General features: G+C 43.2%; 50 protein-coding genes. 9 read left to right on the forward strand and 41 right to left on the reverse strand.

Annotated elements, in window-relative coordinates:
• Nucleotides 1-413 precede the first annotated feature (413 nt).
• The 8 genes from sufB to JEQ21_RS03650 form a co-directional block, all read right to left on the reverse strand.
• Nucleotides 414-1,829, reverse strand: coding sequence for a Fe-S cluster assembly protein SufB (gene sufB, locus JEQ21_RS03615; protein WP_199363996.1), 1,416 nt, complete (start codon nucleotides 1,827-1,829; stop codon nucleotides 414-416).
• Nucleotides 1,829-2,275: a Fe-S cluster assembly sulfur transfer protein SufU gene (gene sufU / locus JEQ21_RS03620; protein ID WP_199363997.1), complete on the reverse strand. Its 447-nt coding sequence runs from the start codon at nucleotides 2,273-2,275 to the stop codon at nucleotides 1,829-1,831. The genes sufB and sufU overlap by 1 nt, the downstream gene beginning before the upstream one ends.
• Entirely contained in the window at nucleotides 2,262-3,494 is a 1,233-nt protein-coding gene (locus tag JEQ21_RS03625; RefSeq protein WP_233340738.1) for a cysteine desulfurase, read from the reverse strand. The genes sufU and JEQ21_RS03625 overlap by 14 nt, the downstream gene beginning before the upstream one ends.
• A 15-nt stretch (nucleotides 3,495-3,509) precedes the next feature.
• Entirely contained in the window at nucleotides 3,510-4,772 is a 1,263-nt protein-coding gene (gene sufD, locus JEQ21_RS03630) for a Fe-S cluster assembly protein SufD (RefSeq protein WP_199363998.1), read from the reverse strand.
• A gap of 21 nt (nucleotides 4,773-4,793) precedes the next feature.
• Complete coding sequence (sufC, locus tag JEQ21_RS03635) at nucleotides 4,794-5,564, reverse strand: Fe-S cluster assembly ATPase SufC (protein ID WP_196967424.1); 771 nt, start codon at nucleotides 5,562-5,564, stop codon at nucleotides 4,794-4,796.
• Between the two features lie 87 nt (nucleotides 5,565-5,651).
• Complete coding sequence (locus JEQ21_RS03640) at nucleotides 5,652-6,803, reverse strand: glycosyltransferase family 4 protein (RefSeq protein ID WP_196967425.1); 1,152 nt, start codon at nucleotides 6,801-6,803, stop codon at nucleotides 5,652-5,654.
• Nucleotides 6,804-6,805: 2 nt separating this feature from the next.
• Nucleotides 6,806-7,576, reverse strand: a complete 771-nt coding sequence (locus JEQ21_RS03645; protein ID WP_199363999.1) for an adaptor protein MecA — start codon at nucleotides 7,574-7,576, stop codon at nucleotides 6,806-6,808.
• A gap of 81 nt (nucleotides 7,577-7,657) precedes the next feature.
• Complete coding sequence (locus JEQ21_RS03650; protein WP_199364000.1) at nucleotides 7,658-8,503, reverse strand: undecaprenyl-diphosphate phosphatase; 846 nt, start codon at nucleotides 8,501-8,503, stop codon at nucleotides 7,658-7,660.
• Between the two features lie 202 nt (nucleotides 8,504-8,705).
• Between JEQ21_RS03650 and JEQ21_RS03655 the strand changes: the two genes are divergently transcribed.
• Nucleotides 8,706-10,268, forward strand: coding sequence for an ABC transporter substrate-binding protein/permease (locus JEQ21_RS03655; RefSeq protein ID WP_199364001.1), 1,563 nt, complete (start codon nucleotides 8,706-8,708; stop codon nucleotides 10,266-10,268).
• Nucleotides 10,265-11,008 (forward strand): amino acid ABC transporter ATP-binding protein, encoded by a 744-nt coding sequence (locus tag JEQ21_RS03660; RefSeq protein WP_179925887.1) that lies wholly within the window; start codon nucleotides 10,265-10,267, stop codon nucleotides 11,006-11,008. Before JEQ21_RS03655 ends, JEQ21_RS03660 begins: the two co-directional genes overlap by 4 nt.
• Before the next feature lie 164 nt (nucleotides 11,009-11,172).
• Here the strand turns inward: JEQ21_RS03660 and JEQ21_RS03665 are convergent, their stop codons facing one another.
• From JEQ21_RS03665 to JEQ21_RS03740, 16 genes are all read right to left on the reverse strand, one after another.
• The gene (locus tag JEQ21_RS03665; protein ID WP_199364002.1) at nucleotides 11,173-11,955 is read right to left on the reverse strand and encodes a TraX family protein; all 783 of its coding nucleotides are present in this window, start codon (nucleotides 11,953-11,955) and stop codon (nucleotides 11,173-11,175) included.
• Nucleotides 11,956-12,161: 206 nt separating this feature from the next.
• Nucleotides 12,162-12,380: a capsule biosynthesis transcriptional regulator gene (locus JEQ21_RS03670; protein WP_196967246.1), complete on the reverse strand. Its 219-nt coding sequence runs from the start codon at nucleotides 12,378-12,380 to the stop codon at nucleotides 12,162-12,164.
• Nucleotides 12,381-13,031: 651 nt separating this feature from the next.
• Nucleotides 13,032-14,702, reverse strand: coding sequence for a DAK2 domain-containing protein (locus JEQ21_RS03675; protein WP_199364003.1), 1,671 nt, complete (start codon nucleotides 14,700-14,702; stop codon nucleotides 13,032-13,034).
• A gap of 2 nt (nucleotides 14,703-14,704) precedes the next feature.
• Nucleotides 14,705-15,070: an Asp23/Gls24 family envelope stress response protein gene (locus tag JEQ21_RS03680; protein ID WP_199364004.1), complete on the reverse strand. Its 366-nt coding sequence runs from the start codon at nucleotides 15,068-15,070 to the stop codon at nucleotides 14,705-14,707.
• Between the two features lie 139 nt (nucleotides 15,071-15,209).
• The gene (gene rpmB / locus JEQ21_RS03685; protein WP_002885786.1) at nucleotides 15,210-15,398 is read right to left on the reverse strand and encodes a 50S ribosomal protein L28; all 189 of its coding nucleotides are present in this window, start codon (nucleotides 15,396-15,398) and stop codon (nucleotides 15,210-15,212) included.
• Nucleotides 15,399-15,486: 88 nt separating this feature from the next.
• Complete coding sequence (locus JEQ21_RS03690; RefSeq protein ID WP_196091680.1) at nucleotides 15,487-15,921, reverse strand: threonine/serine exporter family protein; 435 nt, start codon at nucleotides 15,919-15,921, stop codon at nucleotides 15,487-15,489.
• 10 nt (nucleotides 15,922-15,931) lie between these two features.
• Nucleotides 15,932-16,681 (reverse strand): threonine/serine exporter family protein, encoded by a 750-nt coding sequence (locus tag JEQ21_RS03695; protein WP_199364005.1) that lies wholly within the window; start codon nucleotides 16,679-16,681, stop codon nucleotides 15,932-15,934.
• Nucleotides 16,682-16,818: 137 nt separating this feature from the next.
• Nucleotides 16,819-17,547 carry a gamma-glutamyl-gamma-aminobutyrate hydrolase family protein gene (locus JEQ21_RS03700; protein WP_199364006.1) on the reverse strand — a complete coding sequence of 243 codons (729 nt, stop codon included), beginning with the start codon at nucleotides 17,545-17,547 and terminating at the stop codon, nucleotides 16,819-16,821.
• Between the two features lie 267 nt (nucleotides 17,548-17,814).
• A complete protein-coding gene (locus tag JEQ21_RS03705; protein ID WP_199364007.1) occupies nucleotides 17,815-18,291 on the reverse strand; it encodes a hypothetical protein in 477 nt (158 codons plus the stop codon).
• Between the two features lie 97 nt (nucleotides 18,292-18,388).
• Nucleotides 18,389-19,507: an aminotransferase gene (locus JEQ21_RS03710; protein ID WP_199364008.1), complete on the reverse strand. Its 1,119-nt coding sequence runs from the start codon at nucleotides 19,505-19,507 to the stop codon at nucleotides 18,389-18,391.
• Nucleotides 19,508-19,581: 74 nt separating this feature from the next.
• Nucleotides 19,582-20,922 carry a dipeptidase gene (locus JEQ21_RS03715; RefSeq protein WP_199364009.1) on the reverse strand — a complete coding sequence of 447 codons (1,341 nt, stop codon included), beginning with the start codon at nucleotides 20,920-20,922 and terminating at the stop codon, nucleotides 19,582-19,584.
• 301 nt (nucleotides 20,923-21,223) lie between these two features.
• On the reverse strand, nucleotides 21,224-22,726 hold the full coding sequence (locus JEQ21_RS03720; protein ID WP_199364010.1) for a YfcC family protein: 1,503 nt from the start codon (nucleotides 22,724-22,726) through the stop codon (nucleotides 21,224-21,226).
• Between the two features lie 275 nt (nucleotides 22,727-23,001).
• The gene (arcC, locus tag JEQ21_RS03725) at nucleotides 23,002-23,949 is read right to left on the reverse strand and encodes a carbamate kinase (RefSeq protein WP_199364011.1); all 948 of its coding nucleotides are present in this window, start codon (nucleotides 23,947-23,949) and stop codon (nucleotides 23,002-23,004) included.
• A gap of 623 nt (nucleotides 23,950-24,572) precedes the next feature.
• Nucleotides 24,573-25,586, reverse strand: a complete 1,014-nt coding sequence (gene argF, locus JEQ21_RS03730) for an ornithine carbamoyltransferase (protein WP_199364012.1) — start codon at nucleotides 25,584-25,586, stop codon at nucleotides 24,573-24,575.
• A 19-nt stretch (nucleotides 25,587-25,605) separates the two neighbouring features.
• Nucleotides 25,606-26,844 carry an arginine deiminase gene (gene arcA, locus JEQ21_RS03735; protein ID WP_196091688.1) on the reverse strand — a complete coding sequence of 413 codons (1,239 nt, stop codon included), beginning with the start codon at nucleotides 26,842-26,844 and terminating at the stop codon, nucleotides 25,606-25,608.
• 225 nt (nucleotides 26,845-27,069) lie between these two features.
• The gene (locus JEQ21_RS03740) at nucleotides 27,070-27,753 is read right to left on the reverse strand and encodes a Crp/Fnr family transcriptional regulator (protein ID WP_196091689.1); all 684 of its coding nucleotides are present in this window, start codon (nucleotides 27,751-27,753) and stop codon (nucleotides 27,070-27,072) included.
• A 97-nt stretch (nucleotides 27,754-27,850) separates the two neighbouring features.
• Between JEQ21_RS03740 and JEQ21_RS03745 the strand changes: the two genes are divergently transcribed.
• Nucleotides 27,851-28,333: an arginine repressor gene (locus JEQ21_RS03745; RefSeq protein WP_199364013.1), complete on the forward strand. Its 483-nt coding sequence runs from the start codon at nucleotides 27,851-27,853 to the stop codon at nucleotides 28,331-28,333.
• An 86-nt stretch (nucleotides 28,334-28,419) separates the two neighbouring features.
• On the opposite strand, the gene JEQ21_RS03750 is transcribed toward JEQ21_RS03745, so the two are convergent.
• From JEQ21_RS03750 to JEQ21_RS03765, 4 genes are read right to left on the reverse strand one after another with little or no spacing between them, the layout of a single operon-like run.
• Nucleotides 28,420-29,220, reverse strand: coding sequence for an ABC transporter ATP-binding protein (locus JEQ21_RS03750; protein WP_199364014.1), 801 nt, complete (start codon nucleotides 29,218-29,220; stop codon nucleotides 28,420-28,422).
• Between the two features lie 12 nt (nucleotides 29,221-29,232).
• Entirely contained in the window at nucleotides 29,233-30,129 is an 897-nt protein-coding gene (locus JEQ21_RS03755) for an ABC transporter permease (protein ID WP_199364015.1), read from the reverse strand.
• A gap of 54 nt (nucleotides 30,130-30,183) precedes the next feature.
• Nucleotides 30,184-31,158, reverse strand: a complete 975-nt coding sequence (locus JEQ21_RS03760) for an ABC transporter substrate-binding protein (protein WP_199364016.1) — start codon at nucleotides 31,156-31,158, stop codon at nucleotides 30,184-30,186.
• Between the two features lie 12 nt (nucleotides 31,159-31,170).
• Nucleotides 31,171-32,130, reverse strand: a complete 960-nt coding sequence (locus JEQ21_RS03765; RefSeq protein WP_199364017.1) for an ABC transporter substrate-binding protein — start codon at nucleotides 32,128-32,130, stop codon at nucleotides 31,171-31,173.
• A 517-nt stretch (nucleotides 32,131-32,647) separates the two neighbouring features.
• On the opposite strand from JEQ21_RS03765, the gene JEQ21_RS03770 reads away from it, so the two are divergent.
• The 6 genes from JEQ21_RS03770 to JEQ21_RS03795 all read left to right on the forward strand — a co-directional run bounded on the left by JEQ21_RS03770 (nucleotide 32,648) and on the right by JEQ21_RS03795 (nucleotide 37,815).
• Nucleotides 32,648-33,700, forward strand: a complete 1,053-nt coding sequence (locus JEQ21_RS03770) for an ATP-binding protein (RefSeq protein ID WP_199364018.1) — start codon at nucleotides 32,648-32,650, stop codon at nucleotides 33,698-33,700.
• Between the two features lie 89 nt (nucleotides 33,701-33,789).
• The gene (locus tag JEQ21_RS03775; protein ID WP_199364019.1) at nucleotides 33,790-34,431 is read left to right on the forward strand and encodes a PepSY domain-containing protein; all 642 of its coding nucleotides are present in this window, start codon (nucleotides 33,790-33,792) and stop codon (nucleotides 34,429-34,431) included.
• Between the two features lie 111 nt (nucleotides 34,432-34,542).
• Entirely contained in the window at nucleotides 34,543-35,211 is a 669-nt protein-coding gene (locus tag JEQ21_RS03780; RefSeq protein WP_199364020.1) for a response regulator transcription factor, read from the forward strand.
• Nucleotides 35,198-36,556, forward strand: a complete 1,359-nt coding sequence (locus JEQ21_RS03785) for a sensor histidine kinase (RefSeq protein ID WP_199364021.1) — start codon at nucleotides 35,198-35,200, stop codon at nucleotides 36,554-36,556. Before JEQ21_RS03780 ends, JEQ21_RS03785 begins: the two co-directional genes overlap by 14 nt.
• A 655-nt stretch (nucleotides 36,557-37,211) precedes the next feature.
• Complete coding sequence (locus tag JEQ21_RS03790; protein ID WP_196091068.1) at nucleotides 37,212-37,403, forward strand: type II toxin-antitoxin system HicA family toxin; 192 nt, start codon at nucleotides 37,212-37,214, stop codon at nucleotides 37,401-37,403.
• Between the two features lie 34 nt (nucleotides 37,404-37,437).
• The gene (locus tag JEQ21_RS03795; protein WP_199364022.1) at nucleotides 37,438-37,815 is read left to right on the forward strand and encodes a type II toxin-antitoxin system HicB family antitoxin; all 378 of its coding nucleotides are present in this window, start codon (nucleotides 37,438-37,440) and stop codon (nucleotides 37,813-37,815) included.
• 48 nt (nucleotides 37,816-37,863) lie between these two features.
• Here the strand turns inward: JEQ21_RS03795 and JEQ21_RS03800 are convergent, their stop codons facing one another.
• The 13 genes from JEQ21_RS03800 to JEQ21_RS10245 all read right to left on the reverse strand — a co-directional run.
• Nucleotides 37,864-38,007, reverse strand: coding sequence for a hypothetical protein (locus JEQ21_RS03800; RefSeq protein WP_196091066.1), 144 nt, complete (start codon nucleotides 38,005-38,007; stop codon nucleotides 37,864-37,866).
• Between the two features lie 187 nt (nucleotides 38,008-38,194).
• Nucleotides 38,195-39,571 (reverse strand): PTS sugar transporter subunit IIC, encoded by a 1,377-nt coding sequence (locus JEQ21_RS03805; RefSeq protein ID WP_199364023.1) that lies wholly within the window; start codon nucleotides 39,569-39,571, stop codon nucleotides 38,195-38,197.
• Nucleotides 39,572-39,583: 12 nt separating this feature from the next.
• Entirely contained in the window at nucleotides 39,584-40,021 is a 438-nt protein-coding gene (locus JEQ21_RS03810) for a DUF3284 domain-containing protein (protein ID WP_199364024.1), read from the reverse strand.
• 316 nt (nucleotides 40,022-40,337) lie between these two features.
• Nucleotides 40,338-40,661 (reverse strand): PTS lactose/cellobiose transporter subunit IIA, encoded by a 324-nt coding sequence (locus tag JEQ21_RS03815; RefSeq protein ID WP_199364025.1) that lies wholly within the window; start codon nucleotides 40,659-40,661, stop codon nucleotides 40,338-40,340.
• 1 nt (nucleotide 40,662) lies between these two features.
• A complete protein-coding gene (locus JEQ21_RS03820) occupies nucleotides 40,663-40,974 on the reverse strand; it encodes a PTS sugar transporter subunit IIB (protein ID WP_199364026.1) in 312 nt (103 codons plus the stop codon).
• 12 nt (nucleotides 40,975-40,986) lie between these two features.
• Nucleotides 40,987-42,978 carry a BglG family transcription antiterminator gene (locus tag JEQ21_RS03825; protein ID WP_199364027.1) on the reverse strand — a complete coding sequence of 664 codons (1,992 nt, stop codon included), beginning with the start codon at nucleotides 42,976-42,978 and terminating at the stop codon, nucleotides 40,987-40,989.
• 411 nt (nucleotides 42,979-43,389) lie between these two features.
• Nucleotides 43,390-44,499 carry a DUF871 domain-containing protein gene (locus JEQ21_RS03830; protein ID WP_199364028.1) on the reverse strand — a complete coding sequence of 370 codons (1,110 nt, stop codon included), beginning with the start codon at nucleotides 44,497-44,499 and terminating at the stop codon, nucleotides 43,390-43,392.
• A 1-nt stretch (nucleotide 44,500) separates the two neighbouring features.
• The gene (locus tag JEQ21_RS03835) at nucleotides 44,501-45,898 is read right to left on the reverse strand and encodes a glycoside hydrolase family 1 protein (RefSeq protein WP_199364029.1); all 1,398 of its coding nucleotides are present in this window, start codon (nucleotides 45,896-45,898) and stop codon (nucleotides 44,501-44,503) included.
• Nucleotides 45,891-47,252 carry a 6-phospho-beta-glucosidase gene (locus JEQ21_RS03840; RefSeq protein WP_199364030.1) on the reverse strand — a complete coding sequence of 454 codons (1,362 nt, stop codon included), beginning with the start codon at nucleotides 47,250-47,252 and terminating at the stop codon, nucleotides 45,891-45,893. The genes JEQ21_RS03835 and JEQ21_RS03840 overlap by 8 nt, the downstream gene beginning before the upstream one ends.
• Nucleotides 47,253-47,518: 266 nt before the next feature.
• Nucleotides 47,519-48,562, reverse strand: a complete 1,044-nt coding sequence (locus JEQ21_RS03845) for a glycerate kinase family protein (RefSeq protein ID WP_199364031.1) — start codon at nucleotides 48,560-48,562, stop codon at nucleotides 47,519-47,521.
• 174 nt (nucleotides 48,563-48,736) lie between these two features.
• Entirely contained in the window at nucleotides 48,737-49,111 is a 375-nt protein-coding gene (gene dhaM / locus JEQ21_RS03850) for a dihydroxyacetone kinase phosphoryl donor subunit DhaM (RefSeq protein WP_196967374.1), read from the reverse strand.
• Nucleotides 49,111-49,686 (reverse strand): dihydroxyacetone kinase subunit DhaL, encoded by a 576-nt coding sequence (gene dhaL, locus JEQ21_RS03855; protein WP_199364032.1) that lies wholly within the window; start codon nucleotides 49,684-49,686, stop codon nucleotides 49,111-49,113. Before dhaL ends, dhaM begins: the two co-directional genes overlap by 1 nt.
• A 268-nt stretch (nucleotides 49,687-49,954) precedes the next feature.
• On the reverse strand, nucleotides 49,955-50,085 hold a 131-nt coding region (locus JEQ21_RS10245; RefSeq protein ID WP_196967522.1), incomplete at its 5' end, for a transposase.

Raw genomic sequence — 50,085 nt, forward strand, 5'->3', positions numbered from 1 at the left:
TGTAATTTTATTTTCACGCTCAAGGCGTATTCGAGTTATCTCATGACTCTTATTCATCCAGTTTTAGTTACAGGCTCGGCAAAGCCCTAATAAACTTACGGATTTGTATTGCTCATCTTTATTATATACCTGAACTAATTTTCCGTCATGAGTTAGCAGGCGAAGCCTGCTTGGAGTTTTAGTTTACTTTTAGTACAAGGCAGCGAGTCGTAGACAGTACTGAAGTACGGCAAGACGAGCTAACACAGTAATAAAAGATAAATTAAAAGAGTATAAAATACAACAGGTCTCCCAGACCTATTGCACTATCATCATCAGCTATCCTCGTCATTCTTTGGAAATTCTGCGTGTATTCTGATTTTGAAATTAGTGTCGGATAAGTCAAAAAACCAGCAATTGCTGGTTTTTTTGACTTATCCGACACTACCTTCCATTTCATAACTAATCAAACGATTGAGTTCGACAGCGTATTCCATTGGAAGTTCTTTTGTAAATGGTTCTACAAATCCCATGACAATCATCTCTGTTGCCTCTTGTTCAGACAAACCACGACTCATGAGGTAATAGAGTTGCTCTTCTGAGATTTTAGAAACCTTGGCTTCGTGTTCCAAAGCCACTTGTGAGTTGTGGATTTCATTAAATGGGATGGTATCTGATTTAGACTGGTCATCCATGATAATGGTATCACACTCAATATGACTGACGGATTTCTTAGAATTACGGGCAAAGGTCACTTGACCTCGATAGTTTACTTCGCCGCCACTCTTCGCAATAGACTTCGAAACGATGGATGAGCTCGTGTGAGGGGCATTGTGGATCATCTTAGCACCAGTATCCTGCACTTGCCCTTGGTTGGCAAAGGCGATAGACAGCATGGTTCCACGCGCACCTTCGCCATCAAGGTAAACAGATGGGTACTTCATGGTCGTTTTAGCCCCGATATTCCCATCAATCCATTCAACGGTCGCATTTTTCATAGCTTTCGCTCGCTTGGTTACCAAGTTGTAGACATTGTCCGACCAGTTTTGAATCGTCGTGTAACGGACGTAGGCTCCTTCCAACGAGAAGATTTCTACGATGGCTGCGTGCAGACTATTGCTAGAATAGGTTGGAGCTGTACAGCCTTCAACATAGTGCACACTGGCCCCCTCATCCACAATAATCAAGGTTCGCTCAAACTGACCTGTGTTTTCATTGTTAATCCGGAAATAGGTTTGGAGCGGAATATCCACTTTAACCCCTTTAGGCACATAGATAAAGGTTCCACCTGACCATACTGCACTATTCAAGGCAGCTAATTTATTGTCTGTTGGTGGAACAAGTTTGGCAAAATATTGCTTGAAAAGGTCTGGATATTCTTTCAAGGCAGAGTCTGTATCGGTAAAGATAATCCCTAGCTTTTCAAACTCCTCCTTCATATTGTGGTAAACCACTTCTGATTCATACTGGGCAGAAGCTCCCGCAAGATAAGCGCGTTCAGCTTCCGGAATCCCGATTCGTTCAAAGGTTTCTTTAATTTTTTCTGGAACGTCATCCCAAGAGCGAGCTGGTTTATCTGACGGTTTTTGGTAGTAGATGATGTCATCAAAGTTAATCTGGGTCAAATCAGCACCCCAAGTCTCCAATTCCATCTTCTTAAACGTCTCATAGGATTTAAGACGAAAATCCAACATCCACTGAGGTTCATTCTTTGCCGCTGACAATTCACGAATAACATCCTCGCTCAACCCTTTACCAGTCGAGAGAATGGGATCAACATCGTCATGAAAACCAAATTTATATTCCCCCAAATCAATTGGCTTGGGTTCTACGCGTTCATTTTCAGCCATTATTTTCCTTTCGTTTCATTTACTTCCATTGCTTTTTTCAAAGCATTCCATGCAAGAGTGGCACATTTAATCCGCTGCGGGAACTGTGCAACCCCAGACAAAAAGGCTGCGTCACCGAGCTGGTCGGTCGAGGACAATTCTAGCCCTTGTACTAGATCAGAGAAATCCTGGGCAAGTGCCCTAACCTCTTCTTCTTTTTTTCCAATCACAAGGTCCGTCATCATGGAGGCGGAGGCTGTCGAAATGCTACAACCCGAATTGATAAAGGAAATATCTCGAATTCGACCTTCCTCATCCTTGAGCAAAAAGAGTTGAATCACATCGCCACAGGTCGGGTTGTTCAAATGAATCGGCTCCACTCCGGACAAAGTCCCCTGGTGATGGGGATGTCTGGAATGCTCTGCCACTAGCGTTCGATAGAGACTGTCCAATTTAGAAAATGCCATTAAAAAACTCCTTTGTTTTCTCCAAAGCCTGGACAAGGCGATCGCAATCTTCCTTGGTATTGTATGCATAGAGACTAGCCCGCAGCGTAGCACCAACTCCTAAATAGGACAGCAGAGGCTGGGCACAATGATGCCCCGCCCTTACAGCGACCCCTTCATAATCCAAGGCAGTCGCTACATCATGCGGATGCAACCCCTCAAGGTTGAAGGAAATCAAACCCGTTCTCCCTTCCAAAGAAGGAGGTCCATAGATTTCCACCCCCTCAACCGACTGCAGGCCTCGCCAAAGATAGGCTAGTAAATCCTTATCCTGAGCCGCAAGTCGGTCCATCCCTAAATCATTTAGATAATCAACAGCAGCTCCCAAACCAATCGCTTCCGCAATTGGAGGTGTTCCAGCCTCCAATTTCCAAGGTAGATCCGTCCAGGTTGACTCTTGTTCAAAAACAAAGTCAATCATCTCGCCGCCAAATTCTACCGGTTCCAACTCCTTCAAATGAGATTCTTTACCATAAAGAACCCCAATCCCGGTTGGCCCCATCATCTTATGACCGGAAAAGACTAGAAAATCGACCTCTAATTGCTGAACATCAACAGGAAGGTGCGGCACAGACTGAGCTCCATCTACCACTAGGTAAGCCCCCACATCGTGAACCCAGTCAGCAATCTCTGCAATCGGATTTTCTATCCCTAGCACATTGGAGACATGGGCCAAAGAAACTACCTGTGTGGCTGGATTCAATTTAGCCTTAACATCATCCAAATCCAGACGACCATCTTTGAGATAGACATAAACCAATTTGGCTCCTGTTCGTTGACAAACCTGTTGCCAAGGAACAATATTGGAATGGTGCTCCATGATCGAAATCAGAACCTCATCTCCAGGGGACAATTGGGGTTCTAACATCCGAGCTAGATGGTTGAGACCTGTCGTTGTTCCCCGAGTAAAGATAACTTCTCTTTCAGAAGCGGCTCCGATAAAGGACGCGACTTTTCGTCGCGCTTCTTCATAGGCTTGGGTCGCAGACTCCCCTAAACTATGAACACCACGGTGAACGTTCGCGTTAATTTCCTGATAATAGCGATCCATGGCCTCGATTACAGCACAGGGCTTTTGGCTCGTTGCTGCACTATCCAAGTAGACGAGGTCCTCATCATGGACCTGCTGGTCGAGAATGGGAAAGTCTTTTTGAATCTGCCGACCGTCGATTGGCTGCATGGCTACTCCTCTTGTTTATCTTTTACTTAACTTATCTTCAATCACTTGGATCATGTCGTCTCGAACTTCTTTAACAGGGATTTCTACAATAACGGCCCCCAAGAAGCCACGAACGACTAAGCGTTCCGCAGTTGCTCGGTCCAATCCTCGACTCATAAGGTAATAAAGGTCCTCTGGGTCTACCTGACCAATAGAAGCTGCGTGGCCGGCTGTTACTTCATTCTCATCAATTAACAGAATTGGGTTTGCATCTGACCGAGCCTGATCTGACAACATCAAAACGCGGCTTTCTTGTTGGGCATCTGCCCCTTTGGCACCACGAATAATGTGACCAATTCCATTAAAGGTCAAGGTTGCTTTTTCCAAGATAACGCCGTGTTGGAAGATATTTCCAACTGAGTTGGCACCATGGTTGGTTATCCGGCTGTCAATTCCTTGAACTTGTTTGCCAGATGAGAGAGCGACCACTTTCATATCCGCATGGCTTCCGCGTCCAATTAAGTCGGCATCAAAGGCAGCCACTACATTTCCCTCGTTCATCACACCGAGAGCCCAGTCAATGGTGGCATCATTGCCAATCCGGCCTCTACGGGTCAGGTAGGTGGTCAGGTTCTTACCAAGGCGGTCAATGGCAGAGAATTTAACGTGAGCCCCTGCCTGAGCAATCACTTCAACCGTAATATTGGCTGTAACTTTTTCTTGACCTTCACCCAAGGTTTCCAAGCGTTCCAAGTAAGAAAACTTACTATTGCGACCTGCAATCACTAAGATGTGCTTATTGAAGGGGACGCTTGAATCACTTTCCTGGTAAAAAATTCCTTCTAAGGGTTGAGCAATCTCTACATTATCTGGAACATACAAAACAGCTGCACTGTTAAAATAGGCTGTGTGATAAGCCGCAAGTCTGTCTGCATCGTAGGCTAGGGCAGACATAAAATGTTCTTCCACAACTTCTGGAATTTCTTCTAGGGCTGTTGCCAAGTCCGTAAAAATAACACCTTGCTCCATCAATTCAGGAGACAATTGTTCTAAGACTGTTTGAGTCCCTACTTGCACCAACTTGGGATTACTGCTGAGGTCCGCAAAGGCAGGAACATTCCCACTAGCCTCACTCAGCTCAAGCCGACCATCTCCCAAATTCCAACGATGAAACTTGACCCGCTCAATTCTGGGCAAGTCCAGTTCTTGGATTTTATCAAATGCTTTCAAGCGCAAGTCTTGTAACCATACTGGCTCTGCCTGGGCTTGCGAAAAAGCCAAAATGCTTTCTTTCGTCATCGTTTCCTCCTCAGCCTAGGCTTATACTTCTTCCTCGTATGCAAACCCGAGCTCTTCTGCAATTTTCGCATAACCTTCTTTTTCCAAGCGGGCTGCCAACTCAGGACCACCAGAGAGAACCACTTTTCCGTCCATCATGACATGCACGGCATCTGGTTGAATGTAGTTCAGCAAACGCTGGTAGTGAGTAATAATCATGGCACCAAAGCCTTCTCCTCGCATCGCATTAACCCCTTTAGAAACAACCTTAAGGGCATCAATATCCAAACCAGAGTCAATTTCGTCTAGAAGAGCAAAGGTTGGTTCCAACATTAAGAGTTGTAAAATTTCATTGCGTTTTTTCTCACCACCTGAGAATCCTTCGTTAAGGTAGCGCTCTGCCATTTCTTCTTTCATGTTAAGAAGGGCCATTTTCTCATCCAATTTCGTGATAAAATCACGAACAGAAATCTTGTCCTCTTCCTCCTTGCCTGAGTTCATGGCTGCACGAATAAACTCTGCATTGGTGATGCCTGGGATTTCACTAGGATACTGCATCGCTAAGAAGAGCCCCATTCGTGCCCGTTCGTCTACTTCCAATTCCAAAATGTTAACCCCATCCAACAGAACTTCCCCTTGGGTAACTTCATAGTTAGGGTTCCCCATAATCGCAGCGGACAAGGTTGATTTTCCGGTTCCGTTTGGTCCCATGATAGCCGCAACTTCACCCGTCTTGAGGGTTAAGTTAACTCCCTTTAAAATTTCCTTATCCTCAATGGATACATGGAGATCTTTAATTTCCAATACTGACATGATTTGATCCTTCCTTCTAGGTAATACGGTTTAAGTATAACAAAAAAAAGCCTCTGAGGCTTTTTTTGTGTTTAGAATTATTCTTATCTACTTTTCTTGCCGTCTCCGACGCACTTCCTCCCGATAAGCCGAATTTCCAATGAACCGCAGGGTATTCAATAAGGGCGCCCGATCAGGCCCTAAAATTCCTAATAATTCTACAAACAATTCGGTTCCAAGTGCCAAAGCCAATAGAAGCAAAATCCCCCCAATTCGGCTTGATACATTGAGCAAAAGGGAAATCATAGAAAAGATAAAGGTAATCCCATAAATCACCAGCACAGTCCCTCGATGAGTCAAACCAAGACTCAATAGACGATGGTGCAAGTGGTGGCGATCCGCTTCCGAAATCTTTCGCCCCGCCAGACGTCGGCGAATAATGGCCATCAAGGTATCTGTAATCGGTACCCCTAAAATGATCATAGGCGTAATAACTGCGACAGCTGTCGCATTCTTCAAACCTTGTAGGGATAAAACCGAGATCATAAATCCCAAGAACAGAGCCCCTGTATCCCCTAAAAAGATAATCGCCGGATGATAGTTATAGGGAAAAAATCCCCCAATTGCCATAACCAAGAGTAAAATCAACATGGTCAAAAAGAGATTATCTTGTGGTAGGAAAAAATAAGACACAATGGCCATGGTCCCTAGCGAAATAATGGACACGCCGCTTACCAAACCATCCAAACCATCCAGGAGATTGACCGCATTGGTTATAGCTGCAATCCAAATCAATGTTAGGACAAAAGATAAAATCGGACCAAAATGTAAAATGGGTCCCCCAAAAGGAATTTTAAAATTGTCCAAACGGAAATCCGTCAAGGCCCAAATCAGAACAGCAGCCGTCAGAATCCCCAACATCTTATGAGCAGGCTTCAAATCTAAAATATCATCCAACAATCCCGTCAGAACAACTACTCCACCCGCAAGTAAAACTGGCCAAACATACTCTAAATAAGTCTGCCCAAAAGCTGTCACCTTGACAATCCCTGGCATAATAAAGAGATTCACCAAGCCAAAGGACAGGAAAATTGCCAATCCACCAGCGGTCGGCATGGGCTTGGTATTTATCCGCCTTGCATTTGGATAATCCACCGCCCCAATCCGAAAGGATAAGAGCCGAACTAAGGGGGTCAACACGATGCTCCCTAAAAAGGTCGCAATCAAAGCTAATATAAAAGAAAGGGCAAAGGGTACCATGTCTAAATCCTTTGTAAGTCTTCAATCGCATTCCCGTAAAGTAAAACTGTCCCATGTTCCTGAAGAACAGGTCTCGTTACCTGAGACTCTTCCGCCATTTCCCGCATGCGAGCCATCAAATAAACCGGATACTTACCAGGCATCTGGCCCGTATTCACTAAAACAGTCAGATAATAGTGGCCCTTATATTTATACAACTCGGAACCATCGTAGTCATAATCAACCAAATCTACATAGGCACGAACCTTCGCAAAATCTGAAAATTGCAGAACATAATACAAAAAATGATTTGCTGGTTTTTTTTCTTCACTTTCTTGCGCCTGCTCCCCGTCCACTTCTTCCTCTCGATCAGCTTCAACCTGCTTCCGGAAGGTGTCCAATTCACTCAGCAGCTCATCCGACTGTGGATCCTGACTATAGTTCTTTAGCGCCTCTTCCATGGCCTTGATAAACTGCTCTGGATCCATGTCCGGGAAATCCTCCATTTGAGGCAAGTCCTCAAAGTCGAAATCCTCAAAATTGATGGGTTTGTCCACATCAGACTTGGTCACAAAGACATCCAAGCGATCTGGTTTTGGAGTCACCCGAAAACTCAGCATTCCCGAATCCAGAAAATTCTCCGGTAAATCCAATTCGTCTAGAATGGTGTAAAAGAAATCTTCCGTTTTTTCTTGCGGAACCAAAAAATCCGCCAACTCCATTCCTCTTTCTTCCAAATCGTTCATACTGATCGAAATCTTTAAAGTTCGATCATTTAATTGTTTCATTTTCATTTAAATACCTCATCCTCCAGTATACTGAATTTTCCTTAAGATTTCAAAAAAAGAGCGGAATCTCGCTCCACTCTTTTGCATTTAAGCCAAAAAGGCACGTACCCCTGCATAGATTAGCAAGAGAATACCTAGAACAATACGGTATTTCCCAAAAATAGTGAAATCATTCTGCTTCACGTAACCTGTCAAAAAGCGGATGGCATACAGACTGACTCCGAAGGCTGTCAACATGGCCACTGCCAACAAGAGACCCTCAGCCCCTGTTAAAGTATTGCCATTCAGGATAAACTTAAGCACTTTGACCCCACTGGCTCCAAACATCACCGGAATCCCTAGAAAGAAAGTGAATTCTGTCACCACAGACCGACTGGTGCCATTTAACAAACCACCCACAATGGTCGCACCGGAACGACTTGTCCCAGGAAAAAGTGCTAAGACTTGGAAAAATCCAATCTTCAAGGCTGTTGAATAAGGCAGATCTTCTAAGCGAGTAATACTTGGATGCTTCACAAAGTCTTGGCGCTCAATCACAATAAAGGCTACCCCATAGATGATCAACATCAGAGCAATGGAAACAGGATTGTAAAAGTGAGCCTCAAACCATGAATCCAAAGGAACCCCGATGACCATTGCTGGTAGAATAGCCACTAAAACTTTGGACCACAGTGACCAAGTTTGTCTCACTTCTTCTTTGGATTTACCCGGTTTGAAAGGGTTGAGCTTTCCAAAATAAATAACGACAACTGCTAAAATCGCTCCTAGCTGAATGACGACATTAAACATGTCCATAAAATCAGCTGAAACATTCTTAAACTGGAGCCATTCCTGCAAAAGCAACAGGTGACCCGTACTGGAAATTGGCAACCACTCTGTAATCCCTTCCACAATTCCAAAAATGATCGCTTTTAGTAATTCAATGACAATCATGTCCTTTTGTCCTCCATAACAGACTTGATTATACCACAAGCCTCTTTTAGAGACCAGAAAAATCCACAAATTCCGACTGATCTAGACAAGTTAGTCCCTAAAAAGACCACCCATACCATACTTTAAAACGTTTTCACTAAAAAATTATATTGATTTGTCTACTCTTTTCCTATATAATGAAATAATTTAGAAGGAGGTTCCTATGAAAAAGTTAGTAGTAAGCCTACTCACGGGACTCGCACTGCTTTTTACCTGGGTCAGTCCAGTCCAAGCAGATGAGTACTTAAGAGTCGGGATGGAAGCAGCCTATGCTCCATTTAACTGGACACAGGACGACGACAGTAACGGTGCCGTACAAATCGAAGGCACAAACCAATACGCCAACGGCTATGATGTTCAAATCGCCAAACAAATTGCAGAGAAACTTGGTAAGAAACCTTTGGTTGTTAAAACAACTTGGAATGGTTTGATTCCAGCCCTTACCTCTAAAAAAATCGACTTGATCGTCGCTGGGATGAGCCCTACTGAGGAACGCCGCAAAGAGATTGCCTTCTCAGATAGCTACTACCGGAGCCAACCAGTTATTGTTGTTCGAAAAGACTCCGACTATGCCGATGCCAAATCACTAGCTGATTTCAAAGGAGCAAAACTCACATCTCAACAGGGAGTTTACCTCTACGATTTAATCGACCAAATCGACGGTGCTTCAAAAGAAACAGCTATGGGGGACTTCGCACAAATGCGTCAAGCCTTGGAAGCTGGTGTTATTGACGGTTACATCTCTGAGCGCCCAGAAGCCCTCACAGCAGAAGATGCCAACTCAATCTTTAAGATGGTTAATCTAAACCCTGGATTTAAAACTAGTGATGAAGAGGTTACGACTGCTGTAGGGATGCGCAAGGACGATGTTCGCATTGACGAAGTCAATGCAGCTATCACTGAAATTTCAACTGACCAACAAGTGGCTTTGATGGATGAAATGATTAAACATCAACCACTTGAAAGCGACACTGAAGAAGAAACACCTAACTTCTTCCAACAAATGCTAACCATTGTTCAAAATAATGGTTCTCAATTCTTACGCGGAGCTGGAATTACCCTCTTGATTTCCATTATTGGTACTGTAGTTGGTACTGGTATTGGACTCTTGATCGGGGTCTACCGAACAGCCCCTCAAGCGAAGACAAAAGTTCCAGCTTTTTTCCAAAAACTCTTTGGTTGGTTCCTTAGTGCTTACATTGAAATCTTCCGTGGTACACCGATGATTGTACAATCCATGGTTATCTATTACGGAACAGCCCAAGCCTTTGGGATCGATATTGACCGAACACTTGCAGCCATCTTTATCGTTTCCATCAATACTGGTGCCTACATGAGTGAGATTGTCCGGGGTGGTATCTTCGCTGTTGATAAAGGACAATTTGAAGCTGCAACTGCCTTGGGAATGAGCCACGGCCAAACCATGCGTAAGGTCGTATTGCCACAGGTTGTCCGCAACATCCTTCCTGCGACAGGGAATGAGTTCGTTGTAAACATCAAAGATACCTCTGTGTTGAACGTAATCTCTGTAGTTGAGCTCTACTTTGCCGGAAATACCGTTGCAACTCAAACCTACCAGTATTTCCAAACCTTTACCGTAATCGCCATCATCTACTTCGTTCTTACCTTCACCGTAACCCGCATCTTGCGTTATGTAGAACGTCGTTTGGATACCGATACTTACACTACCGGAGCAAATCAAATGCAAACGGAGGTGATTAAATGACGCAAACAACCATTCTTGAAATCAAAAATCTCAAAAAATCCTATGGTCAAAACGAAGTGTTAAAAGACATTTCTTTAACCGTTCATAAAGGGGAGGTCATTTCCATCATCGGAAGTTCCGGTAGTGGTAAATCTACCTTCCTCCGTTCCATCAACCTCTTGGAAACTCCAAGTGCAGGTGAAATTTTCTACCATGGAAAAAATGTTCTAGCCGATGAGCACGATCTTACAACTTATCGTGAAAAACTCGGGATGGTTTTCCAAAACTTTAACCTTTTTGAAAATTTAAACGTTTTGGAAAATGCCATTGTAGCCCAAACAACTGTTCTCAAGCGTGAACGTTCTGAGGCAGAAAAAATCGCCAAAGAAAACCTCAACAAGGTTGGCATGGGAGAGCAATATTGGTTAGCAAAACCAAAACAGCTCTCTGGTGGACAAAAACAACGGGTCGCTATTGCTCGTGCTCTCTCCATGAATCCTGATGCCATCCTCTTTGATGAACCGACTTCAGCTCTAGACCCTGAAATGGTCGGTGAAGTTCTCAAAATCATGCAAGATTTGGCACAAGAAGGGTTGACCATGATTGTGGTGACCCACGAAATGGAATTTGCCCGTGACGTATCTAGTCGTGTCATCTTCATGGATAAAGGCGTTATCGCCGAAGAAGGACGTCCAGAGGACATCTTCACCAATCCGAAAGAAGAACGGACACGTGAATTCCTTCAACGCTATCTTGGCTAAGAAAAAAGCTTCCTAAATTTTTAGGAAGCTTTTTTGTGTTCAGTGGTGATATAGTCTTTTAGTTTATCTTTTATTACTGTGTTAGCTCGTCTTGCCGTACTTCAGTACTGTCTACGACTCGCCGCCTTGTACTAAAAGTAAACTAAAAGACTATAAAGTATTCATTATCGAACCAAAGATTCGATGACATAAATGAGAGTCAAGTGCAAGGGATAAGCAATATAGAACAAATTCTTCTCCCAGATTTTTCCTTGTCCCCCCCGTTGTCCATTATAAGCAGCAATGAGAGGAATTGCTAACCATTGCATAAATTGATTATCGTAGGCTAAATAAGACCCTAAATCTGGATAGAACTCCGACATCCCTTGATAACTTAAAAAAGCCTTCAACGCTAAGGCTAGCGACGTCCCTAAAAGAACAACATTTGCAGCTCTTTTGGAACCTGGGAAAAAGGCCAAAACCAAGCCGAGAGGCATCAAATACAATCCTCCTTCAGTCAACAAAGTAAAGAATAGTAAAGGCAATAGGTAAAGGATCTTTAACCAACGACCTGATTTCCCTTCTTTAATCTGTTCCACCAAGGTAAAGATTAAAAAGAAACAGGCTAGGGTCAGAAATATATTGTTCCCATTCATCAACATCCAAAGATCAAATTCTCGTGTGAGAGGATCGAGATAGTTACTTGTCAGCCAATTGTGGAGGACATTAATGACCAGCATCAGACCAGCTCCCGACAATAACCGTAAGAAGTAAGCCTTTCGATTAGAGGTATAGCGAAACCCCTCCATCAACAGAAAAAGAAATATTGGGGCGACAAAGCGACCAATCCACGATACCCAAAAAGGCAGTCCTAGGAGATCTCCAAAATGAGTATAGATATGGTCGATAAACATCCCAATCAAGGCAATGATTTTCAATTGAAAACCTGTTAGTTGAATTTTTGCCATTCCTTTTATAAACACTTTCTAAATTAACCTCAGGTACTTTCTTGAAAACAAAAGAAATCCAAACAAACTAATCTTGGAAGTCATGTTCTACGTTTTTTATTCTTATTTTACAAATACCACAACTTTATTCAAGGGAAACATAATAAAAAATCGGCTAGAAAAAAGGGTATCCTGTTTCTTTTCTAACCGATTTTAATCAGGAACGATTAAGCATCATCGAATTTTTCGTGATTTTTATCGTAATAATCAATCAAACCCAATGCAGTCTCAAATGAAATATTCTTCACTTGAGCACGACCTTGTGCTAGTGCAATAATAGACATCTCACGGGCATTGGTTTCCTTAGAAATACGGTAACCAGTGATTTTCTTGTCACGTACCCAGCCTACTACTGTCTCGACTTTTTCAAAGTTAGACTTAGCCATGATATCCTCCCTTATTTTATTATCTCCAGACATTCATTGTAAATCATTTTAGACAGCTTGTCAATTAAATTTCAGATAAATCGCTGATATCAGCCCTTTTTCTAGTCTTCTGTCAACTGAGAAGCAATCAATTTGACCAAAAAAACGAACATTCGACGGAGTCTTTTCGTTAACGACTTTCTCCTAAACATAAAAAGGACTGTTCACGATAAAGCTAGAAGGATGTGCAATTTCCCAAGTTTTTGCAAACCAATTTTATGATTTACCTGCCATTTTTTGGATGTTACTCTTTGCATTTCAATCTGACTTTATCAAACCTCTTTGATGAACTGATTGATTGCGTGTTTCCACGCCTTATCCTTAATATTCCACAGGTCTCCCAGACCTGTGGAACTATCACCATCGGATTCCCTTGTCATTTTTTGCAATTTCGCTAGTATTCAGATTTTGAAATTCGTTAATACTCATTACATTTCAAAATCTGAATGTGTTAATCCTCTTCGCCGAACCCTCAGTTCTGTCTTCATCGGATTTCCTTTTCAGATTTCGAACTGTTTCGAGTATAAGCATTACTATACCAACCCTAGCTTATTTATTCAAGGATTGAGCTCAAAAATCCTCGAAAAAACCATTTTCGAGGATAATGTCGCTTTATTCTGCTGAAAAGATATAAGGATAGACTGGCTGGTCTCCTGGGAAAATTTCAACTTCCAGGTCCTCAAAACGATCTTCCAACTTTTCTTGGAGACTTTCTGCAAATTCTTCTGAGCCTTCTTCTCCAACATAAATACTAAAGATCTCTTTATCATCCAAATCCATTTGGTTGAACATCAAGTCTAGTGCAGTCTCAAGGTCAGCATCGGAAGCTACAATTTTACCTTCTACCATGGCTAGGAAGTCATTTTCATGGATTTCCAAACCATCAATGGTTGTATCTCGAACTGCATGAGTTACAGAAGCTGACACAACTTCCGCCAAAGATTGAGTCATCCGTTCTTGGTTCTCTTCCAAGCTGCGGCTCGGATCAAAGGCTAAGAGACTGGTCAAACCTTGAGGAGCTGTGCGGCTCTCTACTACAGCTGCAGCCTCCTCTACAACTTCGACGGCAGATTGAGCTGCCATGAAGATGTTTTTATTATTTGGCAAGAGAATAACTTTATCTGCATGGACTTCTTCAATAGCTTTGACGAAGTCTTCCGTAGACGGATTCATAGTCTGGCCACCTTCGATAACATAGTCTGCACCAGATGCCCGGAAAATGTCTGCCATTCCTTGACCCGCAACAACGGCTACCACCGCAAATTCTTTACGAGGACCTTTACTGTCAGTGGCTTGGGTTGCTTCCTTTTCAACCTGAGCTTCGTGTTGGTTGCGCATGTTATCCACTTTAACTTTCACCAAAGAACCATATTTAAGCCCTTCTTGCATGACCAAACCAGGATCTTCTGTATGGACATGAACTTTGACAATTTCATCGTCGTTGACCACAAGGAGGGAGTCCCCCAGGTCATTAAGGTAATTGCGGAACTCGTCATAATCAAAGTCCTTCACATAGGTTGGCCCTTGTTTAAGGGCCACCATAATCTCCGTACAGTAACCAAAGGTAATATCCTCTGTTGCAACATGGCCTGCAACAGATTTGTGGTGTTCAGCATTGATCATTTCACCCATCATGGCTGGTGTTGCCTCAAAATCTTCAGAAGCAATGTATTCGCCATTGAGGGCAGACAAAAAGCCTTCGTAGATGAAAACAAGTCCTTGTCCACCGGAATCGACAACACCTACTTCTTTGAGAACTGGCAACATATCTGGAGTCTTAGCCAAGGCAGTCTTAGCACCTTCAAGTGCTGCTTCCATAACTTCCACAGCATCATTACTGGTCTCAGCCTTCTTAACTGCTCCAATGGCAGCTCCACGAGAGACGGTAAGAATGGTTCCCTCAACAGGCTTCATAACCGCTTTATAAGCAACCTCCACACCAGATTGGAAGGCATGGGCCAAAGCAGCTCCATCTAATTCTTCCAAATCCTTAACTCCCTGAGAAAAACCACGGAATAATTGTGACGTAATAACACCTGAGTTACCACGCGCACCCATCAAAAGTCCCTTAGCAAAAATATTCGCTGCTTCTGCCACTGTCTGCGCAGGCTTATCAGCAACTTCTTTGGCACCATTTTCGATGGTCATCCCCATATTCGTTCCTGTATCTCCATCTGGAACAGGGAAAACATTCAATGAGTTGACATATTCAGCTTGATTGGTTAATCGAGTGGCAGCTGCTTGAACCATCTCTTGAAATAAACTGGTTGTAATATTGGCCACGACTACTCTCCTACAATTTTAATATTCTGGATATATACATTGACTGCTTTGGCAGTAATGCCTAATTGGTTTTCTAAACTGAAGGTGACCCGTTCTTGGATGTTACGGGACACTTCACTAATCTTGGTTCCGTAACTTAAAACAGTATAAACATCTACCTCAATGTCTCCCACCTCGTTACTACGAACCACAACCCCTTTTGAATAATTTTCTCGACCTAGGAGGGCTTGGAAATTGTCCTTAATGGCATTCTTGCTGGCCATGCCAACTACGCCAAAAATCTCTGTTGCTGCACCACCTACGATGGTAGCAATGACATCATCGGTCAACTCAATCTGACCATCGCGTGTATTGATTTTTACAGTCATATCCTTTTACCTCAAATTGTTTATAGTTCATTTTACCACATTTTTGGATGGGTGTACAAACCGGGCTCAAATGTCAAGCCCTTTCAGGTCCCAGAAAATAAAAAAGGAGATTGGAAATCCAACCTCTTTTTAAGCTTGATTAAACGCGTTCAACTTTACCTGATTTAAGCGCACGAGCTGAAGCCCAAACTTTTTTAGGTTTACCGTCAACCAAAATTGTAACTTTTTGAAGATTTGGTTTAACTGCGCGCTTTGTTTTGTTCATCGCATGAGAGCGGTTATTACCAGATACAGTTTTACGACCTGTAAAATAACATACTTTTGCCATTTCGTCATTCCTCCTATTTAGTTTTAAGGGTGCTACACCACATACCGTAAAATATTACCACACTTTCGCACCTTTGGCAAGTCATGACTCATGATTTTCTCATTTTTCTTCTTAAGAAGACCACTCCTTCTGCCAAAACAAAACCAAGGGCAAGTGAAAAACAAATAAGTAAGGTCCGGACAAAAAAGGACTGCCCCTGTAAAACCTCTCCCTGGGCAAAATACCGCATAGATGTCGCGATAGTCCCTCCAGGTACCAACGAAATCATACAGGGAATAGACAGGATATTCACCGGTGTTCCAATCCGTTTCGCAAAATGGTTCGACAAGAGTCCAATCATCAAACTAGCTACTAAATTTGCCAACCAAATCCCCCCTGTCACTTCCAACACTAAAAGATAGGCTATCCAGGACAAACCGCCCGTAACGGCTGAACTCAGTAAGGTTTGACGGGGTGCATTGACCATCATCCCGTAGCCCAAACTACCACAGAAACTTAGGACAAAGCCCAAGAAAAAGATCATAACCCACCTCCTAGACCAGTGCCTTAAACAAGAGATTCGCCATCATAACACCACCACCAATGGACGCTGCAATCAAAAGCGCATTGACCGCCCGCACCAATCCCGAGATTGTATGCCCTCCCAAAAGTTCCCGAAGTGAGTTGGTTAAAGCTACACCCGGAACTAGCGGCATCAGTGAAGAAATCAGGAGAACCTCAAACGTCTGTCCCCAACCCAAATGGTAAAACCCATTGGTCAAAAAAGCAACCACAAAAGCGGATAAACCAACAGCTAAATAAGGCGGAACCATAAAACGACTAGCCTCCCGATTCAGAAAGTGAGCAAAAATCCCCAAGAAAAATGTGAGAAGAAAATCAGATAAAGGGGCTAGCTCCACTAAATTCGGAGCCATCGAAACAAATCCAGCACCAAGGTACTGCTGCCATAAAGGAAAATGAGGAACTCCTTGAGACAAACGCTCAACTTCCATTTGAAAACCCTCAAAGTCTACTTGACCTTGAACCAACTGTCGTGACAGATGGTTTAAATCATGGACCATCTGCAAGTCAACCTGGTAGCGAGGGACCTTCACAACATAAGAACGACCACTATCCTGATTGACTAACAAAATTGATGTCATGGTCACATGACAGATAATCGGAATCCCAAGTGCCCTTCCCACATAATCAATACTGGACTCCACACGACCTGTTTCAGCTCCACTGGTTAACATCAGATAGGCAAATTGGCCTGCAGCCGCTAACACATCTTTTTCACGCATGCCTTCCTCCAGCTTTTGAAAGAGAGGCTTAGCCATTCGACCGAGCCTCTTCTAACCCTCATTATAGAAATAGGGATTCCATAGTGTTCAGACTTTTTAGCACCAATTGAATTCAAAAAAAGAAAAAATATTTCCAATTACTGAGCCGCTTGGATTAAGCCTGCAAAGAGATTATTCATAATAGGAACGGATTGGTGCAGCATTTCTGGATGCCACTGAACTCCCACATAAAATGGATAGCCATCATTTTCAATCGCTTCCACTACTCCATCCGCAGATTTGGCGGTGACTCTAAAGCCTTCACCAAGATCACGCACAGCTTGGTGGTGATAAGTATTGACCATGACATACTTTTCCTGTCCCATCATTTCATAGAGCTTGCTGCCTTCATCTACATCCACTAGATGGGTTGTCTGATCTGGCATATTTCCCTGCATATGCCGAACCTCAATATTTTCCATATAGGTCAAATCTTGCCACAAACTACCGCCATGAAAGACATTCATAATTTGTAAGCCGCGGCAGATTCCAAGGACCGGCATTTTCCTCTCCAAAGCTTTTTCCAACAAATTGGATTCAAACCAATCCCGTAACTCCCAAGTCTGGCCAATTTTGGGCTTAGGTTCTTCCCCATAATATTGAGGAGTCACATCATGACCTCCTGATAGAATCAGAGCATCAATTTGATCAATATAAGCGTCAACAGCTTCTAAACTATCCACAACAGGGATGATGACAGGAATCCCACCATTTTGGAGAACAGATTGAACATAATCTTCATTTACATATGCGCGTCGGTATCCTTCTGAAGAACCATATTTGGTCAATAAAACACTACCGGCAATCCCAATGAGAGGTTTTTTCATTTTACTTACTCCTTTTTCAGAAAAACTTATCCTCTATCATACCATTTTATTTCCTGATTCGGAATGCTTCTGCTCTTCTTCCCGTTCTTTGCGGTATTGATTCAAGGCATCCCGCCAAAAAGAGGTCTCCTCTGGTCCAATCGGACGAATCACACGGCAAGGGTTTCCTCCTGCTATAGTCTTTTAGTTTGCTTTTAGTACAAGGCAGCGAGTCGCAGGCAGTACCAAAGTACGGCAAGACGAGCTAACACAGTAATAAAAGATAAACTAAAAGAGTATAACACCCCACTTGGGACATCCTTGGTCACCACAGACCCCGAAGCTAGAACCGTGTCGGAACCAATCGACACCCAATCCAAACCCGGTCTCCAATCGATACTGGTCGGGCTGTTTCCAAACCAGTGGACCGCACTTCCGCATCCAGGGGATGATTTGCGGTATAGATAGACACGTGTGGACCAAGCAGCACCTGGTCTCCAATTCGTACTTCTTGGGCGTCCAAGATGGCCAAACCTGTGTTGGCGTAGCAAGACTGACCAAAAAGATTCGATCCCCATGATCAAAGTAGATTGGAGGTGTCAGGACTAAATCTTCTGGAGCTTGCCCCAGACAAGCACGAACACCATCCAAAGACTCTTTATCCTCCCAAAAGCGGGAGTGGTTAAAAACCCATTGGGCCTCTTGCATCCGTTTCCAGGAAAGATCTTCCATGGCCATTGGATTGTAGACCTGACCTGCCATCATTCGTTTCCATTCTCATTTTTGAACCATAGATAATCTCTCCTCCTCTCACTCTACCAACCCTAGTGATTGAAAAACACGGTTAGTACAAAAAACGCTCTTAATCATACTGCCTCAAAAATTCAGAAAGAGCTTCCAGTCCCTTTTCCAAAATCTCAGTTCGGGTACAATAACCTAAACGGGCATAGCCAGGCATATCAAATCGATTTCCCGGTACTAATAAGACACCTGTCTCTTTCAATAGCCGGATACAAAATCGCTCAGTTTCCTCAGAAACATCCAACTTGATAAAAGAAGTAGAGACATGTCGAGGCGGAACCCAAGAAACCCGTGGCTCCTGAGCCACCCAATCCTTAACAAGTTTCAAATTGTGGTCCACAATCTGCCGATTTCGTTCCAAAATTTCCTTTTTGTGTTTGAGCACGTGTGTAGCGATAAAATCATCAAAAACACCTGCACAAATCATGGTGTAATCCCGGTACTTACGGAATAAATCGGATAATTCGTCATTGGCAATAATCCAGCCGACACGAACTCCTGGTACAGAGTAAGTTTTCGAGACACTATTGGTGGAGATGCCTTTCTCATACAGATCAAAGATAGGGGGGACGTCAATCCCATCTTCCAAAGGTTGATAGACCTCATCCGATAGAATGTAGGCTCCAACCTCACGCGCAATCTCCACCAGTTCTTCTAAATAGTTTCGATCCATGAACGCCCCCGTTGGATTATTGGCATTATTGATACAAATAAGCTTGGTATCTGGCCGAATTATATTTCTTAATTCCTCCAGAGATGGAAGCCACTGATCGGCTTCTTGAATTCGCCAAAGACTTACTTCAGCTCCAAAGGAACGTGGAATATCCACTAGCTGCTGGTAAGTTGGATACATGGAAATCACGTGGTCTCCTGGCTTCACTAAGGCATAGAGAGCCAAATAATTAGCTCCTGTGGCTCCATTGGTCTGGAGAATTTGATTCGGTTTCGCCTTTTGATAGAGCTTGGCCACCTGCTCCTTGAATCCCGGAGACCCTTCAATCCAACCATAATTCATCGTTTTCACCAATACCTGGTTTAGAAGTTCTTCCTTTCCCGACGATCCCAGCGTTAGGATCTCTTCTAAGGTCATCGAAGCAATAGACGAACCCGCAATATCATAGACCGCTTCATTTTCCCAAACGTTTAACCACTCCTCGACACCAAATGCCTGAATGTCCATCAGCTTTTCTCCTTTTTCTCCATTATAAAATAAAGAAGTAGATTACCGCAATCTACTTCTTGAAAAAATGAAAACTATTCCGCAGCGAGGCGGTAAATGGCTTCAGCATAAATATCCATTGTCTTGTAGAGATCTTCTAAAGGCATGCGTTCATTTTCCTGATGTTCCGTTTGCTCAGTGCCTGGGAAGCAGGCCCCAAAAGCTACACAATTTGGCATCGTCCGAGCAAAGGTCGCTCCTCCAGAAGAAATCGGTTGACTGGTCAAGTCACCTGTCTTAGCTTGATAAACAGACATAAGCGTTGATACTAGCTGACTGTCGAGTGGCACATACAAAGAAGGAAGGTAATCGTATTCTTCATAGATCAAACCACAGGCTTGCGCTTTGGCTTGTAGTGTAGACACAAGTGCCTCTTTATCCGCAGTTACAGGAATTCGAATATCTAAACGAATTTCTGATTTCTTGGCATTAATACTGAGACCCGCAATGTTGAAGCTCAACGTCCCTGACGGTTCATCAGAGATATTCCCAAATAGATTAAATCCAGTGGCATCTTCTCCAATTGCATGCACAATAAAATCTAGAGTCGGGTGGCTTTCAAAACGTTCTAGGGCCTTAGCTAGACGGACAATAGCATTAATCCCCTCTGCAGCATCTTTGGAATGCCGAGAAATTCCAAGGACGGTGACTTGATCCTCCTGAGTCTCATACTCAAATCCTGCTTGATTTAATTCTGAAATAACACCCGCTAACAAGTGTCCAGAGTAACTAGCCTTAGCAGGCACGACATTGTAGGCTGTTCCAGCTTCCACACTCAAAGAAGCATGACCTGGACCCAGCAACTTAGCCTGCAATAAGCCTTTCTCCGCGTAGGTCAAAGGGAAAGAAGAGTCGGGCGCAAACCCCATTGTCGCAACTTCTTCCAACTGGTTATAGCGGTTCATGCAACGCCACAAGGTCTCCTCATCCGTCCCAAAAATGAAACGAACCCGTTTCTTAAATTGAACACCTGTATCTAGCAGGGCTTTTACCGCAAATAAGGCCGCCATAGATGGACCTTTATCATCCTGAACTCCTCGCCCAATGAGATGATCCCCCTGTATCACAGCTTCAAAGGGAGGTGTTTGCCATTGACGCAGATCCCCAGCAGGTACCACATCTAAATGACAAAGAATAGCCAACAGTTCCTCTCCTTGTCCAATTTCAGCATAACCATAGTAACCTTCAGGATCCAAATAAGTCTTAAATCCCATTTGCTCCGTCATGCCCAACGTATATTCCAATACATCCTGGATTGCACGACCAAATGGAGTCCCTGCTTGATTTTCCTGTAAAACAGACGGGAAAGCAACTAGTTCTTGAATCGCTTGAATACACGCCTTTTGATGTGATGGTTGAATAAAACTCGTTTTCATTGACTCCTCCTTCAATATCCGAAAAAGAAATAAGCGCTAATACTCATTGGATTTCAACTTCTGACTTTATCAAGCCTCTTTGATGAACTTACTGATTGCGTGCCTTGCACGCTTAATTGATAATATTCAACAGGTCCTTTGACCTGTTGAACTACCGTCATCGGCTTTCTTCGCCATCTTTTTGATATTCCGCGAGTATTCTGATTTTGAAATTCGTTAAGTATACCATTATTCTAACATAGAAGGAAAAACTGAGCCGGATTTCGCCTGCTAATAGACAAAATCTGACCCAGAATTTCAACTAGAAGAAGGTCGCAATAGCCAAGATTGCCATTGAAACAACCATGATTCCCGCTACCAACTTACCGACATATTTATACCAAGTGCCAATTTCAATACGACCAAGGGCCAAGGCCCCCATAACAATACCTGAGGTTGGAGCCACCAAGTTCAAGACACCAGATGCAGCTTGGAAAGCTGTAATCACCAAGCTAGCTGGCACATTTACAAACTCAGCAAGTGGTGCCATAATTCCCATAGAAGCTCCTGCAAGACCAGAGGTTGATGGAATCAAGAAAGACATTGGTAGATAGAAAAGGTAAGTCAAGATGATGAATGCTTGTGAAGACAAACCTTTCAAGCCTGCTTCACCCATGTGAAGAATTGTAGCAGTAATCATACCGTCGTTCATGATTACTTGAATACCACGCGCAATCGCACAAATCAAGGCTACACTAAAGATATCTGCAGCACCAAACATAAAGGATTTCACCAAACGTTCTTCACTCATACCGTAGACTAAACCAACGATAATTCCTGCGATCCCAAAGAGCATCGCTCCTTCTGGGAAGTACCAAGTACCCAAAGCCGCAGTCGAAGAACCAATCACTTGACCAATAACTGGAATGCCAATTAACCATTCATTAAATTGAGTAAAGACTGTTACACCCAAATCTTCCCATGGAATAAAGCTGCAAATCATGAGAACAAAGGTTAGGACAAAGACCCACAATACCCGTTTCTGTGCTGGAGTCAATTCTGCATTCACTTCTTGGGTAGATGAAACATTAAAGTATTTCATATCCGCTTCCCTTTGTTTGTAAACTAGGGACTTGGTTGGATCGTTTCTCACTTTTTCTGCGTAATTAGCAACGAAGACGATCCCCATCAAGAGAGTAACTACAAAGAAAACTAAACGCCAAATCATACCATCCGCAACACTGACACCTGCAGCATCAGAAGCCACAACTGTCGCAAACGGGTTTACGGTAGAGGCCAAACACCCAATTTGAGAACCCAGTAAAATGATCGCAACACCAGTAATGCTGTCAAAACCAACTGCCATCATAACCGGAATCAAGAGTGGGTAGAAAGCCATGGTTTCCTCACCCATTCCATAGGTTGAACCACCTAGGGCAAACAAAGGCATGAGCACGTAAATCAACCATTTTTCTCGACCCTTAAAACGATTTACAATTGATGCAATCCCAACATCTAGCGCACCTGTTTCATTTACAACTCCAAGGAACGCCCCAACCATAATGATAAAGAAGGCTACACTAATCGCCGCATCTGTTGCCCCATGACCAAGCATGGCCCGTACCGGAGCCATAAAGACATCATAAATCCCTTGCGGATTTTGCGCTACCTTCTCATAGGTACCTGCCACCAAATTCCCTGCATCATCTACTTGATACTGACCAGCTGGAATAATCCATGTCATCACAGCCATAAGGGCAATAATGAGCATCAATATTGTGTATGATGAAGGCAATTTAAAGCCTCTTTTTTCATCTTCGCTCATTGCAAAAACCTCCTATACAATTTTTCTTTTCCAGGAAAAACATATCCGGAATGACCAAGCCAAATATCCACCTATCTTCAAGAGATGACATGCTCTTCCAGTAGCCGTTATCCTGAAAACATTGCTTATAGATAGATACTTGACCAGGAAATAGATGTGTGGAGAGCAAAATCCTTTGACGCCATCACTCCCCATTTTCATCTATTTGTCACTCTTTCTAATGAAACACTACAAGCAGAAGGCTTCAACCTATGAAAACCTCTCCTCCAAGGGCTTTAACCTTTGACAATAATCGTACCACTATCCGATTCAATGAGAGCTCCCAAATTTTCCAAGGATGTAATCACTGCCTTAGATTCTGGCTTGTTGTTCACAAAAGCAATAGCTGCCTCAACTTTTGGCAACATAGAACCAGGAGCGAACTGCTCTTCTTGGATATACTGTTCCAATTCAGCAACGGTTACTTGCTCCAATTTAGCTTGATCTGGTTTATTAAAGTTCACAAACACATAATCCACACCTGTTAAAACAATAAAGAGATCCGCATCCACTAGCTCTGCCAAGGTCTGTGATGCAAAGTCTTTATCAATAACCGCTTCAACACCCGTCAAAGTACCGTCTTCTTCTTGAATGACTGGAACACCGCCTCCACCAGCAGCAATGACAACACCACCAGCTTCTAATAAAGTGCGAATAGCCCCAATTTCTTTAATCCCAACTGGCTTTGGAGAAGCGACAACTTTTCGCCAACCACGACCAGAGTCTTCTTTAAAGGTTGCTCCGGTTTTAGCCACTTCAGCTTTTGCTTCTTCCTCTGTGTAGAAGGGACCAATAGGTTTGGAAAGATTTTCAAAGGCTGGATCTGCTTTGTCCACCACAACTTGGGTAATGACAGAAGCCACTTCTTTGTTAATTCCTTCTTTGGTCAATTCATTTTCCAAAGCATTTTGTAGCCAGAAGCCAATAGATCCTTCCGTCATGGCTACAAGGGAATCCAGTGGGAAAGCAGGATTTTTTTCAGAATCCGCTGCCAAATTTTGTAGTAACAAGTTTCCAACTTGGGGGCCATTTCCATGGGTGATGATCAACTCATCCCCATTCTTAATTAATTTCACCAAATGTTTGGCGGTTTCCACCAAAGCTGCTTTCTGAGCTGCTGCAGATGGATCTGAAGAAAGGATGGCATTTCCTCCTAAAGCGACAACAATTTTACGGTTTGCCATGAATGATTCTCCTTCTTTTTTACATTTACTCTTTTAGTTTATCTTTTTTTACTGTGTTAGCTCGTCTTGCCGTACTTATTTGAAACTTTCTTCAAAAGTTTTATCAGCAAGCTCAAAATCTCCCTCAAGATTTTGAGCTGTCTGCGACTCGCTGCCTTGTACTAAAAGCAAACTAAAAGACTATAATAGGAAAAAGAGGGCTAGGCTAAGGCCTGCCTCGCCCTCAAAAAATGGGATCATACTCTTTTAGTTTATCTTTTGTTGCTGTGTTAGCTCGTCTTGCCGTACTTATTTGAAACTTTCTTCAAAAGTTTTATCAGCAAGCTCAAAATCTCCCTCAAGATTTTGAGCTGTCTACGATTCGCTGCCTTGTACTAAAAGTAAACTAAAAGACTCTAATACTCATTACATTTCAAAATCTGAATCTGTTACTCCTCTTCGTCGAACCCCTTTGATTGCGTGCCTTGCACGCTTTAGCGATAATATTCAACAGGTCTCCCAGACCTGTTGAACTATCTTCATCGGATTGATTGCAAGCGATGCTTGCTTCATGACCTATAAATTTTAATCCAATTCCTGGATTAAAATTCATTTCAGATTTCGAACTGTTTCGAGTATAAGGGTTATACTTTAGGAATAAAGAGATTTCCCAAGGTTGCTGCCATAACGGCTTTGATAGTGTGCATCCGGTTTTCCGCTTGGTCAAAGTGACGAGCGTGTGAGCTATGGAAGACTTCATCTGTTACTTCCATTTCTTCTACACCAAATTTTTCCGCAACATCTTTACCATAAACAGTATTGGTATCGTGGAAAGCCGGCAAGCAGTGCAAGAAAATCAAATCATCGTTACCTGCAAGTTTTACTAAATCCATATTCACTTGGTAGGGTTGAAGCAATTCAACACGTTCTTTGAACTTGTCTTCTTCACCCATTGACACCCATACGTCAGTGTAGAGTACATCAGCACCTGGGATAGCTTCTTCAGCCTTGTCACTGACTAAGATTTTGGCACCAGATTCTTTTGCGAATCCTTCTGCCAATTCCACAACTTCCGGAGCTGGGAATAGTTCTTTTGGAGAAAAGATGCGTACATTTACACCCAAAATGGCACCGGTAACCAAAAGAGAGTTGGCAACGTTGTTACGTCCGTCTCCACAGTATACAAGATTGATACCTTCTAGGCGACCAAAGTTTTCTTTTACAGTCAAATAGTCTGCCAACATTTGAGTTGGGTGCCAAGCATCTGTCAGACCATTCCAAACCGGTACACCTGAGTGTTCTGCTAATTCTTCTACCATTTCTTGGCTAAAGCCACGGAATTCGATTCCGTCGAACATACGGCCAAGAACTTTTGCAGTATCTTCAGTTGATTCTTTTTTACCCAATTGGATGTCATTGGCACCAAGATATTCTGGATGTGCACCAAGGTCTACAGCTGCAACTGTGAAGGCTGCACGAGTACGAGTAGAAGTTTTTTCGAACAAGAGAGCAATATTTTTACCTTCTAGGTAGCGGTGAGGAACTCCACGTTTTTTCAAATCTTTCAAATGAGCTGAAAAATCAATAAGGTATTCAAGTTCAGCGCGAGAGAAATCTTTTTCTGCTAGAAAACTACGGTTTTGAAATACTTGTGACATGTTTTTTCCTTTCTTTTCCTTAAGCTAAATCTTCCCGTTCAAATGGCATGGACATACAACGAGGTCCACCACGTCCACGAACCAATTCACTTCCACCAATCTTGATTAAACGGAGTCCTTTAGATTCCAAGATCGCATTGGTAATGGTGTTCCGTTTGTAAACAACAACGACACCTGGAGCAACAGTGAGGGTGTTAGAACCATCGTTCCATTGTTCACGGCCTGCTGCAACTAAGCTATCGCCGCCACAGCGAATCAAATCAACGGATTCCAAACCAAGGGCATCGGCCAAGACCTTGTCCAATTCACCAAATTCTTGTTCGATGTGCAGCTGACCATCTTCATAGGTTACAGCATACACTTTCAAGTCCCCTTCAATTTCAGGGTGAATGGTGAATTTATCATAGTCAACCATGGTGAAAACAGTATCTAAGTGCATGAATTTACGGTTATTTGCAAATTCAAAGGCTAAAACTTTCTTGAAGCCAAGGTTTTTTTCAAAGATGTTAACCAAGAGTTTTTCAATGGAGGCAGCATCTGTCCGTTGAGAGATTCCAACTGCCAAGACATCTTTAGAGAGGACCAACTCATCCCCACCTTCGATACGAGTGGTTTCGTCCCGTGAATAAACCATCGGAACTTTGTTACCACCATAGACTGGATGGTGTTGGAAGATGTACTTACCATACAGAGTTTCACGGTTCCGTGTTTCCGCATACATATGGTTGAGAGAAACCCCGTGTCCCATCGTAGCGAATGGATCGCGAGTAAAGTACAAGTTCGGCATAGGATCAACTGCGAATGGATAGTCGGATTCAACCAAGTCGGTTAAACCACGCTCTTCTGCACTTAATTCTGGCAATTCTGCTTTTTGCACTCCAGCCATGGTCTTGTCAATCAATTCTTTTGGATCTTCAATAGCATCCAACAAAGCCTTAACGGCTTTCTTAGTAGCACGTCCACGAATATTCGCTTCTTCGATATACTCATCGATGAAAGCTTGACGAACTTCCTCATTTACAAGGGACTCTGCCGCCAGTTGTTCCAAATAGAGAACTTCGACTCCTTCATCCCGTAATTTTTGGGCAAATGCATCGTGCTCCCGCTGCGCCTCTTCCAAGAAAGGAATATCATCAAACAACATGCGTTCCAAGTAGTCCGGCATGAGGTTTTCCAATTCCTTGCCCGGCCTATGAAGCATTACTTTTTTCAGACGACCAATTTCTGAAAAAACCTTAATGGGTTGTTCTTGGGCCATATGCGTACCTCTTTTCTTTGTTTTGGTAATTCCATTGTAAGCGATTACGGAATGGTTTTTTGGATAAAATCGACAATAGAAATGTATATTTCATCACACTTTTTTGGGGTGAAAAGTATATTACTCCACTACTAGTGGTAAAAGTTGTATCTTTTTTCATTTAAAGATAATCAATGAATAGTTATGAATTTTGACATTATTATAAGGGGGTGGACAACCACCCCCTTATTTTGTATATTGATAAAAATAGTTACGATCCAGGTAAGAAACCTGCTTACCTGTAACTTGAATTTTCTGGTCTTCCTTTAGTTCCTTCAGCACACGGCTGACTGTCTCTCGGGTTGTTCCGCTCATATCGGCTAATTCATGGGTGGTCAACTTAAAGGGAAGCGTACACTCATCTGACTCCAACATCTCCAAAAAGAGAATTCCCAAGGATTGAATAACCCGATCCTTAGCATTCGAGGTGACTGTATTACGCACCCGCAGTTCATGGAGTTCCAAGAGCTTGGATATTTTCTCAAACAAGTGCTTCATTTGCTCTGTATTGCCTAGAGAAAACTCCTCATAGAGCTGAACGGGCAGCTCATAATAAACAACATCTGTCATAGCCAAGGCTGAAAAGTGATAGGCTTCATCCGTAAATAGACCTCCATAAGGAAAAATAGTTCCATGCTGGATAAAATCCATGTAATAGAAGGATCCTGATTGATCTGCCATCTCAATCTTGAAATAGCCCGAACGCACTAAAAAGAGGTGCTCTCTTGCATCTCCTTCAAAGAAAAGGCGCTGTCCTTTTCCAGCCTGTCTTAACTTGATCTGTCTGGCCAACTGATCAAACTCAACAGCCGGAAACAAGCGAAAATCATCTAAAGAGCGCAGGTAATCATAGTCTATCTTGGAAATCATTGGCTACCTCCTTATTTATTATTATATCATAAAAATGCAGACCTTGTATGTTTCCGTTTACAAAAAATTTGCTATACTTATTACAGGAGGAATCATTATGTATAAAAAATCACTGCGCCAGCAACTGATACGCTCTCTGATTAGCCAAGAACACATCCATACTCAAGACCAATTACAAGCACGGCTTCGAGAAAACGGTATCGAAGTTACCCAAGCCACCCTTTCCCGTGATATCAAAGATCTCAATCTCGTCAAAGTCAACAACAATGGCAGTAGCTACTACCAGGCTGTCAGCCTGTCCAATAACAACTTAGAGCACCGCCTGCGTTTTTATATGGAGGATTCCTTGCTACTCATGCGCGTGGTGCAACACCAAGTGATTCTCAAAAGTCTCCCCGGTCAAGCGCAAGCTTTTGGTTCTATCTTAGACAACATGGCACTCAATCAAATCGTCGCTACTGTCTGCGGAGATGACGTCTGCCTTATCATCTGTGAAGACCATGACAAGGCCCAAGAAACCTTCCAAATCCTTAGCGAATATACTCCACCTTTCTTCTTTGGAAAAGAAAAAAAGACCTGAATCGATTCACAATCGATTCGGGTCTTTTCATGTTTTTACGGTTTTACATATCCTTACTGAAAAACCTAAAAAATTTTAGAAAAGTCTTATAGCATCATTTCATCGTCAACCAACGCCTGACCACTATTTTTGTGGAAGAGGTCTAGTAGGTTTTGAACGGTCAAGTTGGCTTTTTCTTCCCCCTTAACATCCACAACGATACGTCCTTGATGAAGCATGACCAAACGATTTCCATATTCGATGGCATTTTCCATATTATGTGTGATCATCAGAGCTGTCAATTTATCTTTTTCAACAATTTTTTTGGTCAAGTCCATAACCATGTCACTAGTTTTGGGATCCAAGGCAGCTGTATGCTCATCCAAAAGGAGAACTTTAGGCTTAACCAAGGAAGCCATGAGCAACGTCAAGGCTTGGCGTTGGCCTCCTGATAGGAATTGAGTATCCACCTTCATACGGTTTTCAAGCCCCAATCCTAATTCTTTCAAGGCTTCTTTAAAGACTTGGCGTTCAGAGTCTTTAACACCCCAGCCGAGCCCCCTTTTTTGACCACGACGGAAGGCTACAGCCATGTTTTCTTCAATGGTCAAGCGTGATGCCGTTCCCATCTTGGGATCTTGGAAAACACGACTAATATCAACCGCACGCTTAGCTGCTGGTACATTCTTGATAGATTTGCCTTCCAAGAGGATATCCCCAGAGTCTACCAATAAAGTTCCAGCTAGGGTATTCATAAGGGTTGATTTTCCTGCCCCATTTCCTCCGATAATTGAAATGAAATCCCCTTCTTGCACTTCCAGATTCATCCCTCGGAGTACGTGATTTTCATTGATTGTACCAGCTTCGAAGGTTTTGTGGATATCTTGAATCGATAAAATACTTGTCATCTTATTTCCCTCCTATGCCGTTTTGTCTGTCACATTAATCTTACGCACGCGCAGCTTCTTTTGAATTTCCGGCACAAAGAGCACCACAGCCAATAGAGTTGCTGAGAAGAGTTTCACCAAGTCCGCATCCATACCCGGAATTTCCAAAATCGCCAAGATAATGAGACGGTAAATGATGGATCCCAGAACCACTGAGAGCAGGCGCCAACCGATACGCAAATTGCGAAGAATCACTTCGGCAATAATAACAGATGCCAAGCCGATAACGATCGTACCCGTTCCTGAGTTCAAATCCGCAAACCCATTGTTCTGAGTCAAAAGAGCACCGGAAAGGGCAATCAAACCATTGGAAAGCATGTAACCATAGATTTTCATACGATTCACATTGATCCCATTGGCCTCACTCATAGGAATGTTATCCCCTGTAGATCGCAGCGCCAACCCAATTTGGGTGTTCATCAACAAAGTCAACAAGAGGATCACAACTGCCACGAAAACACTACCAATAATAAGGACAGCTGTTGTTTTGGTTAAACCCAGACCTTGCAGTTGGGTCACCAAAGTCTCCTGACGAAGAAGAGCTACATTGGCTTTCCCTAAAATCTTTAAGTTAATGGAATACAATCCTGTTAAGGTTACAATCCCTGTCAAAAGAGCTGGAATTTTCATCTTGGTATGGAGAAGTCCAGACACCAGACCAGCTCCCATTCCAGCTACAAATGCCAAGAGGGTTGCGAGGAGAGGATTCATCCCTCCAACAATTCCGGTTGCAGCTACAGCTGCACCGAGCGGATAAGCTCCCTCAGCGGTCAAATCCGCAATATCCAAAATGCGATAAGTCACGTATACCCCAATGGCCATAATGGACCAGAGAAGACCCTGTGACACACTTGATAAAATAAGATCCACGTTCTACTCCTTTTTGAGAACTGGCAGACAAGCTCAAGTCCCCAATGATTTCAATTACTCTTTTACACTTAACTTGTTGGTGTCAATTCCTAACTTTTTAGCCATCTCTTCATTGACATGGAGGCTAACAGTTTCAGGATATTCAACAGCTGTATCCGCTGGTGATGCACCATCCAAAATCTTCAAAGCCATTTTAGCAGTTTGGCGACCAAGAGCCTCATAGTTAGTACCATAAGTGAGAAGTCCACCTTCATCCACCATATCTGTTGATCCACCGATAACTGGTACCTTATTCGCTACGGAAAGTTCTCCAATCATGGTCATGGTTGAAGCCACGGTATTATCAGTCGGAATGAAGACTGCATCCACATCCTTCATCAAACTGGTCACCGCATCCTGGACGTCATTGGTATTGGAAATCCCTTTTAAGACCACTTTATAGCCTGCTTTTTCAAGCAATGGTTGAGCAGTTTCAACCTGAACTTCAGAATTTCGTTCGCTGGTGTTGTAGAGAATTCCAACCGTTTTTGCATTTGGCACTGCCTGACCTAACAACTCCACTTGTTTATCGATTGGAGCCTGGTCACTGGTGCCCGTCAACATACCACCTGGATTTTTGATTGAATCCACTAGATCTGCAGAAAGCGGATCCGTAACAGCCGTGAAAAGAACAGGCGTGTCTGTAGAAGCAGTTGCCAAACTTTGCGCTGCTGGAGTCGCAATGGCAAGAACTAAATCGTTATTATTCACGAGTTGTTCCGAAATTGTTTGTAAGTTGGCTTGATCCCCTTGAGCATTTTGGTAATCCAAGGTTAGCTTATCACCTTCCTTGTAACCATTGTCTGCTAATTCTGCTTCAAATCCTTTACGGGCAGCTGTCAGAGAATCATGTTCCATGTACTGGAGAATTCCGACTTTAACGCCATTAGCACTTCCAGACTGGCCTTGAGTATTCGAACAAGCAGCCAAGCCCAGGACTGCTAAACCAAGTAGTGAAGTTGTGAGTAAATACTTTCCGATTTTTTTCATAGATGTTCCTTTTTATTTCTCTAATGCTTTGATGGTTTCAGGATCAATTCCAAGAGCTTGCGCCATCTCCTCGTTGACAGCAACGCTTGCTTTTTCAGGTGTCTTTACAGCCAAATCTGCTGGTTTTTCCCCTTTAAGAATGTCGACAGCCAATTCACCAGCTTGAACACCAATAGCATGGTAGTCAACACCATAGGTAAAGAGGGCTGCTTCAATAACTGCATTGTCACTACCCATGGCAGGGACTTTGGCTTCTTTCAAGACATCTCCAATGGTGCTGGCAGTTGAAGCAACTGTGTTATCCAATGGGAAGTAGATGGCCTCTACTTGACCAGCAAGAGAGGTTACAGCTTGCTGTACATCATTGGTTGTTGTGACAGTCTTCGTAACAACCTTGATGCCCTTATCTTTCAAGATTTTTTCAGCTTCTTTGGCCTGAACCTCGGAGTTCACCTCGCTAGAATTGTAGAAAATCCCTACCGTTTTCGCTTCTGGCACTACTTTGAGCAACATCTCCATTTGTCCTTTGACATCACTCGCATCTGTAGAACCTGTCATGCTCCCGCCTGGTTTTTCCAAAGAATCAATCAAGCCAGCGGAAACTGGATCTGTTACGGCTGTAAAGACCGATGGAGTTTCATTATCAACGCTTAAGAGAGATTGAGCGGCTGGGGTTGCGATGGCAAAGTTGACATCATTTTTTCCAGCTAGTTGTTCAACCATTGTTTGAAGGTTGGCTTGATCTCCTTGGGAGTTTTGGAGGTCTACCGTTACATTATCCCCTTCTTTGTATCCTGCTTTTTCAAGAGCTTCCATAAAGCCTTCACGTGTGGCTGTTAAGGCATCGTGCTCTGCGTACTGGATAATTCCTACCTTCGTATCACCAGCATTTTCACCAGATGTCGAACAAGCTGCTAGTGTTACCGCGGACAAAAAGGCTACCGAGCCCATAAAAAACTTCTTAAATCGCATATTCATTTCTCCTCTTTTTCTTTTCCTTAAATGAGAGTTTGGATACAAAAAACGGGACCGTTTCTGCTATCTAAACGGCCCCTTTTCAATTCAACTGTATGAAGAAACAGACTGACTTGATCCTGCCACTTAGATGTATCATCTATGCAGGTACAGTCAAAACTACCACAGCTACATAGATACAAACGAAACGTTGTCGTGTTTGTATCCATGAAACCTGGCTACAAACACTATCTAAAAGTAGCTGTAGAAATATGTATGATTCACTGCTGTTGTCTGGCTAGTTCTCAACATACCGTAGTTTTCCTTTCTTCATTTTTAAGGTTAAGGGTATAATAAACTATTTTGAAAAAGGTGTCAAGCCCTTTTTCAGAATTTTTCCCAAAAAAACATCCAAAGTAAGGGAGGGATGAATGATAAAAAGGTTATAAAAGAATATAAAAGTTGCGCCGAATTATAAAAGATTATAAAATAAAGTTAGGATTATAAAAGATTATAAAAGAGTGAGGTGCAACGCATGGCAAATCCATTTACACTGGGATTTGGAAAGAAACCATTGACCTACATCGACCGAACAGCCCAAACAACAACGATTATAGAAGATTTAACCTCAGACAATCCTTCTTCTCAATCCTATATTCTTACAGGTGTTAGAGGAGTTGGTAAAACGGTTATGATGAATGAGATTGTCCGTCACCTGAATCAGAAATCTGATTGGATCACCATCAAGTTAAATCCAAATAGACCTCTTTTCGAAAGTTTAGCTGCAAAATTATACGAAATTCCAGAAATCAGAGCTTTATTTCATAAGGCAAAACTAAACCTCTCTATCTTTGGTTTAGGTGTTGATGTAGAAAATGTCCCACCAGTTGTTAGCATAGAGGTCGCCCTTGAAAAAATGCTCTTACAACTAAAGGAGAATAACAAAAAACTTCTCATCGCCATTGATGAGGTTACAAAATCAGATAATCTAAAAGCCTTTGTTTCCTCATTTCAACTTTGGATCAGTGATGATCTGCCTGTATTTCTGCTCATGACCGGATTATACGAAAATATCTCACTTCTTCAGGATGATTCCAGTCTCACATTCCTACATCGATCAAAAAAGGAATACCTGTCCCCTTTAAATTATCTGTTCATTACAAAGTCCTATAAAGAAATCTTTGATTTATCTGATGAAGAAGCTATCGAAATGAGTAGGCTAACCAGGGGCTTCCCCTTTGCCTTCCAAGTATTGGGATATCTAAAATGGAATGAGAAGGAAAAACCTCTTGTTGAGTTACTAGACGCTTTCGATGACTATTTACAAGAATATGTCTACAATAAAATCTGGTCCGAACTATCAGACTTAGATAGAGATGTTCTAAAAGCATTTCTGGATAGTCCCAGAAATGAAGTACCGGTCAGCCAGCTCCGTGACCAGCTCGAATTCTCTGCCAATAAATTTTCTGTCTACAGGGAGAGGCTCATTCGAAAAGGGGTTGTTCATCCAAGTAAAAGAGGTTATCTAGAGCTGACCCTTCCACGATTCCGTGATTTTTTGAAACACATGACCCTTTACGATTTTTAATTTTTTTGCATTTATGAGCCGTTCTTCATTTTCTCTTCATTTTTCTCCTTTATACTAACAGCAGAACAAATGAAAAGAGGAAAAATTTTATGAAAACAATCTTGAAAAATAAATGGTTGCTACTGACTTCTACCCTTGTGCTGGGAACTGGTGCTGTAGGAGCGGCGACAATCTATGCCACTGGAAATGCTCCGACAGTCATCGAGACGGTCCAAGCTATGGAAAATCAATTTGATTGGGATTGGGAAGATGATGAAGATTGGGATGAGGGACAAGTTCGCGAGCAGGTCCTGCAAGAAATCAAAGCCTTGAATCCCAAACTAAACTTTGAAGCGGCGACTAAAGCGGCTCTCAAAGAAGTGGGATCTGGAACCGTCACGGACATTCGTTTAGATCGTGATAACAAACAAGTTATTTACGAAGTCCGTGTTGAAACCAAAGATAAGGAAATCGAATTGGAACTCCATGCTGATAGTGGAAAAATTATCCGCAAATCAGAAGAGCCACTAGAGGTGGATGACAAACTGAAAGCCCAACCTGAAAAAAGTGTCGCCGATGTCGAAAAAGCTCTCCTAAAAGAATACCCTTCCGCAAAAATCTTAGATATCAGCCTTGAGAACACAAGCAAGTCTGTAACCTATCAAGCTGAAATCCTAAATGGGGATACCTTCCAAGAAATCCTGGTAGATGCTAAGACCCTAAGCCTCACGGAAGCTCCAAGCGATTATTAGGGCTTGAAAACAAGTTTCTACTCAGATTCACAAAAGAGTGCAAATCACAGAAAGACTAGGCTTTATCCCCTGGTCTTTTTGATATACTGAAGAAAAAGAAAAGAGGACATGATGAAACTACTAATCGTTGAAGATGAATTAGACTTAAATCGTAGCTTAGTCAAGCTACTCAAGACTCAGGCCTACAGCGTTGATGCCGCTTTTGACGGAGAAGAAGCTTTGGATTATTTGGCAACCACGAATTACGATGCTTTAGTAGTGGACGTCATGATGCCTCGCATGAATGGCTTTAGCCTTGTTCAAACCCTCCGCCATCAAGGGAAACAAACGCCTGTCCTCTTTCTAACCGCTAAAGACAGCCTTGAGGACAAGGTTCGGGGACTTGACTTAGGAGCTGATGATTATCTCGTCAAGCCCTTCGAATTCCCTGAACTCCTAGCTCGCCTTCGGGCCATCACTCGGCGTGAACAAGCCAATGTCACCTCTTCCCTCATTGAAATTGATCACGTCCGCCTAGACTTAACCAGCCAGCAAGTCTGGAAGGCTGATCAGCTGATTCCCCTAACTGCCAAGGAATACGAGATTCTCGCTTATCTTATGACTCACCGAGGCCAAGTCCTCTCCCGTGATCGGATCCGCGAACACGTTTGGGATTTCGACTACGAAGGCGATTCAAACAATATTGAGGTGCTGATTAAGAATATCCGCCGCAAACTCCAAGAATCCTCTAAGGATTCCTTGATTCAAACCAAAAGAGGTCTTGGTTATGTCATCCTTTAAATCCCTATTCAAAAGATCTGATTCCTCTATCATTCGCAGGGTTAATACCTGGTACTCCAGTTTTATTCTCCTTATTCTACTAGGCTTTTTAGGACTTGCCCTACTCCTCACCAATTCTCTAGCCACCTCTGTTGATCAAAACTTCTTGCAAGAAGAAGCGATTGAAACAGCCCAATACCTAGCAGAAGACGAAGATGAACTGGAAGGCTTTGATGACGGCATCTACTACTCCATCTATAATGACCAAAATCAAGCCCTTCAATCTTTTTTCCCTAGCGACTTCGATAGCAGCCTCCCTTTCTCAAATGGACAAGTACGAGAAACAAGCGGAAACAATCACAACTACTATTATTTTGACACAAAAATTCCGGGAAGCACCCACTGGCTCAGAGCTGTCACAAGCCAGGCCAATAGCAATCCCGAATTGCAATTGTTTCTCCTAACCCTTGCCGGCATTGCGCCATTTTTGATAGCCATCGTCAGTTGGGGAGGATATCGCATCTTAAAAGCCGCCTTCCGACCTGTTGAGGCCATTGGCCAAACAGCCGATCGCATTCGACTCAGCCAGGATTTTTCCCAAAGAATTCCTCAAAGCCAACAAAAGAACGAACTCACACAATTAGCGGCAACCATCAATCATATGCTGGAAACGATTGAGAGCACCTTCCAGCGCGAGCGCCAACTGACCAATGATGTCTCCCACGAGTTGCGCACTCCGCTAACGGTTATCCTTTCGGAAAGCCAATACGGACGAGACTACGCTCAGACCCTTGAGGAAGCCCAGGAGTCACATGCGATTATCTACCGCCAAGCCCTACAAATGAAGAATTTAGTGGAACAAATTCTAGAACTGGCTCGCTTAGAAGAAGGTGGAATTGTCGACTTTCAAGCACTCAATTTCTCGAAATTAGTTGGAGAGAAAGCCACCGACTTCCGCCGCCTGTTGGAAACAGAAGGCATCAAAGTTGAAGTGGATATCCAAGAAAACATCCAGCTTCAAGGCCACATTACTCAGCTGCAACGCTTGTTGGATAACCTCCTCTCCAATGCCCGAAAATTCACAACAGACTGGATTCATATTCAATTGGAGACAGACGAGGCCACCGCAACCCTTCGCATCAACGATAACGGATCTGGAATTCCAGCCGACCAACTCGACCACATCTGGGAAAAATTTTACCAAATCTCCCAAGATCGGAATAAAAATCAAGACCAAGGAATTGGTCTCGGCCTCTCCCTCGTTCGCCAAATCGTCCACCAACACGGCGGAAACATTCAAGCAGAATCCCAAGTCGAACAAGGCAGTTGCTTTATTGTGAGATTGCCGCTGACAGTGAAGGAATGACTGTTCCCCAGTTGTGTACAGAAATAGAACTCCCTTGGATAAAAAAGAGTTCGTTACAAGTCTTTATTTCAAGTTGTAAGCTGAAACAGTTTCTCCCCAAACCAACCTCGCTATTTTATTGTTAGGCTCGGGTTCAAACAGTCTCTTCCTAGACTGTTTGAATCCCACTCCCGGTCTAAAGGCATGTTAAATGCCTTTAGAGTTGGAGATGAAAAGAACAAAGTTCCTATCAAAGTTAATGAGACTGTTTTTGGATATCAAAGAGTCAGAGATTGACTCTTTGAGTTTCTGGATAAGAGAACATGAAAAGTTCTCTCCATAAAAGGCGAACGATTGTTATTTGCTTCGCTCTCCTATCTGTTACCTCAAACAGCCTTTTAGCTGTTTGACCGAATCAACCACTGCGTCAAAGAATTTTTGTAAAATAAAAGTTAGAGGCTGGTACTTTTCGCCCAGCCCCTTTATTATTTTAGTTCGTATAATCCCTTTTACGCAGAATAGTCCTTTAGTTTGCTTTTAGCACAGGGCAGCGAATCGGGGCAAGCTGTCTCAAATCAGTGACTTTTCCTGCAATTTTTGTTCTTTAAAATATCCTTTTATTTGACAAACGCGCATAATGCGCATACAATATACTTTGTAAGGAGGTAAAAGTTCAATGCCACTTACAGGAAAGGAAATGATGAAGCTTGCTATTCGAAACGGTTGGAAAGAAGTCCGAGTCGATGGGAGCCATCACCATTTCAAAAAAGAAGGATTTTCAAAGATTGTCACCATCCCAGTTCACGGAAATAGGGACCTTGGGAATGGACTTGAAAAGAAAATCCTAAAAGATTTGGGGCTGAAGTAAAAGCCCCTAGTCTTTTAAGATTTTGGAGGTCACCATGTTAAAAACATATCCAGCCATCTTTCATAAAGAAAATCAAGGGTATTGGGTAGAATTCCCAGGATTTGGTGGGGGAACGCAAGGACACAATCTTGAAGAAGCCATGAAACATGCTCGTGAGTTTCTTGAAAGTACCCTAGCTCTCTATTTAGATGAAGGAATGACATTACCAGAAAGGGTTGATCTTGATACTCTAGAAGCTCCTGATGGATTTGTTACCCTCATTCAAGCAGATCCAACACCTTTTATAAAAAATAATAAAGCCATCCGGAAAAATGTAACAGTCCCCGAATGGCTTACCAAACTAGCTGATCGAGAGGGAATCAATTACTCTGAAGTTCTCACCAAAGCACTCCAATCCCATTTAAATTTATAGATAACACAAAAGCAGCTCGCTATTTTTTTCTAGCAAGCTGCTTTTGTGTTATTTTCGCTTGCTCAAACCTACACTCAGCAGAATCAAAACAAGTCCGGAGATAATATTGAAATAAGGATTGCCATAAAGAGGACTAATCGCAATCAGGAAAGTCCCCAAGGCCAGTAAAAAAGGATAGCGGTTTTTACTCATAATAACTTCAAATAAGAATAATCGAAGAATTTCAAAAAAATAACTAGAAAATCCGACGATGGTTGTTCAACAGGTCTGGGAGACCTGTTGAATATGATCTATAAGGCGTACGAGGTACGCAATCAAGAAAGTTCATCAAGGAGGATTGACAACGTCAGATTTTGAAATTCAAAGAGTATTCAGAACATTACTGGTCACCCGCCTCCACCTTATTCGCCGCAATGACAAATGGGGTCCAAATAAGGAATGCTACCAGAAGGTTAAAAAGGGATACGACAGCGGCCATGACGGAACCACCGGTTGCGAGGTAGGCATAGAGTCCCGGAGGGGTAATCCATGGTACCGCAGCAAAGACAGGTGGAATCAAGCCTGAGGCTGTTGCTAGGTAGGCGATCGTTGCACAGATGGGTGGCACGATCAACCATGGAATAACAAAGAGGGGATTGAGAACCATTGGGATCCCGAAAATCATTGGCTCATTGATATTGAAGACTCCCATTGGAGCAGAAAGTTTCGCCACAACCTTGTATTCTTCCCGTTTAGAGAATAGGAAGATGGCAATGATTAAAGCTAGGGTAACCCCAGATCCACCCATTTGAGCATAGGCATCAAAGGAGCCCCGTGTCCAAAGCCATGGGAGGTCGGCTGTACTTTGGGTCGCATTGTAAACAGCTGTGTTTTCATTCAGAGCAACGCTGTAGATACCTTCCATAACAGGAGCCAAGACATTGTGCCCGTGTAGCCCAAAGAACCAGAAGAGTTGCACCAAGAAGGTGACCAAAATAACGGATCCAAGTCCTTGGGAAAGGCCAAGTAATGGAATTTGAATATAGGTAGATACCACATCGCTCAAGGATTGACCAGTAAGAGCGAAGACTCCGTAAGCTAGGATAGAAGATACATAAATCGCAACTGTTCCAGGGATAATTGCCGCAAAAGCTTTGTTAACAGCTGGTGGAACAGTGTCTGGCAATTTAATCACAACATTGTGTTTCACCAATGTCGCATAGACCCAAGTAGCCAAAAAGCCGATTACAAGTGCGGAGAAGAGACCTGTAGCACCACCGTATTTGAGGGCGATAGCTCCCCATTGGCTGGTTTCAAGGCTCGTTAGCCCATCCACTGTTGTCAGAGAAAGGCCGATTTTTTCCAGCCCAGCAAGGGCAGCCTTATCAATCCCTTCCAAGGGGGTGGAGATGGTTAGGCTCTGTGGAATGGTTGCGACAAAGGACGCAAAGGAAATCAAACCACCGGCCAGAGGATTTACCTTATACATTTGGGAAAGATGATAACCAAAACTAAAGGCAAAAATCAAGGCCATGATCCCAATGGTTCCGAAGTAAACATAACCATTGATATCAATGATGGGCTGGACAGCCTCAACAAAACCGGTCCAGCCAAGGTTGGTTGGCAGGTCGCGTAGGAACACGTTTAAAAGAACGGCTACGGCTCCCGCCATCGTAATGGGCATGGTGGAGATAAAGGAATCCCGGATGGCAATCAAATGGCGCTGAGAACCAATCTTACCGGCTATTTCCATGAACTTTTCTGTAAAGTTGGACATGAAGTCAACCTCCTATTCTTGTTTTTCTTGTGCATGTCGAATGAGGGCCTGGAGTTGGGCGTCAAACTGTCGTTCCATGCTTTTGGTCAGCAGTTTGGACATCAGGAAATGATTGGCCTTGCCAAACCAGTCTCTAGCTACGAAGTCATAAGCGTAGCTCACCTGGGTTTCTTCCTCACTAAGAGCTTGAAATTCATAGGTAATGAATTCATCTCCCCGATTGGATTGGAAATGGACCTTATACAGATTGGGTTGCTCCAAGTTCAAGACCTTGACCCCAACGGTATGTTGGTTTTTATCCCCGAAACGTTTGACGTAACTTAAACCAGCAGTTCGTTCATGGGGTTCCAATACTTCTCCTGTGTTTTCCTGATAGTCATCTGCTAGAGATTGGAGGACAATCTCAAATACCCGATTTATGGGGACTTTCCCAACTGTTGTGACCTTCATTTACGTCTCCTTCTATACTTATTAAATTTCAAGATCTGACGTTATACTCTTTTAGTTTATCTTTTATTACTGTGTTAGCTCGTCTTGCCGTACTTCAGTACTGTCTGCGACTCGCTGCCTTTTACTAAAAGCAAACTAAAAGACTATATCAAACTTCAGCGATCATATACAACAGGTCCCCCAGACCTGTTGTACTACCTACAGCGGTTTTCCTAGTCATCTTTTTGAAATTTTATACTCTTTGAAAATCAGATTTAACCGTTGTCAGTTTAATTTTTGATTTTCATTGAGTATTACAAGTATTCTGATTTGACAATTAACTAGGTAAAGCCATCTGTTTATAAACATCCACAAATTCTTTGGCCAGATCAATAAAGGTTAGAGCGGTCATCAAGTGGTCCTGTCCATGGACCATGAGGAGAGTTAGCTCCATGTTTTGACCACCTGCTTCTTTGGCCAAGAGATCCGTTTGTGAATTATGGGCAACATTGAGGGATTTAGTTGCCTCTGCTAAGAGGCGGTCCGCTTCCTCAAATTCTTTCTTTTTGGCTGCCTGTATAGCTTGCACAGCGTAACCTTTGGCCTCGCCACCATACATGATTAGCCCCATGATTGCTTCTAAGTGTTGACCTGTATCCATCCTAGTTCTCCATTAGTGCCAGTGCAGCATCCAAGACTTTCTCACCGTTCATCACTCCGTAGTCCATCATATTGATGGCATCAACTTTAATGTTAGGTTCAAATTTATCCTTGAAGTCATTGAGGAGGAATTTAACTTGTGGCCCCAATAAGATGACATCGATGGCCTTATCTTGTACTTCATTATCCGCTTCTGAAACGGGAACTGCCCAGATGCTTGCTTCTATGCCCTTGTCTTCAGCAGCTTTCTGCATTTTGGTTACCAACATGCTGGTTGACATTCCTGCGTTGCAAGCTAACATAATGTTTTTCATAGTTGTCTCCTTCTACCCCTGTGCTTGTATCAAGGGAATCATAATTTCTAATAATTGTTCATATGTTGGATCCGCCAAGAGTTTCTCCTGGAGAGTCGGATCTTGGACAAAGCCCACCAAGGATGGGGATACATATTTAAAGTTTGGATTCGGACCGGTCGAAGGTGACAGCAAGAAGACAAAGGACACGCCTTTACCAGCTTCCCACTCCACCTTGTCCCGCACCACGGCAACTGCAACTTGCTCTGTATAGCTCAAAGGTTTGGCCGGATGAGGAAAAGCTAAAGCTTCCCCAAAAACCACCGAACTGTAACTCTCCCTCAAGTCCACCTGCTCTTTGAATTCCTCCAATTCTTTTTTCTTAAAGCCCTCGTCCAAGCTGGCAATTAATTCTTCTAGGATAAAATCACGATCAGCTGTGTCGAAAACCAGGAAGCGATCCAGTGAAAAAAGACTCGTAGCAATCAAGCGGGCTTGGGACAAGGTCAGCCAGCGATGCTTCCCTGACTCTCGACTTGGTAGACTGACCCGCTGGAGCTGACTCCGAATTTTTTTAATGTCTTGATCGGATAAAAATACAGAGACCGTTACAACTGGTGTTAGAAAAACCAGGTTTGACAGGCTGACAGAAGAAACAATTAAGTCGATTCCTTCCAATCGATCCTCCGTTATCTCATAATAAGAGAGGACATCGACGATTTCTAAATCTCTCGCAAATTCCTTTTCCAGACGATTCTTGAGCATCAGAGCTGAACCGACACCTGTTGAACAGACAACCAGTACCCGGGTCTTATCTTCACTTTGGTACCGTTCAATAGCCGCCAGAACGTGAAGCGTTAAATAGGCCCATTCATCATCCGAGACCTGAAACCCTTGTAACTCTGGCAAATTGGAAAAAGCCTTCTTGGTCAATTCCAAAACCTCTTGGTAGTCTGCTTGAATGGTTTCAAGCAGCGGATTCCCCATGGTCATCCCATTTTCCAAACGTGTTAATAAGGGCTGCAAGTGGGCTAGAATACCCTTGATCAGTTGAGAATCTTGGACCAGGTTCAAACCCGATTCTTGGGATAAAATCTCCAGAGCCTGGGTCAGGTGAGCTAGTAATTTTTCTTGTCCAGAATGGAACTGATTGCGGTCGTCCGGCAACTTTACCTTTAAATGAAGGGCGATATAGTTGGCTTCTTCAGGAGCAAGCACCACCCCAAACTGGTCTTCCACCCGACTTAGAATCCTTTGAGCTACTTCCAATTCACGCGAAGATGCCAACTGCGGGGCCAAGGGAAAATCCTTGAGACTAGCTCCCTGCTTGACCCGTTGCAAGAGTAAGGCGATATGGAGAACCAAATTCTTCATCACAAAATCTGAAATCCGAAGGTCTGCGGCCCGACACTGGTCAATCACGATGGTCAGTAAACTCGAAAAAGAGATATCTTTTAGAAGTTCATTCTCCACCAGACCATAGGATAGGTGCTGACTCTCCTGACCAAAGAAATAATCCATCATAAAATTCCGACTAGCAACCTCTGAGCCTTCAACCCGCACGCGCCCTTTTTGGACCACCAACTTGAGCCGGTAACCCGCTAGCAGTTTCCGAATTTCCGCTACGATTGTCTGAAGGGTCGTCCGAGCAATAAATAGCTCCTGTTGCAGATCCTCCAAGGCTAGCTCCCCTTCCTCGAAGAATAGTTTATGAAGCAAGTAGCGCTCGCGATCCTCAGCCTCTTCCAGAGGGTTCAAATCCAAGCCCTGTTTCCTGCGACTCAACTCTTCTTGCCAAAAGACTTGAAACTCCAAAGGTCTTTCAATCAATAGCTGATAACCCTTCCCCTGTTTCGATTCCAGCTTGCCTCCTGAATTCTCCAAGGAAGTTGCCAAATTTTGTAAATACTTTCGGGCGGTTCGATCACTAACCCCGAGAAGCTCAGCAAGCTCCTTGCTGGAGTAATACTGACTCGGATTCTGGGTAAGATGGTCTAAGAGGCGTACTTCTTTTTTGGAAAGCATGATCCCTCCTTTTTGCATTCATAAATAACTATCTTATGAAAACATTATACCATTTGTCACCGCTTCCAAAATCCTTCCTTTTTCCGTTTCTTTAGTGAAATTCTTCGGCCTCTGATAAGGTTATACTCTTTGAAAATCAAATTTATACTCATTACATTTCAAAATCTGAATGTGTTAATCCTCTTCGCCGAACCCTCAGTTCTGTCTTCATCGGATTGCCTTTTCAGATTTCGAACTGTTTCGAGTATTAAACGTTGTCAGGTCAGACAGTCTGGGAGACTGTCTGAGATTCTAGTTGAAAAAACGAAGTTTTTGTCAACTTTGCCGTACTTATTTGAAACTTTCTTCGAAAGTATTATCAGCAAGCTCAAAACCTCTCCCAGAGATTTCGAACTGTCTGTGGCTCACTTCCTAGTTTAATTTTTGATTTTCATTGAGTATTAGGCTAAATTCCTGCCAAGGTTTTATAAATTCTAGAATTGGCAAGTAAGCATCTGACACACGACCTACCCGATTCACTTTGGGCGAAACTTCAAAGTCTCGAAGAGCAATCTGTAATTCCCCTTTATAGCGACCATAGAGGTCATTATCCATTAAAACGTCCCCTCGTTCTACCTTATAAGAAATTTGGCTTCGAGGAGGGAGACTCTCCCTGGCATAGACAATACGGGGCTGAGTCGATCGTAATAGGTAGTCTGAAATATCCCCACGATAGATATGATCAAAAGCGATAATTTCTTTTTCCAGTTCGGTCAAATCGGATTTCCCGAGCACTTCCAGCGTGACGACTTCCGAATGAAGAACGGGGCGAATTTCTTCCAATTCTGCCTGACTCACAAACTGATTGGAAATCAAGACATCATCAATGAGACCCGTTGCCTTGATCCATTCGATTTGAGCGGCCAAAGGACGAAAACGGTGTTCTTCCAGCGTTGGCAAGCCTTCCTGTAAAGGCCAAGGTCCTTCTGAAGCTGTTTGGGCAGAAACAAAGGCTGCTGTACGAATGCCATACTCTTTAAAGAAAGCTGACATTTCTAAGAAGTGTTTTTGGGACAAACCTGTATAGGCATGTGGGTAGAAATTATGACAGGCTATCACAGATTCCATGTTGGCTCCCTCTGTCAACAGCTGAGTTACCAATTTTTTATCCGTAGAGAGATTCAGTTCCACCTTGATTCCAAAGGGATTATGAGTCATCGCCACAATTTCTTCAATGGGCAGGGCTTCATCCAGACGAATCCCTGCCAAACCTAAATCCGCCGCTCTTTCCATCAGCTGGCCTTGCCAGCCATTGCTCCCAAGAAAGCCAGGACTGACATCCGCAATCACTTCTATGCCTAAATTTGATGCAACCGCAATCAACTGCCGGTAATGCTCCAGCGGTTCTGCACCCACTCCCTCTAATTGAAGGAGACTCATAAACAAACGCTTAGCTCCGTAAGCTTTTAAGAGCTCCATATAAGCTTGGCACTCTTCCAAGCTATAGTTTTCCGGATATAGGGAAAAACCAAATCCGATCATGTTACTCCTCCTCTAGAAATCCATTGGCCTGGCTAACTTCTTTAAACCACAGACCCGATTTCTTGATTGTTCGTTCTTGACTCTCATAATCCAACTCGACAAACCCATAGCGATTTTTGTAGGCATTCAACCATGACCAGCAATCAATAAAGGTCCACATCATGTAGCCCTTGCAATTGGACCCTTCCTCAATTCCACGATGCAATTCTTTTAAATGCCCTTTGACAAAGTCGATACGGTAGGCATCTTGGATACGACCATGATCCTTGAAGACCTCTTCCCCCTCGACCCCCATGCCGTTCTCCGTTACCAACCATTCCAGATTTCCATAGTTGTCCCGCAGGTTAAGGGCAATATCATATAGCCCCTGTTCGTAAATTTCCCAACCACGATGTGGATTGATTTTTTTACCTGGCATATCGTATGGGGCAAAGAAATGATCCGGCACAAGGAGATCCCCATCTTGATACTCTAGTAGAGGAGCCTGAACCCGCAAGGGTTGGTAGTAGTTGACACCTAAGAAATCAACTGTATGATTCGCGATTATTTGCAACTCCTCTTTGGTGACCTCTGGAGTCAAACCATACTCCTCCATCAAGTCCACCAACTCCTCTGGATAATGCCCCTTCACAGATGGATCTAAGAAAGACTTGGTTTGAAACAGCTCAGCAATACGAGCAGCTTTTAAATCTTCTGGGTCTTGACTCTTGGCATAGGCCGGAGTCAAATTCAAAACAATAGCAATCTTCTTTTCTGGATTGTTTTCATGGCAAGCCCGGACTGCCAGAGCTGAAGCCAATTGCGTATGGTAGCCTACGGCTACTGCAGCCTTGGCGTCCACTTTGGCGGGGTAATGATAATCCCCTAGATAACCGCATTCTACCGGGACAATGGGCTCATTAAAGGTAATCCAACGATCGACCAAGTCATCAAACAACTGGAAACAAACCTTTGCATAAGCCTCATAAGCCCAAACAATCTCTTTCGATTCCCATCCCCCTTCTTCCTGAAGAGCATAAGGTAAATCAAAATGATAAAGATTCACATAAAGCTGAATCCCCCTATCACGAACACCTTGAAAAACTTGGCGATAAAATTCAACCGCCTGGGGATTGACCTCCCCACGACCTTGGGGAATCAAGCGGGACCACTGGATCGAAGTACGAAAAACGGTATGCCCTGTTTCCACAAGCAAATCCAAATCCTGGGCAAAATTCTTGTAGAAAGTTGATGTTTTTTCTGGTCCAATTTGCCCGTGAAAGCGTTCAGGCTCCACAGAATACCAGTAGTCCCAGTTACTCATCCCCTTCCCATCACCAGGTTCAATCCCTTCACTTTGGGGACCGGATGTTGAAGACCCCCATAGAAAATCGTCTGGAAACATATATTCTTTAGTCATATTGTTGCCTCTTTTCTTTTATATCTGCAATTACTGGCGCAAACTGAGGTAAGTAAGCCTCATGTGCCACTAATAAATCTTGCAACAAGCGCTCAGCAGCTTGGCCATTTGGAATCAGAGGATTCAAGGCAAAGGCCTCCATAGCTCGCTCGTAATCGCCCGACATAGCCGCCTCTACTGTTGCTAGCTCCATTTCTTTCATCAATTTTAAATAGCCCTTCACCAATCCCTTGGTCGGTGGGCAGGCTAAGGGAATAGCCCCTTGAGCAGTAATCAGGCAAGAAACTTCAACCACACAATGTTCCGGTAAATAAGGAATCACCCCTCGATTAACAGTCGACACCGTTAATTCTTCCCGACTATCCTGATAAATGGCTTGGATAATCTGGCAGGCCACATCACTATAGTAGGCCCCACCTCTCTGCTCCAACTGTTTGGGTTTAACGGCTAATTCCGGATCCTGGTAGAGTTCAAAGAGCTGCTCTTCCACCTCTTGCACCACCTGGGCCCGTACCTGCCCTTTTTGATACTGGTCTAAGGCATCTGCCAGCATTTCTTGTTCCAAGAAATAATAACGGTGGTAATCACAAGGCAGTTGTCCAATGGTTCGCAAGAGTTCAATTGGAAACTCTAGATTGGTAATGTTTTTAACGGCTTCCACCAGCTGAGGCTTAGCATCCCCGTAAAGTTTTTCTAGAACTTCAGCCGTTCGATTCTGCCCCTCTTGATCCCAAACTTCATGGAAATGAAAGTGGTTCAGACCAACATGCCGGGTCATCAGTTTCCTTTCCTCGAGCCCCAAGACCTCGGAAGCCTTTTTCTTCTGACCAACGGGAATATTACAGAGGCCAATGACCCTTTCCCACCCCAAATAATTTCGAATGGCTTCGGTTACCATCCCGGCTGGATTGGTGAAATTAATGAGCCAGGCATCGGGACAGATTTCCTTCATATCTGCAATAATTCCCTTGTAGGCCTCAATGGTGCGGAAGGCCTTGAAGATCCCACCAGCACCATTGGTCTCCTGCCCAATCATGCCATAAGAAAGCGGCAAGGTCTCATCCAGGTAACGGGCTGCAAGCTGCCCCACCCGAAACTGGGAGGTCACGAAATCTGCCCCTTCGAGCGCCTGCCGCCGATCCAAGGTCGCTTGAATTTTCCAATCCAAACCAGCCTTAGCAACCATTCGGCGTGCTAAATTGACCACAATCTCCTGCTTCCAAGCACCCTCTTCCACATCTACAAACCACCACTCACGAATGGGAATTTCCGCTGCTCGCAGAATCATCCCTTCCACCAATTCAGGGGTATAGGAAGACCCACCCCCCAGAGTCACCAATTTCAAAGACTTCATAACAGACTCCTGTTTCTATACTCTACCTCGATTATAGACCTTTCCAACGGCTATGTAAACGGATACACGGACCTAGTTTTTCCGTAATGAAGCGGAAAAGATTAAATGTCTTGTACAAGCTTCCTTTATTCCAGCTCTTCGATTGACATTTTAAATAAATCATCTTAAACTAAGAATGAGGAAACAAGGTTCGCCCTTGGCTCAAACAAGTAAGTTAGGGTTCATGACAAAAAGCCAACAGATTTGTTGGCTTTTTGTCTCTGTTTTTAAAAGAGATAGCGGGTGGCGATGATATTTTTAACGAGGGATTGAACATTTGCTAAGGTGCGTTCAGTTTCCATAGCCTGATTTAAAGAAAGGACTTCCCTTTGAATTGAGAAGGTTGCCAGAAAAGCCTCCTCAAATCCCTTGGCTTCTTCCACACTGCCACCTAATGCGATAACAGGAACACCAGCGTTTTTGGCTGTTTGTGCGACACCGATTGGCAGTTTCCCATTCAAACTTTGCTTATCTAGACGACCTTCTCCTGTGAAGACCAAGTCTGATCCCTGAATCGCTTGAGCTAAGCCTAAGGTTTCAGCAATAAAAGGATAACCAGCTTCTAGTTCTCCACCTAGCAGCACCAAGGCACCACCAAGACCACCTGCTGCTCCAGTTCCCGGAATCTTTTGAAGGTCAATCCCTGTTTCCTGTTTCATCTGATTGACAAACTCTTGAGCAGCCAAATCCATAGCCTTCACTTGCCTAGGACTGGCACCTTTTTGTGGTCCAAAAACCACGGCATATCCTTGAGGTCCAGCATAGGGATTGGTAACATCCGTTAAGCCCCGCAAGCGGATCTGAGCAAGAGCACTACGTTCTTCATCCGTCAAGGCATTTAGTAACCCACGGCCTCCATCCGAGCTGCCACTGCCACCCAGAGTCAAAACCAACTCCTGACACCCCCGTAACAAGGCGTCTCGGAACAATGCTGCTAAACCTTTACTTGTCGCACGCTCCACCGTTTCTGAGGACGGAGTTAGTTGATCAATTCCGACAACAAGTGCCGACTCTATATAGGCTATTTGCCCACTTATAAAATAAGCAGCCACAATCGGTCGTTCCAATAAATCAACTGTTTCAACCTCAACCCAAAAACCTTCTAACCCTTGTGCCAAAGCGTCCAAAGTTCCCTCTCCCCCATCCGCTATGGGAATCGTTACCACTTCCGCATCCGGTAAAACCTCTAAAATCCCAGCCTTTGCGGTCTGATTCAATTGCATCGACGTTGCAGATCCTTTAAAAGAATCAATAGCTACTAGAAATTTCATAGGCAGGCCTCCTCTCAACTATTAGTATACGCTTTTATCTAGATAATACCCAAGAAACTTATTTAATCCACACCTTCTCTTTGACTTACTTTATAGACTCGTTTTAATGAACACTTCAAAAAACAGAAGCTAGGCAGAACATCATCACGGATATTTTACCTAGCTTCTTTTAAGTTATTTTCGAATGTTCAAATCAGCTAATTGTGCTAGGATTTCTTCCTCACTAGCACCTGCTTGTAAAAGAGCGGCTGCGGTGTATGTGCCTTCAACAACTGGTACTGACTGAATCTGTACATCTTTGCTGGTCATTTCAGCTGCTAGTTCTAAATTCATTCGAGCTGATCCCAAGTCATAGAAGGCTAAGAGTCTTTGAGCTGAATTTTGCTCAACTGCTTCCAGAACAGTTTCAAAACTAGTTCCAATTTCTCCTTCAGGAGTCCCACCAACATAGGTAAAAGGGATATCCGAAGTGACTTGAGATATCAGTTCAGCCAAACCGTTAACAAGTTTATTCGAATGCGACACTAATAAAATTCCTAGAGCCGTCATTAGCCCACCTCCGCCTCAAGCAGAGCTTCGAACAAAAGGCCTGATGAATAAGAGCCAGGATCAACATGACCCACAGAGCGCTCACCAACATAAGAAGCCCGTCCTTTTTTAGCTTGTAAGTCCTTGGTTGCTGCTACATGGTCTGCAATTTTTTGAACGGTCAAGGTATTCTCTTGTAGATCTGCCAAGACTGGAATCCAAACATCAACCATGGTCTTTTCTCCCAGCTGGGCCTGACCTCTTTTTTGGATATTTGCCAAAGCAGCTTCCACTCCTGCTCCAAGACCCTCGCTATCAATTTTCTGACTTAATCCTAGAAAGGCAGAGCCATAGAGAGGACCTGAAGCTCCTCCAACTTTAGACAATAATTGCATCGCAACCATTTTAAAGAGAGCACCCGCTGATTCAAAATTTTGAGTTTCTAACTCAGCAACCACTGCCAGCATTCCTCTAGACATGTTCCCTCCGTGATCGCCGTCACCAATTGGTGTATCGAGTTCACTTAGAAAAGCCTGTTTATCCTGTATCTTTTCGTTAAATAAAAGCATCCATTTTTTTGCATCTGCTACTTGCATCCTACTCTCCTTATACTTCATTGACTTCACTCGGAAGACTCGAATCTTTCAAAAGATGACTAGTCGATGATGATCGTTCAACCAGTCTGGAGGACCTGTTGAATAGGATCGATAAGGAGGTTGAGACAAAAGTCTCAACCTTCCTATTTATTAGTGAAATAATTTTTACGCAGTGGTTGATTGGTATTTTCGTTCGCCTTTTATTGAGAGAACACTTCATGTTCTCTTATCCAGAAACTAAAAGAGTCAACTCCCGACTCTTTTATAGTCATTTAGTTTTTAAATAGTATGTTATTGCATCAGTTATAGAGTCCATCTTGCGAAGTAATTCTGTAACTGATTTTTTTAGAATAGCCCAACTTTGCTCAATTGGATTTAATTCTGGAGAATACGGTGGTA

Origin of the sequence: Streptococcus sp. 121 (assembly GCF_016458205.1) — a bacterium.
Lineage (GTDB): Bacteria > Bacillota > Bacilli > Lactobacillales > Streptococcaceae > Streptococcus.

Bases quoted from the DNA above. Each gene is read 5' to 3' on its own strand.
- JEQ21_RS03670 (WP_196967246.1), bottom strand. From the start codon at position 12,380: ATGGCTAAGTCTAACTTTGAAAAAGTCGAGACAGTAGTAGGCTGGGTA.
- JEQ21_RS03820 (WP_199364026.1), bottom strand. From the start codon at position 40,974: ATGAAAAACATTATGTTAGCTTGCAACGCAGGAATGTCAACCAGCATG.
- JEQ21_RS03785 (WP_199364021.1), top strand. From the start codon at position 35,198: ATGTCATCCTTTAAATCCCTATTCAAAAGATCTGATTCCTCTATCATT.
- sufD (WP_199363998.1), bottom strand. From the start codon at position 4,772: ATGACGAAAGAAAGCATTTTGGCTTTTTCGCAAGCCCAGGCAGAGCCA.
- JEQ21_RS03835 (WP_199364029.1), bottom strand. From the start codon at position 45,898: ATGACTAAAGAATATATGTTTCCAGACGATTTTCTATGGGGGTCTTCA.
- JEQ21_RS03745 (WP_199364013.1), top strand. From the start codon at position 27,851: ATGTATAAAAAATCACTGCGCCAGCAACTGATACGCTCTCTGATTAGC.
- JEQ21_RS03825 (WP_199364027.1), bottom strand. From the start codon at position 42,978: ATGCTTTCCAAAAAAGAAGTACGCCTCTTAGACCATCTTACCCAGAAT.
- JEQ21_RS03690 (WP_196091680.1), bottom strand. From the start codon at position 15,921: ATGATCTTTTTCTTGGGCTTTGTCCTAAGTTTCTGTGGTAGTTTGGGC.
- sufU (WP_199363997.1), bottom strand. From the start codon at position 2,275: ATGGCATTTTCTAAATTGGACAGTCTCTATCGAACGCTAGTGGCAGAG.
- JEQ21_RS03705 (WP_199364007.1), bottom strand. From the start codon at position 18,291: ATGATGGCAGGTCAGGTCTACAATCCAATGGCCATGGAAGATCTTTCC.
- argF (WP_199364012.1), bottom strand. From the start codon at position 25,586: ATGTCACAAGTATTTCAAAACCGTAGTTTTCTAGCAGAAAAAGATTTC.
- JEQ21_RS03665 (WP_199364002.1), bottom strand. From the start codon at position 11,955: ATGGCAAAAATTCAACTAACAGGTTTTCAATTGAAAATCATTGCCTTG.
- JEQ21_RS03805 (WP_199364023.1), bottom strand. From the start codon at position 39,571: ATGTCCAACTTTACAGAAAAGTTCATGGAAATAGCCGGTAAGATTGGT.
- JEQ21_RS03810 (WP_199364024.1), bottom strand. From the start codon at position 40,021: ATGAAGGTCACAACAGTTGGGAAAGTCCCCATAAATCGGGTATTTGAG.
- JEQ21_RS03695 (WP_199364005.1), bottom strand. From the start codon at position 16,681: ATGCGTGAAAAAGATGTGTTAGCGGCTGCAGGCCAATTTGCCTATCTG.
- JEQ21_RS03760 (WP_199364016.1), bottom strand. From the start codon at position 31,158: ATGAAAAAAATCGGAAAGTATTTACTCACAACTTCACTACTTGGTTTA.
- dhaL (WP_199364032.1), bottom strand. From the start codon at position 49,686: ATGCAAGTAGCAGATGCAAAAAAATGGATGCTTTTATTTAACGAAAAG.
- sufC (WP_196967424.1), bottom strand. From the start codon at position 5,564: ATGTCAGTATTGGAAATTAAAGATCTCCATGTATCCATTGAGGATAAG.
- JEQ21_RS03800 (WP_196091066.1), bottom strand. From the start codon at position 38,007: ATGAGTAAAAACCGCTATCCTTTTTTACTGGCCTTGGGGACTTTCCTG.
- JEQ21_RS03655 (WP_199364001.1), top strand. From the start codon at position 8,706: ATGAAAAAGTTAGTAGTAAGCCTACTCACGGGACTCGCACTGCTTTTT.
- arcC (WP_199364011.1), bottom strand. From the start codon at position 23,949: ATGGCAAACCGTAAAATTGTTGTCGCTTTAGGAGGAAATGCCATCCTT.
- JEQ21_RS03750 (WP_199364014.1), bottom strand. From the start codon at position 29,220: ATGACAAGTATTTTATCGATTCAAGATATCCACAAAACCTTCGAAGCT.
- JEQ21_RS03845 (WP_199364031.1), bottom strand. From the start codon at position 48,562: ATGAAATTTCTAGTAGCTATTGATTCTTTTAAAGGATCTGCAACGTCG.
- JEQ21_RS03640 (WP_196967425.1), bottom strand. From the start codon at position 6,803: ATGGTACCCTTTGCCCTTTCTTTTATATTAGCTTTGATTGCGACCTTT.
- JEQ21_RS03780 (WP_199364020.1), top strand. From the start codon at position 34,543: ATGAAACTACTAATCGTTGAAGATGAATTAGACTTAAATCGTAGCTTA.
- JEQ21_RS03625 (WP_233340738.1), bottom strand. From the start codon at position 3,494: ATGCAGCCAATCGACGGTCGGCAGATTCAAAAAGACTTTCCCATTCTC.
- rpmB (WP_002885786.1), bottom strand. From the start codon at position 15,398: ATGGCAAAAGTATGTTATTTTACAGGTCGTAAAACTGTATCTGGTAAT.
- JEQ21_RS03645 (WP_199363999.1), bottom strand. From the start codon at position 7,576: ATGAAAATGAAACAATTAAATGATCGAACTTTAAAGATTTCGATCAGT.
- arcA (WP_196091688.1), bottom strand. From the start codon at position 26,844: ATGGCCCAAGAACAACCCATTAAGGTTTTTTCAGAAATTGGTCGTCTG.
- JEQ21_RS03790 (WP_196091068.1), top strand. From the start codon at position 37,212: ATGCCACTTACAGGAAAGGAAATGATGAAGCTTGCTATTCGAAACGGT.
- JEQ21_RS03680 (WP_199364004.1), bottom strand. From the start codon at position 15,070: ATGACTGTAAAAATCAATACACGCGATGGTCAGATTGAGTTGACCGAT.
- dhaM (WP_196967374.1), bottom strand. From the start codon at position 49,111: ATGACGGCTCTAGGAATTTTATTAGTGTCGCATTCGAATAAACTTGTT.
- sufB (WP_199363996.1), bottom strand. From the start codon at position 1,829: ATGGCTGAAAATGAACGCGTAGAACCCAAGCCAATTGATTTGGGGGAA.
- JEQ21_RS03720 (WP_199364010.1), bottom strand. From the start codon at position 22,726: ATGAGCGAAGATGAAAAAAGAGGCTTTAAATTGCCTTCATCATACACA.
- JEQ21_RS03715 (WP_199364009.1), bottom strand. From the start codon at position 20,922: ATGAAAACGAGTTTTATTCAACCATCACATCAAAAGGCGTGTATTCAA.
- JEQ21_RS03765 (WP_199364017.1), bottom strand. From the start codon at position 32,130: ATGCGATTTAAGAAGTTTTTTATGGGCTCGGTAGCCTTTTTGTCCGCG.
- JEQ21_RS03795 (WP_199364022.1), top strand. From the start codon at position 37,438: ATGTTAAAAACATATCCAGCCATCTTTCATAAAGAAAATCAAGGGTAT.
- JEQ21_RS03775 (WP_199364019.1), top strand. From the start codon at position 33,790: ATGAAAACAATCTTGAAAAATAAATGGTTGCTACTGACTTCTACCCTT.
- JEQ21_RS03710 (WP_199364008.1), bottom strand. From the start codon at position 19,507: ATGGACATTCAGGCATTTGGTGTCGAGGAGTGGTTAAACGTTTGGGAA.
- JEQ21_RS03700 (WP_199364006.1), bottom strand. From the start codon at position 17,547: ATGAAAAAACCTCTCATTGGGATTGCCGGTAGTGTTTTATTGACCAAA.
- JEQ21_RS03840 (WP_199364030.1), bottom strand. From the start codon at position 47,252: ATGAAGTCTTTGAAATTGGTGACTCTGGGGGGTGGGTCTTCCTATACC.
- JEQ21_RS03830 (WP_199364028.1), bottom strand. From the start codon at position 44,499: ATGATCGGATTTGGTTTTTCCCTATATCCGGAAAACTATAGCTTGGAA.
- JEQ21_RS03740 (WP_196091689.1), bottom strand. From the start codon at position 27,753: ATGATTTCCAAGATAGACTATGATTACCTGCGCTCTTTAGATGATTTT.
- JEQ21_RS03650 (WP_199364000.1), bottom strand. From the start codon at position 8,503: ATGATTGTCATTGAATTACTAAAAGCGATCATTTTTGGAATTGTGGAA.
- JEQ21_RS03660 (WP_179925887.1), top strand. From the start codon at position 10,265: ATGACGCAAACAACCATTCTTGAAATCAAAAATCTCAAAAAATCCTAT.
- JEQ21_RS03815 (WP_199364025.1), bottom strand. From the start codon at position 40,661: ATGGATACAGGTCAACACTTAGAAGCAATCATGGGGCTAATCATGTAT.
- JEQ21_RS03770 (WP_199364018.1), top strand. From the start codon at position 32,648: ATGGCAAATCCATTTACACTGGGATTTGGAAAGAAACCATTGACCTAC.